The sequence below is a fragment of the Streptomyces sp. HUAS TT7 genome (genome assembly GCF_051550175.1).
Taxonomy (GTDB): domain Bacteria; phylum Actinomycetota; class Actinomycetes; order Streptomycetales; family Streptomycetaceae; genus Streptomyces.
On the sequence record NZ_CP196175.1, the window covers coordinates 1 to 57671 of the forward strand.

The window sequence follows — 57671 nt, forward strand, 5'->3', positions numbered from 1 at the left end:
ACGGCTTCACAAGAGGCGGCGGGCCCTCCAAGGCACCACGAACCTTGTCCTTCAGGTTTTTCGGTGGTGCCTCCTTCTCTGCCTGCGCATGCATGAGCCGGGCCGTGGTCACCCGGAAGTGGCACTCACGATGACGCTGCCTCACCAGCACCACCCACGTACCGTCCTGAGCAAGGAACACATGCCGGCCCGGCTCATCCCCCGGCCGCGCATGCCGGGCCAGAACACGTGGCGTGTAATGCAGCGCCGCGTCCTCAGCCGCCACAACCGCCTCCGCCTCATCCCGACCGATCCGGTGAGCACCCACCAGCATCCACCGATGCAACTTCAGATCCACACCGTCAGGACGCTCAGATATCCGGGTGTCCTCCTCAATGAGGACATACCACTCGTCAGTCATGGCCGACATCCACCTTCTTCCCGGAACTCACGCGCCCACTCTTCCTGTATCAGCATGCAGGCAACAGACACGGCCCCCTAATTCGAACCTTACACCGCAGAAGATGCAGCATGTATAGTCACGAAAAACAGGCAAGGTAGAGAAACACATTCAACTGTCCCCTGTCGCAGATCGGTGCTTTCTGAGACTTGTGGCCCTGAGCCTCTGGGATTCAGGGCCACAAAATCCTCTGGCTGACTACGCAACAGATTTCAGCTCTGACGGTTGGGTTGAGATTCGAGTCCAATACTCGGCTTCAATCCGCCACTCGTAACTCTTGGGGTCGTTATCACGAGTGAGGGCTTCGGCTCCAGCTTTGACCCATAGCTCCAGGTCGTCGTCCGCGACTTCGCAGGCCTTGAGGAACGCGATGGCTTGGCGGGGAGTGACCGGCAGGGTGCGGCCGTTGATGATGCGGCGGGCCGTGTTCTTCGGCAGCTCACCAGGTCCTGCCTCGCGCTCCATCTCTCCCGGCGTGGGGCAGCCGGCCCACACGTGCTGATCGCGGAGGGTCTGAAGAAGATGTCCCTTCCCGCCGATCAGAGTGGGATCGGGCGCCTTGTGCAGGTAGTAGGGGGCTCGTACCGCGCGGCGCGCGAGGATCAGCAGTTTCCGGCTGTGGCGCAGAGCGGTGTCGAGCGTGTCTGTGAAGTCTTCGTTCGTGGCGATGGTGACGAAGGCCTCGACGGTGCTCCAGGAGGGGAGAATCGTGCCGGAGGCCGCGCGTTCGAAGGTGGCCTTCGAGAACTTGCTTTCCTCGGAGTCGGCCATCTGCTGGTAGGTCAGTCCGGCTTCGGTCTTGCGGGCGCGCAGGAAGCTCGCGAGCTTCGCGCGTGCGGGGACGGTTTGATCGACGGGCTTTTCGGGCCTCCCTGCGGCGGACACGTCAGTTCTCCGCACTGGCGCGGTAGGCCTGCGCGAGGCGGTCGAGGCGACGGCGGGCGCGGCCTCCGCCGGTGACCACCAGGAGCACGATCATGGCGCCGATGCCTCCCGCCCCCGCGAGGAGCTCCAGGGCGTTCGCGACGTTCATTCCCACCTGGGTGAGGACGGCCGCGGTGACGATGCACGCGATGATGACCAGGGCGTGTGGCATCCCGAAGCGGGCGTGCGCAGGCATGTCGGGCGTGGAGGGCGCCTCAGCGGCGCTCCTGGTGATGGCGTTGATGCTGGACGCGGGTGTGGTGGCCACAGCGATTGCTGCGGCAGCGGGCATGTCGCCCATGTAGCGCTCCCTCTTCACCGTCCGGCGATCTTGAGATCGCCGGACGGTACTACTCGGCTCCAACCTTCGGTCCACCCGTTGTGTTCAAGGGAGTTGGCGCTCCACGCAAAGAGGGGACCCTGTTCCGAACAGAGTGGCAGCCCGTAAGCCATAGACGACACTCCAGCAAACCGTTGGCTCAGGACCGCCCCAACTCGTTCTCTCCGAACACCGGGTACACGTCGTCGTCGAGGGCTAAGACCGTCTGTCCCGATGTTGACCAACAAAGACGCAGGTCAGGGCCTCGTAGGAGGCTCTACCACGCGCCACTGACAGCGGCTCAGCACTGGAAAACCGCAGGTCAAGGCATCTTTTTGGGCTTCCAGGGGATGGTTGACGTAGTGATATTGCACCGACACTTACGTTCCGTAACCGCCGTCGCGCATGACTCCGACCTGCATTGATTCAGTATTGTGCCGGTTACCGAGAAATGATCTTGGAGATGGTGGTCCACCATAGTCATCACGGCACGCGGCCTGTAGCTCCCGCGGTAGCCGCCCTGATTGCTACTGGCTCCAACCGGCGCGCAGGGAAACCGAGCCAGGCGTTGGCGCGCCTGCTCAAGTGAAGCCGATCCCCGGCCCTTATGGCCAGGCATCGGCTTCGCTGCATCCTCGGTCAGGTTCGGGCCGTTCAGCGCGACGCCCTGGGCCGCCGCGCCACTCGAACCCCCGCCCCCTGTCCGCCCCGCAGACCACGCCCCCACCCTTCTTGATCATTGGGCGCAGAGAGTCGGGTAGAAGGGGATGCCTGACCTCCCCACCATGCCTCTCGATGGGATGGGGTCTCACCCAGTGCGCGCGGACAGGATCTTGAAACCGAGGTGTTCCTCCGGCGGTCAGGGCGTGGGGCTCTGGAGGCGGACGGCGAGCTCCGCGGGGAAGCCGGCCCCGCGCATGGGGGCGGTAGCCCTGATCACGCCGGTCAGGTCCTTGTGCGCACTCACGGCTGGATGAACCAGGGGTGAGGCGGGCGGAGTCGGCACTGTTCGGCGAACTCGGTCAGGGGTGTGGTGGCGAACGCCGGCGGGTGGAAGAGCCGCAGTCTCCCCGCGCCCGCGCGGGGCGCAGCGGCCAGGGCGAGGTGTGCTGTGGCGGTGATGAGGGGGCGGGCCCAGGGTGGAACGGTGTGGGTTGCGCAACGCCTTTGGTGGGTGACCCGGTTGGGGTCGTGGAGGGTGAGTTCGGAGCGGTCGGGGTCGTAGTCGTGGAGGCGGACGGTGGCGAGTTGGGACTCGGCGGCTGCGGTGAAGACGGCAGTGGCCAGTGCTCCGGCCAGGTAGGGGTGCGCGGTACGAGTTGCCAGCCGGTGGCTGATTTCCCTCAGTACGGCGGGAGTCAACGGTTTCAGGCGGGCGACGTGGGAGATCACGGCCGGCGGTGGATGACGGCAGGTGCAGTCGGGGAAGTAGCCGCCGTGGGGAAGGCGGTCCAGGGCCGGGAGAGTGATCCACCGGCCGGGCGTGCGGTAGCGGATCGGTGGGACGGGCGGAGCCGGCGGGTGGAGCAGACGTACCGTTTCCAGGTCGTCGATGAGGGCGTGCGGTACGTCGTCGAAGACTCGGGGAGCGGCGTATGGCTGTGGGCCGTGGAAGACGACCGTCAGCGGCACGGCGGTGGCCTCGCGCAGCCGGAGCAGGTACTTCCATGCCGGGAGCGGCAGGAGGTGGGCACGCAGGACGGTCAGGCGGGTGACGGGCAGTCCTGCGATCCAGGCGGCCGACACGGCCCAGGGCGGGGCTGCGCCCCAACGCTGTCTGTTCAGGGGGACGACAGGCTTGCCGAGGGCCTCGAGGATTTCGTAGGCCAGGTCGGTGGGGCTGGGCCTGGGGGGTGGCGGATGCACGGTGATGCGGCCCTGGGCGAGGTGGTGGGAGGCGAGCAGGGCTGCGGTGAAGGCCTGGTCGTCGCGGCGGTCCACGATCACGGTGACCGGTTCCGGGGTGCGGTCGAGGAGGATCACGGGGCGCGCCTGTGCTTGAGTTTGCTGTAGGCCCAGCGCAGGAGCTGTTCGTCGACCACCTTGTTGTCGGTGTCGCGCAGGCCCTGGAGCATGATGTGGGTGATCTTTGCCCAGGCCCGGAAGTTGCCGTGCGCCGCCTCGGTGTCCGCCATGGCGATCAGCTCGGCCGGAGCCGTGGCCCATAAGGGGTGGAACGCGGGGATCACCGACCGGACTTCCGCCAGGGACATCCGCGGGATTTCCTGCCAGACGTAAATCCTGGATTCCAGCATCGGCTCGCTCTGCAGGACCTCGAAACAGCCGTTTCCGCCGGTGAAGACAATGGCCATATCGGTGTCCACGTCATCCCAGAGGTAGCGCAGGTATTCGAAACAGTGCTTGGAAAGCCACTGGGCTTCGTCGCACACGACCACCCGGAACTCCTCTGCCAGCGCCCCGCGCAGCGTCCGGTCGAACTCGATCGGGCGCTGCGGCGGCCGGCCGGGCAGGCGCAGTGCGTAGAAGAGTTCATGGCGCAGGTCGCGGGTGGTGGGGCGGGCGCGGAACTGGATCCGGTAGGTCTGTTCGGGAGCGAGGTCGCGCAGGGAGGCGTTGACTGCCAGCGACTTGCCATGCCCGGTGTTGCCGTGGACACACATCATCGCTCTCGCCGTGATCGCGGCCCGGACGTTCTCCCGCACGGCGAGCAGTGCCTTGGTCGCTACGACCTGGGCGTCGGGCAGCCGCATGTAGTGGTCGTCGCGCACCGACGGCAGCAGGCCCCGGCGCACAGCCGCGCTCACCGCTCCCCCTGCGGGAGGTCAGGAGGAGGAGCGGGCGCTGCAACGGGTCCCCTGCCTTCGCCAGGCTCGGCAGGACCAGCGGAGTCGGCAGCCGTGGCCGTTGGTCGGCTGTGGGAGGGCCGGTTCACAGGGCGGGCCCAGGTATCAGGCGGCGCGCTCGGCGGAATCAGGTCCGGCAACGTCTTGGCAGTCAGGTCTGTCTCTGCCGCACGCGACAGCCGCTCGTGTGCCTCGGCCTCGGTCAGCGCGCCCAGCTGCTTCGGTACGACCGGCTCGGTGACCGCCTCGTAGCGCCGGTAACGCATGTGGTCCGCCGCCGCCAGCGCCTTCACCAGACGGCGCCGCTCCGCGTCCTTGGCCCGGCGCAGCGCCAGGCGCTGCTCATGGGTCGCGGCATCCGCCAGGAACGCCGGCCCCAGATGCGTGCCCGTAGCGGCGTCGAACACCTCGATCTCGTGGTCGTGGTGCGGAACGAACCGCACCCGCACCCGCAGGCGGCCCAGCCCGTGCATCCACTCCCCCACGTAATACCGGTTACGCCAGCGCACCCCGCTCGCGGTGAGCGTGCGCACCCGGCCGTCATCCTCCAGCGTGAACGCCCACAACAACCCCGCATCCACGTCCTCGACGGGCGTCGGATCGTCCTGCCACGCCTGAAGCGGCGTACGGCCGCCCAACGGCTGGGATATGTGAGCGGTGTTCCACTGATGCACCCAGTCCAGGAGCAACTCGACGAACACCGTGAACGGCAGCGCCTCACCCCCATCACGGTCCGCCCGCCGCGGCCTGGGCGTCGCACTCGGAGCGTGCCGGTAACGCGGCAGCGCAGCACAGAACATCCGCACCACACACCGGTTCAGGTTCTCCACCGTGCCCTTCAACTCCGGCCGGTACGGCGGGAGCCGCTGCACCGGCACGGCGAACGCGCCCAGGGCCGACCCGACCGTGTCCGACAGGAAATCCGCGCCCTGGTCGATCCTCACCAGTCCCGGCAGTCCCCCGATCGGCCCGTACGCCCCGCCCCGCGACAACGCGATCCGCAAGGCAGCCAGGATCGCGTCCCGCGACGGCTGATGCGGCGTCACCGCAGCCCCCGTGACCGCGTTCGTCGCGCAGTCGATGAACCACGTCACCCACGGACACACCAACACCCCGTCCAGGACCACCTCGACCGGCAGATGCTTGTGATCAGCCTCCCAACACGTATTCCGCCACTCCCGCGGCCGCCGCAGATGCACATCGTGCAGACGCCGCGCCCGCTCCCCGCCCACAAGAGCCGCACGCTGCCCCACACTCAGATCCCGCACCACCGCCCGCTGCAACGTCGCCAACGACGGCACCGGTACACACGGCGCGGAGCACGGTCCCACCCCCTTGCCCAGGCCTGCCTCTCCCCCATCACCGCCGTACGCGGCGCCATCTGGCGAGACCGCCCGGGACTCGGCCAGCAACTCCCGGTGGACCGCAGCCGCGTTCCCACCCCACAACGCCAACCGGGCATGCAACTCAGGCGTGATCGTGAAACGACCACGCCGTTTCCGCGCCACCCGGCCCTCGACACGCGCCACCTGCAGCCACCGCCACACCGTCCGCAGCGACACCCCCACACTCGTCGCGGCCAGACGGACATGCGCCGTCGTCAGCTCCCCACGCCCGTCCAGCGCCAGCAGACGCCCGACAGCCTGCTCACGCCCCAACGCAGGCGGCACCACACCACCACCCACCATGTCCGGCACCTGGGCCATGGACTATCACCACCTCGGGTCCACCCGCCCGGCAGCACCTCACCGTCAGAACCGGCAGGCCGACACCATCCATGACACCGCCAACCGCGCAAACCTCACACCGCAAACCGCATACAGCTGCCACCGATCTACGGGAGTGGTACAAGCCCAACTGGTGCGGCTGCGAGCCGATTCCGGCCTTCAACCTCTGCTCTCGCTCAGGTAGCCATGTTTCTCTGTCGGCTGTCGGCGGACAGCAAGCAACGTCAACACCAGAATCACGCCCCAGAACGCACGGCGGCGGCTAGGGTCATCGCTCTCGGCCCGACCTCCCCGGAGCTCTCATGCCCGATCCAGACCAGATTCCTTCGCTCCCAGACCACCAGCATTCATGGCGTCAATGGACCGTCATCGCCGTGACGATCGTGGTCGCCTTCGGCTTGGTCCTCACCGTGATGTGGCGCGCGCCGTGGTTCCTTGACCGGGTGGAACTCGGGCGGCTCCATGACCCAGGCCCGAAAGCCACCGTGGTATCCGGCTTCCGCACCGGCCTTGCCGCCCTCGCTGTCGCCTCAGCCGGAGCGATCGGCCTGATCTTCCAGCAGCGGAACCTAAAGATCACCCAGCAGACGCTGGAGCACAACCGACAGAAAGACCGACGGCAGTTGGAGCTCACGCTCGAAGCCCAGTTGACGGACTACTACATCAAGGCTGTCAGTCTCCTCGCTCACACAGACCGCACCGAGCGCCTGGGCGGAATCTACGCCCTGGAACGCATCATGCGGGACTCAGCCAAAGACCACGACACCGTAGTCCAGCTCCTCGCCGCTTACATACGCGAATACGCGAAAAGAGACCGCTCCCGTGCTCAGGTCATCGGCAGCAAACCAAACCCGCCCTCCGACGACATACGGGCCGCGCTGACTGTCCTCGGACGGCGCCCTGAACGTGCCGCAGAATCAGAAATCGACCTGAGCAACACCGACCTCCCCTGCGTCAATCTCCACCACGCCCGTCTGCCACGGACACTCTTCGTCGGATGCAACCTGGACGGCGCCGAGCTCACCGGTGCCAACCTCGCAGGCAGCAGCTTCTACAGAGCCTCGCTGCGCCACATCCAAGCCAACAACGTCAACCTGCGCGGAACTCAGCTCTCCGAAGCAGACATGCGGGACGCGGACGCACTGGGCGCCGACCTGCGCGACGCGCTGATGCACAAGGCAGACCTCCGAGGCGCACACCTGACGGCCGGGAACCTACACGGCGCCAGCCTCCACGAGGCACAGCTCGTCGACACCTCCACCGGAGGGAAAATCACCGTCGTCGACGTCGAACAACTCCTCACCGCCTCGGTCACCGACGACACCAAGCTCAGCAATGCCCACCGCCAGGCTGAAGGAATGGAAGCCCACATCAACAAGTGCACCAGGGCACGCATCATGGGCGAGTCGGGCCCAAACTGACCCACCCCTACCAGCTATCAACGCTCAGGAAACCGCATCCCGCTGTCACGGGAAACAACACGACACGTCACCACCAGAGCCACGCCGAACAGACACTCACTAGATCAACAAACCGAAACGAGCTGCTCAACCCCGGTGACAGAAAAACGCCCCCATCACCCCACCGCGACACCCACCAACAACTTCACAGGGGCGTAACCGCGTAGGGGAGCCCGTCGGCAGGCGCCGCGCAACCATCCCGGCCACCGTCGCCACGTACGCCACCGGCACCCCCCTGTACGTCAACGCGATGGCGTGCGGCACTGCTCACAGTCCCGGCGGCCGGCCAGCTCGGCACGCCAGCGCGCGCAGACGTCCTCCGCCAACGTCACTCCCTCGCCCAGGCCGTGATGCAGATGCCACAGCCCGTCCTCCGCCCTCGCCTTCAGCATCGCCAGATAGCCCAGACAGTGATGCGCGTAGTCGTTTCCGCAGTCCCTCACCTCACCCGGCAGACACTGGAGCGTGTCCATGCCGCACTGCCGCACCACCTCCCGCAGGTGCAGCGCGTACTCCTTCCACGCCGCCGTCATCCCCGAGTCCGTCTTGAGCATCGTCATACCTGCCCAACGAGCCCACACGGCCACCGGCAGCACCGACAAGCGGGTGACAACCCCCAGTTGCCGGTGACAACCCCCGTGGCCGCCCCCGCGCCGGCCGCCGCCGTGATCGCTAGGGTGTCCCAATGATTCTTCACCGGGGGAGGGTGCGCCTCGCGGCGTACGCAGGGGTCGCCGTACTGATGCTTTCGATGTCGGCCTGCGGCACGCGCACGGCCGGCTCACCGCCCGGAGTGGGCGGTGCGGGGGCCGAGAAGCTGGGTTTCGAGCGCTACGCCGACCGTGTGCAGTGGCCCGGCTCCAAGGAAGAGGACTACGTCGCGCCGGGCGAGGGACTGCAGCTCCTCGCCCGGCAGGGGAATTGCGTACTGGGCATCGGCACGTACGCCAACGGCTACGGGTACGTGCCCGTCAACTGGTCCGGCAACGCGGACTGCACCAAGCTCACCCTGCATCCCGACCCAGCTAATTCACCCAAGGACGAAGCCGGCGTGCCGAACTCGATGCGGCACGGAGCTCCCGGCGGCGGAGTGTCGGCCCAGGCGGTGGTCGACTGGGGTGACGGGTCGCAGTTCTTCATATCCAGCGTGGTCCGTGTCCGCGAACGCGACGGACAGGTGCGGCAGTTGGCTGATCTCGAGTTGCCCTGGGCCCTCAAGGAGTCGGACACCTCGGACCGCGGGACGGTCAGCTCGGCGGTTCGCAGTGGGAGCCGGCTCCTCATCGGAGGCAGCGAGACCGTCTCGGGCGCTACCGGGCCCTTCCTGTACGCCTCCGACGACCGCGGTGCGACCGTGCACCGGGTGACACTGCCAACGGAGACAGGCAGCGGGAGCCGGACACCGGTCGGCCCGATGGCGGCCGATGGCCGGGAGGTGATCGCTATCGGCAGCTACTCCTCGAACGCCTTCACCAAGGAGGCCACCGGCACTCTGGTGGTCTGGCACTCCGCCGACAGCGGAGCGCATTGGACCAGAGCGATCGTGAATGGACTGCCGACGGGCACGAGAATGCGGGGCGCGTTCCGGGTGGCCGGACGCTGGTTCGCAGTGGGGGACATCTCAGGAGCCCCCACGAAGCCCGATGTGCCCGTGTTCCTCACCAGTACCGATGGTGCCACCTGGACGAAGTCCGACACCACAGCCATGGGTGCCGGCGGCGTCGTCGCGGCGACCGTCGACGCCCAGGGACACCCGATCATGGTGGGCAGCCTGCGGGTGCCGGGGAAGTCCCCGCAGGCCCCGGCGAAGTACTGCGGCGCGGTCTGGATCGGCGACGGAACCCCGGCAGGATGGCAGCGCGGCGAACTCGGCTGCCACTCCCAGCCCCCCGCCGCCGTGACGACCCTGGCGAACGGAACGGTGGTCATCGCCGGTAACAGCGACTTGTGGCTGCGGCACTGACAGGGGCTGACGGGCTGGAGGAGCGGTCAGCAGCCACAACGTGTTGTCGACTGATGGGCGGCAAGCGTCGCGATGTGACCGCCGACCGGGTCGCGCTCGCCGCAGCCGCCGAGCGGCTGCTGACTGGCACCCCGCTGCGTTCCAGGACGGGCACACCGAGGGCGTCAACCACATCAAGATGATCAAACGTCAGATGTTCGGCCGGGCCACACTCCCGCTCCTGCGCAAACGCGTCCTCCTCACGGCCGCCCGACCATCACGACTGGCAGCGGCAGTTGCTCCGTGCCGGTGACCGGTGCATTACGGTTCCGCTGGAGGGGGTTCCGTGGAAGACAACGACATGCCGGTGACCGCCGTGCTGTCACACTGGCGACTGACCGTGAAGGGCATCGAGGCAGGCTTCGACCTGCAATGGGCTTTCGAGTGGAGTAGCGAGCTGCACCACCGAGATCAACTGCACAAGATGTGGCCACTGTTGAGTGAGCAAGAGCAAATGCGGTGGCAGCCCATCCTCTCCCGTTGGGACGAGCGGTTCAGAGCCGCCACGGCACCGATACGGAACCCGGATGCAGCCGTCCGGAAGGACGGCCGCTGGTGGCAAGACCGCTATCCACTACGCGTCACCGGTGAGCCCGGTCAGGAACTTCCCCCGCTGTGGTCGCCGCCGATCTACCTCGACAAGGAATGACGAGATCGCTCACGGAATTCGATCCAGATCCCCGGAGTCACGTACACAGCCAGCCGCGAGCAGTGCGGAGCCGCCAACCGCTGGCTGCACCTCCTGCCGCCACACCCCGACGACACCGACCCGCGGCACGCCAAGGGCCTGGACACGGCGCTCGCCGCCGACCCGCACCAGACCCGCTGCCTGCGCCAAGGCCTCCACGGCGAGGCACTCCCCGCGAGCCGCACCGCGCTCGCCGCGACCGTGTACCGCTCGAAAAGTCATCGCCGCAGGTGGGCAATGGTGTTCATGGCTGTCGGCGGTGGCTGGGATGCTGTCGCGATGATCGTGTCGCTGCTGTACCGCGCCGCCCACACCCTGCTGTCCATACCCGGGGTCCTGCTGAGCCGGGATACCGCCAAGGACGCCGAGCTGCTGGTGCTGCGACATGAGGACACGGTGCTGCGCCGTCAGCTCAAGGGGCCGGTCCGCTTCAAGACCACCGACCGATTCTGGCTTTCCGCGCTGTCCTCACTGATCCCGCGCCGTCGGTGGGCGAAAAACTTCCCCGTCACGCCCGGCACACTACTGGCGTGGCACCGCAGGCTGCTCGCCAGCAAGTGGGACTACTCCGCCCGTCGGGGGCGGAACGGTCGACCACCCACAGCCGCCGCGCTCAAGAAGCTGGTACTGCGCCTGGCGCGCGAGAATCCTCAGTGGGGCCACCGCCGGATCCAGGGTGAACTCGCACGGCTGGGGCATCCGATCGCACCGTCCACGGTCTGGCAGATCCTGACCACCGCTGGCATCGACCCGGCCCCGCGCCGATCCGGACCAAGCTGGCGGGAGTTCCTGACCGCCCAGGCCGAGGGCATCATCACTGCGGACTTCTTGCACGTCGACACCGTACTCGGCACACGCCTGTACGCCATGGCGTTCCTCGAACACGGAACCCACAGGCTACACATCACCGGCGTCACCACCCACCCCACAGGACAATGGGCGACCCAGCAGGCGCGCAATCTCGCCGCCGGCCTCGGGACCCGCATGGAGTCCCTGCGATTCGCCTTGCGCGACCGCGACGCCAAGTACACCGAATCCTTCGACGCCGTCTTCACGGCCGAGGACATGGACGTCCTGCTCAGCGCCCCACGAGCACCCCGGATGAACGCCCACTGCGAACGGGTGATCGGCACCATTCGACGCGAGTCCTCGACCACGTCCTGGTCGTCAACGAAGCCCACGCCGGCCGAGTCCTCGCCGAATATCAAGATCACTACAACAGGCATCGGCCCCACCAAGCCCCATCAACCAGTACCGATATGCCGCATGACGTGCAGCGATGACTTTTCGAGCGGTACAGGTTGTATGGGGCTGGGCATCTACACCAAGAACTTCGCGCGCGCCGACTTCGCTCCATCGTTCGGCGACGACAGGGGCGAGTCCTTCAGGAGGCTCTGTGAGGGGGCGCCGTGGAACTCGTTGCGGCGGGGCGTGCACGCCAATGCGCACACGCTGTTCAACGCCATCCAGCTCCGGCGACTGGTCGAGGAGTTGGAAGCCCTGCCCGAGCATGAGCAGCCGCCCATCGTGCACATGGTGATCGACGCCGCGCAGTTGGCGATCCGGAACAGCGGGTACCTGCTGTTCGTCGGCGACTGATCGTCCGCTCCGGGCCGTAACCCGGTACACCACCTGCCCGTCGCGCAAGCCATGAATGATCTCTCTTCCCCCGTGACTGGTACCTACTCGGACGCCCCGCGCCTGCCTCTGATCACGATGGTGGAGGCGCGGGACGTCGTGCGGCTGCTGGTGCACTTCGCCCAGGCCGGAGACTCCGATGAGGAGTCGGACGCCTACCAGCTGGCCACGGACATTGCCGGACGGCTGCCGTCAGAGTGACATCACCCGGCAGCTACGGCATCGCGCTCGCCTACCTGGAGGTCTCCGCCAGACGGTGAGCGCCGAGTACGAACCCTGGCGCGACCTGATCACCGACGTGCGGCTTCTCCGGGCCGACGTGTTCAAGGTGGCCGACCGCCTCCGGTCGATGCGACCTCCGCCGCCGTGAGGTGGCACGCGCAGGCCCAGGCAGCGCCTGCGGCATCACCGGGGCCCACGTACGCGTGCGGCAGTTGTCAGATCGCGGGCAGCGGGTCCGCGGTGTCCGGGTACGGGCCGTACGTCTCGTCGTGGGAACTGTCCCGCTGATGACGAACCACTGCCACCACCCCACCAACTCACAGGCTGGCTGCTGCCCCATTCGCCATGGGTTCGGGAACGGTGCAGGCCCTGCTGGAGGGTCCAGCAAGGCTTCGGCATAGTCTCGTTATGTCCGGTCTATTCATGCCGGGTCGAGTCGGAGGGTCTCGGGGGTCCTGGTGGCGTGCAGGCGGCTGTGATGCTGGCGTGCCCGGCCGTTGTGGAGGATCCCGATGGCGAGCAGATCGTGGCTGCCAGGCGATCTGGCTATGGCCGTCAGGGCGCTTCAGGCGCATCCTGTGAAGTGCGCGGAGTGGGTGGGTGTGGCCGGCATGCTGGGTTCTGGCTGGCAAGGAGGAATGCGTGGAAAGCGCGCCGAGCAGGACGGCGATGTTTGCGGCTGTGTCGCGTGGACTGTTTCGCCTGGAGACGGCGTCGCCGTGGGTACTGGACGATGTGCTGGCCCTGGTGCTTGTCGGCCCGGTATGGCAGCAGCTGCGAGACCAGTTCGATCCGCTGTTCCCCGGCCCGGTCCGTCGCGAGGCCCGTGCGGCTGTCTGCACCCGCAGCCGGTACGCCGAGGACCGGCTGGCTGCTGGTGCCTTCACGCAGTACGTGATTCTCGGCGCGGGGCTTGACTCGTTCGCGTGGCGGCGGCCGGATCTGCTCGGCCCGCTGACGGTGTTCGAGGTTGATCACCCTGCCTCCCAGGCCTGGAAGCTCGAGCGAGTCAGAGATCTCGGCCTGCCGCTCAGCGCCTCGCAGGTATTCGTGCCGGCTGATTTCGAGGCCGGACCGGTTCAGGATGTTCTGGGCGCGGCCGGGTTCGACTGGGCGCAGCCGGCAATGTTCTGCTGGACGGGCGTCGCCCCCTATCTGACGGCACAGGCGATCGAGTCGACGTTGCACATGATCGCGGCGGCTGCTCCCGGGTCTGAGGTGGTGTTCTCCTACCGGGCCGAGGACGCTGCGCTCGACGACGCGGGGACGGAATACGCCCGTATCTACACACCGATCGCGGCTTCTGTCGGCGAGCCTCTTCAGCCTGGCTGGCCGGTATCCGAGGTCGAGAGGCTGGTCGGCCGGTGCGGGCTGAAGGTCGTGGACCACCCCGCACGTGCAGACCTCCAGCAGCGGTACTTCGCCGGCCGTACCGATGGCCTGCGGCCCTATACCTTCGAAGCCCTGGTGGCCGCGCGGGTCACCTGAGCGAGCGGTTCCGCAGCGGGGCTTCGCGTAGTTGACTGACGTCCGTTTCGTGATCATGTGAGCCCGAGGAGAACGAGGGGTCTGCGGGCATCGCGGGCGTTGTGCCGTAGGCCGGCGGCGATGCTGGTCTTCCCGGCGAGGCGGAGGGCGCCGATGGCGAGATTGCGGCAGGTGGCCATCGCGCGGGGTGCGGTCCCGGTCCGCAGCTGTGAGGCGTCCTCGGCGAACGTCACGTCTCTCACGTGGTGTAGGGCCTCGATCTTCCAGTGGTCACGGATCAGTTGGGCGAGCCGGGCGGCGGTGGCCTGTTCGGCGGTCAGGCTGGTGACGGCGTAGACAGCCTTGATGCTGACCTTGCCGGTCTTGCGGTTGACGCGGCGGCTCTTGAGCTGGACGGCCTGCCGTGCGTCGGGGAAGAGCAGGTTGTTCACGCTGCACACCTTGATCCGGCGGATCTCGCCGCGGCCATGCCCGGTGTCCCTGGTGCGGCCCTGGAGCGGAATCTGTTTCCAGGGCAGGCACTTCAGCTGCTTGCGGAGCTTCTTCTGGTTGCCCTTCACGATCACGATGTAGTGCGCGTCCCGGACTCGGAGGTAGTCGGCGTGTTCGTACTGGGTGTGCATCGCATCGCTGGTCACGACCGTGCCCGCCACTTCGGGGAGCGTGTCCAGCAGCGGCTTGAAGCAGGTGATTTCGTTGGTCTTCTCGCTCACGTCCATCTGGGCCAGGACCAGGCCGGAGGTGTGATCGAGCGCGGCGAGCAGGTGGATTCTGCGGCCGCCGGCCCGGGCCGCGCCGCGCAGGCTCTTGCCATCGACCGCCATGGCAAGCAGCCGCCCACGGCCCGGTCCAGTGCATCACCGTCGAGACGGGCCAGCAGCCGCCGCACCGTGGCCTCCGCGGGCAGGGACCGTTGCGGGAACAGCGGGTCGATCCGCACGCCGGGGCGTTCGAGGACCGGTGCCGGGGCGTCGGCGATCCACTCGCCGACCGCCAGCAGGGACGTCGCCCCGGCCAGCACCGCGCACGTGGTCAGCGCGAGTACGACGGCCAGGGCATGCCGCACCCCGCGCGGGTCCCGCGGGTCAGGCACCTCGGCCAGCCGCTCCAACAGGCCAGGAACGTCGCCGGGTTCGGCTTCGGAATGCTTGCGCAGTTAGTCAAGGGCAATCGGGATCAGCGATGATGCGTCGGCAGGCACGGTCTTCCATCGAGGTCACGGGGCGTCGAGAACTCCATGATCTTGGAAGCCCGTGCCTGTTCCGTCCCCGAACCCGCCCAAATCTGATCACCCGTCATAAATCGCTCGCCAAGCGACTACGCCGCAGCCCTGCGCAGGTGCCCAGGGCGAGTTTGCGTCGCTCGAAGTGTCCGAGGAATTCCTCCCACTCCTCTGAGGTGACAGCGCGGTATTCCTCGGCAGGCCGTAGCCCTCGGCGGCGGGCGATGAAGGCCCGGTGGGCCTCGATGGCGTCTTTCGGGTAGATCGCTGCGTATCCCATCGTTGTGGTGATAGCCCTGTAACCTGCGATGACCTGCGCAATGTGATGTGGGAGCCCGTTGAGGATGGCGTCGGTGATGAAGATTCGACGGAAGTCGTGGGGCTGGAAATGGAGGGGCTTCCCGCAGTTGTCGGTCAGTCCTGACGCCGCGAGGGTGTTGTTGAGAGCGATCCGGATGAAGCCGAAGGCCAAGGGGCGATGCTCGTCACCAGCTTCGTATTGGAACAACAAGGGCAGAGGTTCGTTCCAGACCCGCTCGCCCATGTCATAGCTGGGGATAGTCGGTACTTGTCCGTCCCGTCCGCGCACTCGCGCGACGATCGCGCTGAGCACGTCCGCGAGCTAGGGGGCGCGCTTTCCACGAGAGGAATGGACGTTCCGGCCCTGTGCCACGGAACATTGACCCATGAACGAGCTGTCTTGAGTACCCGTACTCAAGACAGGGCTGCCGCATTGCGATGGGGTAGAGACATGTTTCCCCGCCACTCACCTGGGCGCTGCGCGCCGCTGCACTGCTCGCCGTCGCGGGCACTGCAACAGCCTGTGCCAACCGCGTTGACCCTTCCGCGCGGTCGGACAGGCAGGCATGGGACGTGATGTACCCGCCCGCCCTGGAGGCGGTGCAGGCCATTGCCCCCCCGCATCAAACCGGAAGAATCCGGCGGGGGGGCACAACGCGTGTCACCCCACGGACTTCATCGGCGACTCCTTGGACGAGAGCGAGGTCATCGGGTCCGCCTCCATCACTCTCTACGCGTCCCCGTTGGACAAGCGCTCCCCGACGCAGCTCGCGCGCGAAATCGTCACCCGGATGCAGCGCACAGGGTGGAAAGGGCCACGCCCTGATGACATCACACCAGTGAACGGCCAGGCCTCTGTGAGTCTGAAGATGCCCGGCTCAGGCAGCGCCACCGTCTCCGCGAGCCATGAACGTCCCACCGAGGCCGCGGCCTTCAACCAGGTAACAGTCAGCCTGACCACCGAATGCCTGCGCAACTCCGACTGGCACAGGTGAATGACTGCCCCCTCGACTCCTTCAAGCTGAGTGTTGCGGATCGAACTGGGCGGCGAGGTCGATGACCTCTTCATCGGTGACCGTGAGGCTGCCGTACTCCTGGGTGAATCCGGCGGTGTAGTCCTCGAAGTAGCGGTCGGTCACCGGGACTTCGAATCCGCCGGTTGCTGATTCGGGCTTCACTACACCTTCTCCTCCGGCTGGCGGGTAGGCACTCGTGAGGGGGTCGCGGTCTGGGCCAGAGTGCCGGGCAGCAGCCTGGCCGGGAGCAGGGCGAGGGCGGCGAGCGCGGCCAGGGCCAGTGCGGTGGGGGCCATTGCCGGGCCGGACGGGTGGGCCGCCCCGGCCGCGATGGCGATGCCGAGGGTCGGGCCGAGGTTCATGGCGGTCTGTTTGAGTCCGCTGACGACTCCAGCGTACTCGGGCGGTGTTTCGCCGGCGACCGATCCGGTGGCGGTGACCATCACGGTGGCGAAGCCCGCACCGAGCAGTGCGAAGGTCGCGCCGAGCAGTGGCCAGCCGGTGCTCGGCCCGAACCGGGAGAGCCCGGTGATGGCGAGCACGACCATCAGTGTTCCCGCAGTCGCGCAGCGGCGCGGGCCGTATCGGCGCAGTACCAGGCCCGCGGTGGGCGCGCCGAGGATCATGAACACGGTCAGGGGCAGCACGTGCAGGCCTGTGGCGAGCGGGCTGAGGTGGAGCGTTCCTTGGAGGTAGAAGGTGGCGATGAACAGCGCACCGTTGAGGGCAGCGCCAGTGAGTAGCAAGATAGCCATCGATGCGGCCATCGGTGCTGAGTTGGCGACTACGCGCGGGACGATCGGGTGCGCGGTGCGGCGTTCGTGTCGTGCGAACAGCCGGACCAGGACGGCAACGGCGGCGAGTTCGAACAGGGGGCGCGGTGCCGTCCACCCTCGCGCCGGCACCTCGGCCAAGGCGTGCACCAGCAGCGCTGCGGCGGCCGCGAGCAACGCCGCACCAGGCAGATCGAGATGCCCCGGGCTGGAGCGGGGGTCCGGGCGGGCGTCGGACGTCGGCGGCCGGGCAGCCAGGGCGAGTCCGGCGATCACCACCACGATCGGGGCGTTGATCCAGAAGACGGAGCGCCAGCCCAGGTGTGCGATGAGCAGGCCGCCGAGCACCGGTCCGGACCCGGCGGCCACCGCGATCGCGCTGGTGCGAACGGCGATCGGTGTGCCGAGGCGGTCCGCCGGGTACGCCAGTCGCAGCAGTGCAAGGGTGGCCGGTTGCAGCAGCGCGCCGAACGCGCCCTGCGCAACTCTCAGGCCGATCACCCAGCCGACCGAGGGCGCGAGCGCGATTCCGGCCGAGGTAGCTCCGAACCCGAGCACTCCGATCACCAGCAGCCGCAGGTGCCCGTACCGGTCGCCGAGCCGCCCGGCGACCACCAACAGCGCGGCCACAGCGACCAGGTAGCCGGTGCTCGTCCACTGGACCTGATCCAGGCTCGCACCGAGGCTGCGCCCCAGGCTGGGCTGTGCCACCAGCAGGACCGTGCCGTCACCGCCACCAGCATCGCCCCGGCCACGCTGGCCAAAAGCGCCAGGCGTCGCCGACCCTGGTCGGCGCAGGGTTCGGCCGGCGAGACCAAGGCCATCACTGCGGCTCCGGGCCGAGATGGGCGTCCAGCACTGCCGCCACCAACCGATCGCGCCACTCGGCGGATCCGTCCCCGTCCGCCGCTGCGAACGGCGGCAGGGTCGCGGCCAGGACCAGGGGGAGGCTTCCCCACGCCCACAGTTGGGCAACGCCATGCAGGTTCGACCACAGCGCGGCGGCAACAACCGCCGCCCCACCGTCATCATCCGGAACAGCGCTCTCACCTGGTTCGGCCCGGGCGCCAGCGACCGCCTCCACACGGCACTGCGCGAGCACCCCAGTCATCCGCTCGAACAAGGGAAGGGAGGATTCGCGCAGCCTCGGCTGGTCCGGCGCCTGCGGCGCCCCGTCGAGCAGATCATGACGGAACATCAGCTCGAACATGCCCCGGCAATCCAGCGCGTACTGGACGTACGCCCGCGCGACGGCCTGCAGCCGCGTCCGGGCCGACCCGGGCACGGCCAGTGCGGCCTCGAACCGGGCCCCGAGTTCCTCAAAGCCACGCCGCGCAATCGCCGAGAGCAGGGCATGGTGCGTCCGGAAGTACCGGCGCGGCGCCCCGTGCGACACCCCCGCCCGACGAGCGATCTCACGCAGCCCCAGCGACGCCGGACCCTCGGCGATCACCAACTCCGCCCCGACGTCTACCAACCGCTCCCGCAACGCACCCTGACGATCCATAGACAGTGTCTACCACTCCGCATCAGACACTGTCTACGCATGCCTGGGCGCACGCGATTGCCAGGCCCTGGGCACCGCGCCCTGAGAATCACGCATGCCAGCCAGTGTCCGGATTTCGCTGAGCGAAGTAGAACCGGCGACGGTATATCGGGCTGGGGCGGGGCCGAGCGTGGGAAATACTCAGCCACGTTCTGGTCCCCGCCCTTCCCGGGATGCTGAGCGGGGTCCAGACCGGCCCCGTCATGGCCGCACGACCGGGCGCACTCCTTCCTCGCCCATTCCGCCGCCCGATCCAGGTCGCCGGGACTAGCGACGTCGCCGACCGGGCCGGCACCCTGCACGGCGGCCTGTTCGGGAGCCTCGTACAGATCGGTGAGGTTGGGGTCGCGGCTCTCCTGGGAGGGCACCGTGATCAGCTCACCGCGAACCGGCCCGCGGCGGAAACGACAGCCGCACGACCGGCTGGTCCCCGACGGTCGATCCGTGACGTAGGGCTGGGTTCACCGACGCGGGGTGGAGCAGCTCGGTAGCTCGCTGGGCTCATAACCCAGAGGTCGCAGGTTCAAATCCTGTCCCCGCTACTGCACAAGAAGGCCCGAAGCTTCCAAGCTCCGAGCCTTCTTGACATTGCCGAACCGTGTCGGCGTGCAGCAAGAGCCTCCGCGACAAGCTCACCCCCGAGCAGCGCCGCACCCGCACAGCTGGGCGCGGCGTGGGCGTGACGCCGGCTGCGGCCGGTCGTTGAAGTGGCCGGAGACGCACAGCCGGACCCCGGGACGCACGGCCCGGGGTCTCGTGCCGTCAGCTTGTCCTGCCCGCCGCGCCCCAGCCGTCGGGGAAACCAGCCAGGGCCCGGCGTTGCTCATCCTCCCGGGCGATCTGCTGCGCGAGCACTTGGCGGTCGATGTACGGGTCGACGGCGGCGAGGACCAGGCGCTGCAGTTCCTCCGGCTCCAGGGCTTCCACCTCCCACTGCACGGGGCAAGCAGGGTCGAAACCGTAGCGGGCGGCGAAGGCCGGCCACCTCGGGTCGCCCCGCTTGCCCTCGGTCGCGGCAGCCCGTACGGGCGACCTGCTCGTAGGTCAGCAGTACTGGTGACCGAGCTCCAGCAGCCGGTGCGCTCCACCCAGTCGCGCTCGATGCCCTCACCGGAACAGTCGAAGTCACCGTGGTTTCTCCGGGGTTCGGCGAGCGTGCAGTTGGAGTTTTCGCAGCTCATGGGCCGTCTTGAGCACTGTAGCTGATGCAACACGTGTGGACCCCAGCCCAGAAACGCACCTAAGTGGGGAAGCGTCACAGGTGAACAGCTGTCGGTAACCAACACCCCTAACACCACCGCTAGTTGATCCCGAACACCACGAAGCGGGACACCATCGACTCCGGCTGCTGCCCGGCGTCGAGGTCGTCGGAGCGGTGGAACCCTCGTTGATCGCTCCAGCATCTGGCATGGTGCTGGTCATGACCACTGACGGCACAGTCCGGGTCACCGGGCAGATATCTATTGACCGGTCACAGTTCTGGGTTCAAGACTGCGGTCCATCGCCTGATGCCGTCGAGGAGCCAGCCGACAGCCTGGACGTTGACAAGGCGAATCCTGTGGCTGTCGGCTACGGTCGCGCGCATTTCTTGAGCAATGCACAAGATCACAGGTGCACGATTCATTTGGAGCTGCGCCCGATTCCGCCCAAGCATCTCAATGACCAGTGGACGGTACTCGGATCCTGGGACTTCCGGACGCGAGATGGCGATATCCGCGTGTATGTCATTTCCGGGCCCGAGGGCCCCAGGCTGCAGCTGGCCGAAGACAGCCACTACATGCTGCATGCTTTCCGGAAGTGGGGTGAGACAGCTCGTGCCCGATTTGATGCCGCGCGATCCACCGGCGTCATCCCTGACGACCTCGAAGAATATCTCATGGTCTTTACACCCCTATAAAACACGGTGAGGGGCGGGGAGCCGCAGGATCTTCCTGCGGCTCCCCGCCCCTCGTTGCCGGGTGGGTCTCTACCTCGACTCCTCCCCTATCACCACATGATATTCATGCCGAACGCATCGCCGTTCAGGATCCGATCGGCGCCGTACCATGTGCTGAGACGGCTCCCCGCCTTCTGATTCTGAGCCGAGTCGACGTACATGACCGAGAAGTTTCCGTCGCCCAGGCCCGCCCCCTCCCAGGAGGAAGCGAACGGGTACTCGTCGCAGTCCGTGCCTGCCGGGCGGGTGAGCCGGGCACAAGCGCGGTCCTTCTCGGCCCTGTTCTTGTTCGAGCGTTCCTGCGCCGCCGCATCGTATCCGGCATACAGGCGGTGGATCAGACTCGGCGGATTGGCGCGAATATTTCCGGGAATTACCTTGGGTCGGTTGTCCGTCCGCGGCGGGAAGGTGATCTGCGGGAAGTCCAGGGCAAAGTAGATGTGAATCGCCACGCCCGCGACGAGTTTGTCCGTCATGTGATAAGTCATGTGCGGGGTCACCCGGTCGAAGATCGCGCCTGCGGCCGGCCGCGCCAGATACATGGAGGAGTCATAGCGGGCCCCGGCCGACGGCCCGTCGCTCCATACGGTGGGCCCCTCCGCGCCGATGGCCTGGTAGTGGTTGTTCCACACGCACGTCGCGATGTCGTCGAGGCCCTGTCCCGAGCCCTTCGGTGACTTCAGGTTGAAGCCCATGAAGATGCCGGGCCACGCTGCGACCGGGGCGGAGTAGGGGTGCGTGGCATCGGTCCCACAGGACCGGGCCGACGGCCATCCTCCGGCAGTGACGTCCCAGGACAGCACCGCTGCCTCATCGAACACGCCCGTGGGCTTCAGGTTGGTGAGCTGGACGTCCATCTGGATGTCGCGTGCGTCGCCGAAGCCGAGTCCGACTTCGGTCTCGGTGAACGTGATGGTGCCGGCGATCCGCCCGTCCCCCTCGAGTTGGACGACGCGGTCGGTTCCCCAGCGGCAGAAGTGGAAGTGGTCGATCACCTCACCCTGGTCCCGGTGCCCGAGCGGGCGCTTACGGCAGGCATCGAAGTCGACCACGCCGTTGGGCCTGACCGTGTTGTGGGTCACCGCGGGTGCTTCCGGGTCGGCCTCGTAGGTCTGTTGCTGCTCCAGCGCGAGGCGGGCCTCGTCGGCCGGAGTGCTCGGTTTGGGTGCGGACGGTGTGCCCGACCCGGGGAGTTCGGTCGAGGCGCCGGGGGCGGAGGGCGACTCTGTGGCAGCGGGAGCGTGATACACGCTTCCGACGGCCGGTGCAGGTGTCGGCTCCGCCAGGCGCATCCACACGGTCTTGCCTGCAGAGGGCTTATCGGCGGCCACTGCACTCGGTGCCGCTAATCCACCGAGCAGACCCACCAGCCCCAACGCGGACAGCATGATTCGTCTGAGCTTCACGTTTCCCCCGTCTGTTTTTAGTTGTGTACGGATCACCGGATGCGGAAGTTGACCACTACACCGAGCGAGGCCTTGACTCGCATCTTCATGGTTCGCCCTTCTCTCTTGTCCTGGGATTTCCCCGCATGCCGGGCGCTTCGAGTACGGGCGCAGGCGGCCCGCACTTCACGCTCTTGACGGGCCGACTCCATCAGCACCACCCGTGGTGTTCCGCCCGCCAGCAACGGCTGACCACCCCGTGGAAAACGCTACGTACACGGATCCTTCAACCGTCCTGGATGCGTCCTAGATTCGTCCTAGTCGTGCCTGGGTTTCGGGGTCGGTGGAGTACAGGAGGGTTCCGGACATGCCGCGGGTGAGGAGGGCTTTGTAGGTGTTGCGGACCAAGCGGAGGAAGGTGGCGGGGTCGGTGCGGCCGAGTGCCGGGTCTCTGCTGGCCTGGGGTTGGGGAGCCAGCGGTCCTGGCGCCAGACGAGGTCGTCTCCGAGGATGACGCCGTTCCAGTCGTACTCGAAGCCCTGGGCTGTGTAGATGCAGCCGACTTGGCCGAAGCCGTCGGGGTCGGTGGCCCACAGCCAGGACGGGGGGACGCCGTCGAGACAGGAATCGCCGCGCAAGTTCCACGGTTTGTCCCAGGAGCCGATCGTGATGTCGTCGACCAGACTGCGACGGCGCGGGTCGCTCCATGGCCAGCAGAAGCCGGCGGTGATGCGGGCGGTGAGGTGCTGCGCCTCCTTGGCGCGCAGGAGGTCTTCCATCTGCTGGGGGGGGGAGTCGGCCACGCGGACGTGGAAGGTCCGCTCGTCGGCCCACTCGGTGGCGGGTTCGTCGGTGAGCTGCAGCAGGCGCAGGACCCACTGTTCGTAGGCGCGGCTGCCGCCGTTGCGGAACTGGCCGTTGAGGTCGATGTGGCGTGGGCGCAGGCCCCGGGCGGCGGCCTGGTCGATCGCTTTGCGGCTGCCCATTTCGCCGGGGCGTACGACTTGGTGGTCGTCCAGGAGGAAGACGGGGACGCGGGCGGCGTCGAGGAGTTCGTCGATCTGGCGTACCCCGCGGTGGCGGGCGGAGTGGGCGCGGATGCGGTGGGCTTCGTCGCAGATCAGTGCGTCCAGTCCGTTCTTGGGGGCGTCGGCGAAGTTCATGAAGTAGCCGAAGAGCTTGCGGACGCGGGGGTTGTCGGTGCCGACGGCGTGGTGGAGGGTGCGGGTGAAGGACTTGGACCCGGTGGCGTGGACCACGGTGTGGCGGTCGTGGGCAAGGTGGCGCATCAGGTGCAGGGCAATGACGCTTTTGCCGGAGCCGGGGCCGCCGGTGACGATGAGGACTTCTTTGCTGTCCGCTGCGCGGGCCTTCTTCACCGCACGGCGCACCAGTGAGACCGCGACCTGCTGTTGGTCGAGCAGGACGAACCGGTCGGCGTGCAGGATCTCTTCCGCGGTCGCGCGCAGCAGGGGACGGCTGGGCGCCAGGGGGCTGTCGACGAGTTCGTCGGCGGCTGCGGTGCCGTGCGCGGGTGAGAGGCGCGACTGCAGGTAGGTGATCAGCTGGTTGCGGGTGCTGTGGGTGAACCGGCGCCCGTGGTCGTCGGGTGCAAGGGCGAGCAGGTCGGCGACACCGGCACGGTCGGCGACAGCGAGTCGAAGCCGTTCTGGACCAAGTTCCTGCGCTCGCTTCGGGCCCGCGGCCTGGAGACGGTCCAGCTGGTGATCTCCGACAGTTACAGCGGGCTGGTGGCTGCGATCCGCACCGTATTCCTCGGCTCGGCCTGGCAAAGGTGCCGGGTCCACTTCGTCCGCGACGTCTTTGCCGTGATCGAAAAGAGCTCGACGGAGATGGTTGCCGCGACCATCCGCACCATCTTCGCGCAGACTACCGCCGCGCAGGTCCGCAGCCGGCTGGACGTCGTGGCCGACATGCTCGGACGGCAGTTTCCTCCGGTCAGGACCATGCTGCTGGAGGCGGCCGGAGACATCACGGCGTTCGCGGACTTCCCGCCGGCGCACTGGAAAAAGATCTGGTCGACGAACCCGCTGGAGCGACTGAACCGCGAGATCAAACGGCGGGCCGACGTCGTCCAGGTCCTCCCCAACCCCACAGCCCTGGACCGGCTCGCCGCCGCGGTCCTGGCCGAACTCCATGACGAGTGGCAGGTCTTCGACCGCCGCTACCTCTCCGAAGGCTCCATGGCCGAGCTCTTCAGTGACAAGCCGACCCCGCAACGGCAGATCCCTGCCCAAACGGAACCAAACGAGCTCGACTGACTACACCACTTCGCGGACACCGTTGGCGAATTCGGCGGCGGCCTTCAAGTGATGTTGTGGTGGCGGGATGATGGCCGGGTCGGCGTGCGGGGCGCGAGTGTGAGGTGATCGTGGTGTCGCTGCGCCCACGTCTGCCGGGCGAGGTTCCGGCCCAGACCGCCGAGGTGGCCCGGCTGGCGTTCCCGAAGGGCTGTCTGTGCATGCGGATCCGGGAGGTGATCGGACCGCTGTTCGCCGACGAGGACTTCGTGGATCTGTTCCCGCGTCGCGGTCAACCCGCCTGGCCACCCCATCAGTTGGCCATCGTCTCGGTGCTGCAGTTCGTGGAGGGCCTGTCGGACCGCCAGGCGGCGACTGCCCTGCGCGGGCGCATCGACTGGAAATTTCTCCTGGGGCTGGAGTTAACCGATCCCGGGTTCGACCATTCGGTGCTGAGCGGGTTCCGGGACCGCCTGGTGGCCGACCGGGCGCCCCGGCGTGTGCTGGATCTACTCCTGGACCGGCTGCGGGAGGCCGGCCTGCTGCCGAGGCCCGGCGGCCAGCGCACCGATTCCACCCATGTCCTGGCCGCGGTGCGACGGCTGAACCGGCTGGAAAACACCGCGGAACACCTGCGCGCCGCCCTGAACGCGCTGGCCGCCGCGGCTCCCGACTGGCTGCTGACGACGGTGCCGGCCGACTGGTTCGACCGCTACCAGCGGCGCATCGAGGACTACCGGCTGCCGCGCGGAGAAGGCCCCCGCACCCAGTACATGGAGCAGACCGGCGAGGACGGCATACGCCTGCTGACCGCGGTGCACGATCCCCGTGCCCCATCCTGGCTTCGGCAGATTCCTGCAGTTGAGGCCCTGCGTCTGTGCTGGATACAGGAGTTCTTCCTCGCCGAGGACCGGGTGCGGATGCGCGAACCGAAGGACATGCCGCCTTCTCGCGACCGAATCGAGGCCCCCTACGACCGCGAGGCTCGCTACTGCGTCAAGAACGCCACCGAGTGGAGCGGCTACAAGGTCCACCTGACCGAGACCTGCGACGCGAACTCCCCGCACCTGATCACGCACGTCGCCACGACCGAGGCCACCGTCACCGACGTCGAGATGACCGAGACGATCCACGTTGCCCTCGGCCAAGCCGGGTTGCTGGCCGACGAGCACTTCGTCGACCGAGGCTACGTCAACGCCAAACTGCTGGCCACCAGCGTCCCCAGCCACGGCGTCGAACTCACCGGCCCGATCCGCCACGACATCACCTGGCAGGGCAAGGCCGACGAGGGCTTCGCCATCGACGGCTTCCTCATCGCCTGGGACGCCCACACCGCTATCTGCCCCCAAGGGCACCACAGCATCCGCTGGAAACCCCACCAGCAGCAGCGGCCCGGCTACTGGCAGTCCAACGTGTTCTTCGACCGCCACGACTGCACCCCATGCCCAGTACGGTCGAAATGCACCCGCTCGACGACCGAGCCACGCAAACTCGCCCTGGCACCGCGCGAAGAACACGAAGCGATCCGCGCCAGGCGCCAACTCCAGGAAACCGACCAGTGGCAGCGGCACTACGCCACCCGCGCTGGCGTCGAAGGCACCATCGCCCAAGGGCTACGCCGCTGCGGCCTGCGCAGAAGCCGCTACACCGGCCTCAACAAGACCCGCCTCCAACACATACTCACCGCCGCCGCCCTCAACCTCATCCGAACCGACGCCTGGCTGACCGAGACCCCACTCGCCAAGACCAGGACCTCGCGCTTCGCACGTCTTCGCCCGGCATAAACACCGCCGAATTCGCCAACGGTGTCCTTCGCGGGACACGATCCCCGCCAACCCGACGAAACCCGGGCCCGGTGCCGCCGTCTCCCCTGCGGCGCGCGGCGCCGAAGGGCAAGGGAGGTGGCAGCGCGCAGCGCACTGAGCCCGCCTAACGCCCCCAGGAGCGCGTGAGAGCGCGCAGCGCTCGGTCCGGTCCGCAGCGAAGCGGAGGACCGGCACGCGCAGAGGCGGGGCCGGACCCGCTGCGCCCCGCCCCCAGACCAAGACTGCTGCTCCTTGCAACCCCAGTCAGGCAGGGGCCTGGCAAGCTCGTGGCCATGGACGCAATGAGTACGGCGGAAGACATCACCGAGGCCGAGTGGGCACGGCTCCTCACTTCAGATCCCGTGGACCGAACTCTGGTTCGCGCCGCGTTCGCCGAGCCCCGGCTGCGGCAGCTTTTCCCTTGGGTGGGGATGTGGGAACTGCATTTCAGCCGTTGCACGGAACACCCGTGCACGTGGGACGTCCCCTACATAGCCCCGCGTCTAGGCGGCGGCTTCGTCGTAGAGGGCCCGTCGAGGCAGGAGTACGTCGGTGAGGCTAATACCGCAGAGGCAGCCGTGGCGATGGTGACCGATCGCTTGCCTCCCCACTGCGGCCCCGCCATTGTCGGCAACCGGCACGACCTCAACGAGCAAGAGCAGCAAGGCTAACCGCCCAAGTTAGTCATCGCCTCCGTTCATGGAAGGGTCCAGCGGTGCGGCACCAGAGTCACTTGGGGCGTTTGGCGCGGCTGCGTTGGACCCTCGCCGGCATGACGTAGAGGAACCGCAGCAGGTGTCCAATGAACTCTGCCAGTTCGGCTGCTTCCTCCAGCGACACCGGATCCAGTGTGGCCGGGTGTGCGCTGGCATTGCCGACCACCCGGACGTGGTCGGCGAGTTCCGCGAGCGACGAGTCGAGGTCTTTGTCCACGGCCATCTGCTTGAGCTGGGCGAACAGAGTCTTCTTGGCTTTCGCTGCTCCGGAGCCCCGGTCTTCCACGATCAGGGCGAGCGCTCCCCGGAACAGAACGGCAGCTGCCCGGGGTGCCTGGGCGGCCAGGCATCGGGTGCCTTCCGCGACCGCGTCGGCGATGCCGGCGGGAATATCGGGGTCCAGGGCCTGCATGCCCGGTGATGGCCACCAGTGCAGGCCGTGCCAGGTGATCGTGCCACTGGTTCCGCCCAGCCGCTTGGGCACCCCGTTGGCACCAATCTCTTCGACTACCAGGACGCCCTGGCGGCATCCTTGGCACAGCAGTACGCAAATCCGCTCGCTCACCTGCGGTTCGCGCGGCCCGTCCCGACGGACGGTGAAGTGCGCATAGTCGAAGGTGAGGTTCTGAGTAGCCGCGACGCTGAAATTGCTCTGGCGATCGCAGCGCGGGCAGATGCCCCACTGATGTGAGGAGTCCGGCAGCCGGTCGGTCGGCCCGGGCGGATTCGGTTGCGCAGCGAAGGCAAGAACTGCCGGATTGACCATGGACTGAGGTCCTTTGATTACATGGAAGGTGTAGAACTATCCAGACTAGAACTTGCCACCGGGACCCGTCCGGGACAACGAGGAATCTCCAAACTGTCCGAGCCACCGCGGCACCGCCCCGCACACCAGGACCAAGCGGCACTCCAATCAGCCGCGACCGCCCCAGGGGTGCTCATCGGCCGGTCAGAGCGTCCAGTACCTCGGCCGGTTCAGGGCGGTGCCCGCTGGCCAAGTAGCGGATTCCTGCACCCTGCGGGCGGTCCGTCTCCTTTCCGATGGGGTGACGGCGACTGACGGCCGTGCGCCAGCCGCACCGCCCGTCCCACACCAGCGCCGGCACAGCCGAGCCTGAGCCCAGCAGGACCGCGGCAGCCAGGACGTCATCGCCGAGGTATTGAACTTCCACCCTCTGCGCTGGGGCAAGACCATGCTCCGCGAGGAAGTCAGCGACCTGCTGCAAGTAAGGGCGCACCCGGCGGGCGTTCAGCTCCGCGGCCGCCATCGCGACGGCGGCACGCCTGACGCCGACCGGATAGCCGAGCCGCCCAGCCGCCTCCGAGGGGGACAGATCAGGCTCCTGCTCGAGGAGGTCAGCGATCCGCTCACCGCGCAGGCGGGCAAGAACCTTCTGGGCGGTGGCGTACGCGACACCGAGCTGCTCGACGACGGTGGCCGTCGTGACCGCTGGCTCCGCATCAAGCAACTCCCCCGCCCGGACAGGAAGTTCGTCAATGGGCACCATGTCGCCACTGCCCCGCGGCCGCCCCGTCGAAGAACTGCCGCGCCCGGGCCGGTCCTCCCTGAAAGCCCTGAGTACGGCCCGGGGCCAGTGCTCAACGCCCCCGACGACCATTGACTGCCCGACCAGTTCCGGGCGGGTGCGGTAGTCGTCCCACGTCGCGACCGCCACTCCGTCTTCCGCCGCGACCTCCTGCCGGTCCAACAAATCCTGGCCGTCGCCTGCCACGGGGAGAGCGGGCACAGGCAGGCCAGCGCAGAAAGCATCCGGCTGCTCCCCGTCCCACAACAACACCCGGGCACCGGCCGAACTCACCGGCGCCGGATGCCCCGATCGCGCTCCCGCTGCAGGGTGCGTGCCGCGCCGGCGGCACCACCGTCTTCGTGGACCCTGCTACTTGGCAGCCGTATCCGGACCAGTTCGCTCACCTCTCCCGCGCCGAGCGGCTGGCCCCAGCCGACGTCGAGGCTTTGGTGGACAAGCTCGGCCCGGTCAAGGCCGGCCCGTCCCCGACCACCCCCGAGCTGGGATATCGCCCCCGCCGCAAAGCGCTCGGCACAGCACCCGCGCGCGTCGAGGCCCGGCTCTCGGCGATGCTGGCGATCTCCACAGCCGGGCTGCCGCCACAGCTGCTGGCCGCACTCAAGCACGCGGCCTCGTTCCACAACCCGGAGTTCTACCGCAAGCAGAACCAGCGCTTCTCCACCTTCAACACCCCGCGCCTCGTCTGCTGCTTCGACGCATCCGATGCCGACTGGCTGACACTGCCCCGCGGCCTGGCGGACGAGGCCGCCCAGCTCATCCAAGCGGCCGGCGGCACCCTCACCAGCGATCTGCCCGAACCGGCACCGCTCACCGCCCACTTCACGGCAACGCTGACCGCCACCCAGCAGAAGGCCGTGGACGCGATAGCCCAGCATCCTGCGGGCACACTGGTCGCGCCGCCCGGCTCCGGCAAGACCGTCATGGCCTGCGCCCTGATCGCCCGCCATGGCACCCCGACGGCGGTGATCGTGAACCGGGCGGAGCTGCTGGCACAGTGGGAAGAGCGGCTGGCCGCGTTCTTGGACCTCGGCGACCATCAGGTCGGCTCGCTCGGGGGCGGCAAGGACCGTCGCGGCCACGCCGTCGACCTGATCATGCTCCAGACGCTGTCCCACCGCGACGCTCCCGACGGCCTGCTCGACGGGTACGGACTGGTCATCGTCGACGAATGCCACACCGTCGGCGCACCGGGGGCCGAGGCCGCGATCCGCCGGGCGAAAGCTCCGCGCTGGGTGGGACTGTCGGCGACTCCCTACCGGGCGGACCAGATGGACCCGCTGATCACGATGCAGTGCGGCCCGATCCGCCACGAGATCGACGACACCAGCAGCTTCGCCAAACACCTCATCGTGCACCCCACCACCTTCACCACCCACGAGCCGGGCACCGACGGCGCCTCCATCCAAGCCATCTACAACGAACTCGCCTGCCACGACGCCCGTAACCAGCTGATCGCCGCGGACATCGCCGACGCCTCACGCCGTGGCCGGTACAGCCTGGCGCTGACCAACCGCGTCGAGCACCTCCACCAACTCGCCGAGGCCCTCCGGCCGCACCAGATCACCCCGCTCGTCCTGCACGGCGGCATGCCCCCGGCCGAGCGCGCCCGAGTACGTGCCGCCCTGACCGAGAAGCACGACGGGCCACTGGTCCTGCTGGCGATCGACAAACTCGCGGGAGAAGGCTTCGACGCCCCACACCTGGACACCCTCTTCCTCACCAGCCCCATCTCGTTCAGGGGACGGGTGATCCAGCAGGTCGGCCGGATCATGCGCAACACCGAAGAACGCACATCCCACGTCGAGGCCCACGACTACCTCGATGCGAACGTCCCTCTTCTGGAACGCATGCACCACAAACGCCGCCGCATCCTCGACCTCCGCGGCTTCACCACAACCACCCCAGACAGCCTGCCGGCCCCACCACCCTGCGCCCCTGTCCCCGCCGCCCGCCAGCCACACCCTCGGGCCGCGGAGCCGAGCGCGACGGCAGTACGGGCCTGGGCACGTGAACAAGGCATGAATGTCCCACCACGAGGCAGACTCCGCACACAGGTCTGGGACGCCTGGCACACCGCCCACCCCCACACGAGTGAACAAGGCGCCGCACTAGCCCCTTAACGCATCGCCACCGGGCTCGCACGTCAACGACCCATCAACACTGCATGGCGGTTGACGTGGGTAGCGGGCCTCCGAACCCACGGAACTCACGGAGCCTGTAGGTCCAGTGAAGTGGGCTTTGGGCTGGTTGGCATGTGGCGGGATCAGCGGCGCCTGCGGCGGCCCCCGTCGTGGCGTCAGGCCGCAGTCCCACCCCCAGCTCGGCGTGCTGCGCGAGCTGCTGGCCGTTCAGTGAGGTCCCGGCCGGGTGGATCATGACCCAATAGCCTGGTCGGAGGCTCCCTCACTGTCCTGTCCGCCCCATCCGGCCGGAGCCGCCTCCGGTGCGGAAGGAAGCTCCAGCATGACGGGAACAGACAAGGCGGACACTGTTGAACAGGCCGTGGTCGGCGGGGTGGACTCGCACGCCGACACTGTCCACGTCAGTGGGGCAGCCGTCAGTTGAGCTGTTCCCCGTCCTCCGCAGCGGTGTCCAGCGCGTGGTGCCGCGTCTCCCCTGCCCTGTACACGCACCAGGCGCTGACCATGCACGTCGCTGCCATGAAGACTGCCACCCTTGTGGTGCTCCGCCCGCCCTCTCCGGTGTGCACCAGCCAGGTCGCGATCAGCGGGGCGAGGCTGCCGCCCAGGACAGCGGCCGTCTGGTATCCGAGGGAGGTGCCCGTGTAGCGGGTGTTCGTCGGGAACAGTTCGGCGAGCAGCGCCGCCATCGGACCGTACATCGCGGCATGGAACACCGAGAGGCTCAGGACGAAGGCGACCACGAACAGGGCCGGGGAGCGGCTGTCGACGAGTGGGAACAGCAGGAAGGAGTTCGCGGCGAGCAGCAGGGCGCCCGCGACGGAGACCGGCCTGCGCCCGATCCGGTCCGAGAGGGCCGCGTATGCGGGCAGCGTCAGCAGGGACACGCCGCAGGACAGGATCAGGCCGGTCAGCACCACGGTCCTGCTGATGCCGATGTCCTTGGCGTGGGCGGGCAGGAAGGCGATGAGGATGGAGTTGGTGGCGAAGGGGCCGATGCTCACGCCGATCGCGAGCAGGGTGACGCGGCGCTGCCGGCGAAGGGTCTCCAGGACCGGGACCGGACGCTGTGCCGTGTCGGCGGACCGCTGCGCCCGCGCGAACACTGGGCTCTCCGCCATGCCGCGCCGGATCCAGTAGCCCAGCACGATCAGTACGGCGGAGAGGAGGAAGGGGACGCGCCACCCCCAGCTCAGGAACTCGGCCTCGGGCAGGGTGTTGAACGCCGCGAGGACCAATGACGACAGCAGGAGCCCGGAAGGCGCGCCCATCTGTGCGAACGCGCCCCACAGTCCCCGACGGGAAGGCCTCGCGTGCTCGATGGCCAGCAGGGCGGCGCCGCCCCATTCGCCGCCCACCGCGAAGCCCTGGACCAGCCGTAGCAGGACGAGCAGCAGGGGTGCCGCGATGCCGATGTCCGCGTAGCCGGGCAGCAGCCCGATGAGCACGCTGGAGAGGCCCATGAGCACGATGCTCACCATCAGCATCGGCTTGCGGCCCACCCGGTCGCCATAGTGGCCGAAGACCAGGCCGCCAACGGGGCGGGCCAGATAGCCGACGGCGAGGGTGGCGAAGGAGGCGAGCGTGCCTGCGAAGGACGACATCTGCGGGAAGAACAGTTTGTCGAAGACGAGGGCCGCGGCCGTCCCGTACAGCAGGAAGTCGTACCACTCGATGATGCCGCTCAGGTAGCTGGAGACGAGGACCTGGCGCAGCGCGGTCTGCTCGGCGGGTGGCCGGGGGCGCCTGTTCGTGTGTGACCGTGGCCGGTGCATCTCTCAACCGGACAGTGCGCGCTGGGGGTTGGTCTCGGTGAGCTGGCGGATCTCGTCCTCCTCCAGGCCAGCGTCGGCGAGGGCCGCGACGAACCCCGTGAGCAGGAAGTCGAATCCCACTCCTCCCTGCGCCTTGAGGTGGGTTCTGACGCAGATGTCGTGGGAGAGAAGGATCCGGTCGAGATGGCCGGCCCTGATCAGCTTCAGGACCAGGCCGACTCTCTTCTCGGTCTCCCGCGGGGACGCGCACTCGTGGAGCGTGTCGAACTGCACGTACGCGCCCCTGCGGGCCAGCTCCAGGTGGTATTCGGGCAGGTTCACCTTGTCGCAGTGACCGATGATGATCCGTTCGGGCGGGACTCCGGCGCCGATGAGGAGTTCCAGCTGCGGTAGGCCGACGGGCCAGCGGGCGGCGTGCGTGGTGATGGCGACCCCGGTACGGAGCTGGGCGTGCGCGGCCGCCCGCAGCGATCGCTCCTCGGCGGCCGAGATGTACCAGCCGTCGCTGCCCACCTCGCCGATCACTCCGGCGCGCACGTCCGTGCCCGGGATTCCGTCGCACAGGTCCCGGACGATGAGCTCGCCGATCTCGGCGACGCTGTGCCGGTCGAACCACGCGCGGTCGAGATAGGGGTCGCGGTAGTGCCCGGTGCCCAGGACTATGCGTACGCCGGTGGCTTCGGCGAGGCGCACAAGTGCCGCCACATTGGCGGGAGTTCGGCTGCCGCCGGATGAACTGCCGTTGCCCGAGGGTCCGGTGAACAGCCCCTGGGGGTCGGTGGCCGCCCCTTCGGTGAGTTCGCCGGTGGTGACGTCGACGAGGGTGCCGCCGCCCGCCGCGGCGAAGGCGGTCACCTCCTGCCGCATCTCCTCCTCGTCGTTCAGGAGCCCTACCTCCCGGTACTCGCGCAGCAGGTTGATGAAGACGTGCTCGTGCGGAAGCGTGGGGCCCAGGCTCGCCGCGGGGGCGGGCCCTGAAATGGTCATGACGTCCGGCATGCTGCGCTTCCTCCTTGTCCTCGTGGCGTCCGGCAGAGGGCTACAGCAATGGAGATCCGGCCTGTGCGGCGGCGGCCGACAGGAATTCCGCACGGCCGAGCGCGGCGGCCACGTTCTCGATGTCGTCGCTCATCCAGCGGTCCTTGTCGAGGAACGGCACATGGTCACGGACGGTGTCGTACGTTGCCCGGGCCACCGGGCTCAGTCCGTCGCGGCGGCCGCTGATGTCCACGGCCTGGGCAGCGGCTAGGAGTTCGACGGCGAGGATCCGCTCATTGTTGCCGAGCACCCGTCGTGCGTTGCGGGCGGAGATGAGGCCCATGCTTACGACGTCCTGGTTGTCCCCGTTGGAGGGCACGCTCTGGGTGCTCGCGGGGCCGATGGTGCGGTTCTCGGCGACCAGGGCGGTGGCCGGGTACTGCGCGCCGGCGAAGCCGCTGTTGAGCCCGGGGTCTCCCGCGACGAGGAACTCCGGCAGCCCGTCGCTGAGATGACGGTTGAGGAGCCGGTTGGTGCGTCGCTCGGACAGCACGCCGAGCTGGGTGAGCGCGATCGTCGTGTAGTCCATCACGAAGGCGATCGGCTGGCCGTGGAAGTTGGCGCCGTGGAACACCTCCTCGATGCCGTCGCCGCCGAAGAACAGGGGGTTGTCGTTGGCGGAGTTGAGCTCGATCTCCAGCTTCTCCTGGGCGTGGTAGAGCGTGTCGCGCACGGCTCCCAGGATCTGCGGTATGGCGCGGAGCGAGTACGCCTTCTGGATGTAGACGTCCGTGCGCGTGACCTGATCGCCCGACCGCTTGCTCTGCTGCGCCTCGCGCCGCAGTTCCGAGTGGTCGCGCAGCAGCCTGCTCCCCCGGGTCAGTACGCGGAGGTTGGCCGCCGTCTCCATCTGGCCCCGGTGCGGCCGGGCCAGGTCGTGCCCTTCCGGCTGGAAGGGACTTGCGGACGAGCGCAGCACCTCCACCACGAGCCCGGTGGCGATCTCGGCCTGCCGCACCTGGTCCAGGGCGCGGCCGGCGACCAGGCAGCCGACGCCGGTCATGGCCGAGGTGCCGTTGATGAGAGCGAGGCCCTCCTTGAAACGCAGCCGCAACGGCTCGATGCCCAGCGAGCGGAGCACCGGGCCCGTCTCGACGCGCTCTCCGTTCCTGAGGACGTATCCCTCGCCGATCACGGTGGACGCCAGGTGCGCGAGGGGTGCGAGGTCGCCGCTCGCCCCGAGTGAACCGATCTCGGGGATGGCCGGGGTGATGCCCTCGGTCAGGTAGAGGGCCAGGCGTTGGAGGAGTTCGGGGCGTACCGCCGAATAACCCTTGGCCAGAGCGTTCAGACGGGTGGCGAGGATCGCCCGGGACTCTCGCTCGCTGAACAGGGGGCCCACTCCGGCGCTGTGACTGCGTACGAGATTGGTCTGCAGCTCGACTTCCTTGTCGGTGTCCACGAGCATGTAGATCATCTCGCCGTAGCCGGTGGTGACACCGTAGACGGGGTTGCCGTCGCGTACGGTCGCCTCGAACAGCTCCCTGCCGCGGGCCGCCTTGTCGAGGGCCTTGTCCGTGATCTCGCAGCGCACGCGCTGCTCGGCGATCTTGCGGATGTCGGCCATGCGGAGGTTCTCCCCGTCAAACGCCACGGTCTCGGGTAATGCGGTCATCAGTGTCACCTCATTGCTGAGTGGGTTCGTCAACGGATGCGGCATCGGAATCGGGAGTGGGTGCGGGCGTGGTGGCTCCGCGGGGGACGACAGCGCCCAGTGCGGCCACGCCCACGGGGTAGAGGACGGCGGGCCAGCTGAACGGCAGGATTGCCAGGCAGACCAGGACGGTCAGGGCTGCGGCGATGCGGCCGATGTCACCGGCGGGCAGGATCTTGAACGCCGCCGCCGCGCCGACGAGATAGACCGCGACGAACGTCGCGCTGGGCCAGGCGATCAGAGCCTCAAGGTCGGGGTCGGCGATGGCGACGCCGAGCAGGACGGCCGCGAACGCCGTGGCGAGCCACACCAGGGCCCGGGCCGGGGTGCCGTGCCGGGGATGCAGCCTCGCCAGACTCCCCGGCAGGTTCCCGTCCCTGGCCCGGGCGTACATGAGCCGGGAGAAGCCCGCGATGTTCGTGTGCACAGCCACGAAGGAGCAGCACAGTGCGAACAGCGCGGTCAGGGCCCCGGCCACGGACCCAAGCGCATCGCCGGCCAGCACACTGGCGGGCGCGAGGCCGGACGCGTCGGCGTACACGCCGGTACCGACCATCACCACGGCGGACAGGCAGTAGAGGAGGGACAGCACGACGGCGGCGAGGCCCATGCTCAACGGCAGGTCCCGCGAAGGGTGCTGGAACTCCTCCGCGAGGTGCACGACCATCTCGAATCCGATGTACGACCAGAAGATCAGCAGGGCCGCCGTGCCCACCGCGCTCCAGCCGTGCGGCAGGAACGGCTCGAAGCGGCCCGCCTCCACCCGGTTCAGGCCCAGGAACGACACTCCCACGAGCACGGCGCCGACCAGTGCGACGATCCACGTCTGGACCCGGCCCGAGAGCCGCAGACCACGCGCGTTGAGCGCGCACGAAGCGAAAAGCAGCACAGCCGCGATGGCCCCCGCCCACCTCGGCGACAGGCCGTAGTACGCGGTGATGTAGTTCGCGCCCACCAGGGCGATGACGGGCACGGCGAACGGCACCGACGCGAGGAGCCACCAGCCGGTCAGTACCGTGAGCCGGGGCCCGAACGCGGCCTCGGCGTAGGCGACGATGCCGCCCGCGTGCGGGATCCTCGCTCCGGCCCTGCCCAGTGCCAGCGCGAGCGCCAGCGCGAAGACCGACATGGCGCCCCACGCCACGAGTGAGGCCGGGCCCGCCGTACGGGCGGTGAGCGCGGGCAGTACCAGCACACTGGGGCCCAGAACCGAGCCGACCGCCATTACCGTTCCGTCGGTCATGCGCAACGTGCGCTGCAGTTCGGTGTCCGGCACGGCAGTGCGCCCTCCCCCCTCGTGGCCGGGGATCCGCGCGCTCCCCGGTCGGCCTGAGCCATATTGCCAACCCGCTCTTATTTCTCAATGATGTGTCGCTGACTGGGCATCCGGCCGATCGGCCGAGGCCGGCGAGAGGGGTGCTGCAGCGTGGAGTTCCGCCTGCTGGGGACGTTCGAAGTCCGCGACGAGGAGCGGGTGCTCGACGTGGGGCCCCGACTGCGACAACTGACCCTCGCGGCCCTGCTCCTGGAGGCCAACCGGCCGGTGCGCGTGGAACGGCTCATGTCCCTCCTGTGGGACGGCGAGCCACCGTCGACCGCCCGCAACTCCCTCCATGGGCACATCTCCCGATTGCGCCGTCTGCTCGCCGACGCGCCGGGGGTGAGTCTGCGGACGCACGGCGCCGCCTACGCCCTCCATGTGGATCCCGCGGACGTCGACGCCCTCCGGTTCCGGGCCCTCACCGAACGGGCCAGGGACGTTCCCGACGAACCGGGGGCTGCGCTGCTGCGGCAGGCACTCGGGCTGTGGCGCGGGGACATGCTGACCGGGCTCGCCGACGACCGGGTGCGCCGCCAGCTGTGCACGGTGTGGGCGGAGTCCCGGATGACCGCGTACGAACGGTGCCTGGACGCGGAGTTACGACTGGGGCGGCACGACAGACTGCTCGGGGAACTCACCGAGCTGGCCTGCGACCACCCCACCCGGGAGCGGTTCACCGCGCAGCTGCTCATCGCGCTGTACCGCAGTGGCCGGCCCGGTGACGCCATCGCGGCCTACCGGCGGGCCAAGACAGTACTGGCGCAGGAGTTCGGGCTCGAACCGGGTACGGAACTCCAGGGCCTGGCCATGGCGGTGCTGCGCGCCGACCCGGAACTCGCCGCTCCGGCATGCTCCTTCGAGACGGCGTCCACCGCCTTCGGTCCGCCGCAGGTGATTCCCCGTCAACTCACGGTGGACACCGTGCACTTCACGGGCCGCGAGGAGAGCCTGGCGCGGCTGGACGCCGTGCTGGGCGGCGGCGCGGGACGCTGCGCCGTGGTCTCCGGTACCGCTGGCGTCGGCAAGACGGCACTGGTCGTGCACTGGGCCCATGGGGTCGCGTCCCGGTTCCCGGACGGTCAGCTGTACGCCGATCTGCGCGGCTGGTCGACCGATGCCCCTTTGACGGCATCGGAGGTGCTGGTCCGGTTTCTGCGTGCGCTCGGGATCCCCTCGGCTCAGATCCCCGTGCTCGGGGACGAGCAGGCGGCCCTGTACCGCTCGCTCCTTGCCGACCGTCGGGTCCTGATCATCCTCGACAACGCCCGGTCCGCCGAGCAGATACGCCCGTTGCTGCCCGGCAGCCCCCACTGCGCCGTCGCCGTCACCAGCCGCACGGATCTGCACGACCTGGTGGCTTTCGACGACGCGGTGCCGATCGGTCTCCAACTCCTCGAACCTGATGCGGCGTTGACGCTCCTCTCACGCATCGTCGGCCCGGACCGGGTCGAGTCACAGCCCGCCGAGGCGGCCGACCTCGCGCGGCTGTGCGCCTGGCTTCCCCTTGCGCTGCGGACCGCTGCCGGACGGCTCGCCACCCGACCCAGCCACACCATCGGGCGCCTCGTCGCGGAACTGGGCGGCGACACCACGCTGTCGGGACTGGCCCCGCCCGGTGAACCGCTCTCGACTCTGCGTGACGCCTTCGACCTCTCCTACGCCGGGCTCGACCCGGCGGTCCGCGCCGCCTTCAGGAAGCTCGGCCTGGCACCCGGTCCCGACTTCCCCCTGAACGCGGCGGCGGCTCTCTGGGGAGTGCCGGAGGAAACCGGGGAATCTGTCCTGGCCGCCCTCCTCTCCGCCCACCTGGTCCACCGGCCGACACCCGGCCGCTACGGTCTGCACGACCTTCTGCACGACTACGCACGCGAGCGCGCCCATGCCGAGGAGAACCCCGAGCAGCGGCAGGAGGCGCTGGCTCGGCTGCTCGACTGGTACCTGCGCCACGCCGACGCGGCGGTCCGCGAACTCTTCCCGGGTTTCCTGCGGCTGCCGTCCACCGCTGCGGGCAGCACCGCCCGCCCAGCCGTCTTCGCCAAAGAAGCCGACGCCCGTGCCTGGCTCGAAGCCGAGGCTCCGTCCATCGTCGCCTCAATCCAGTACACCTCAGCGCACGGTCCGTTGGAGGCCGCCTGGCAGCTGGCCGATGCCCTGCGCGGCTTCTTCTGGCTCCACGGCCGGTACACGGACTGGCTGACCGCCGCGCGCGCGGGGCTGCACGCGGCCTGCACCGCAGGCGACGAACGAGCCCAGGCCGTCATGCACCACGGCCTGGGCCACGCCTGCCGCCAGCTCGCCCAATACCCCGAAGCTCTTGAGCACTTGACCAAGGCACTGCGCATCCACCGCCGCTTCGACTGGCGCGAGGGCGAGGCCATCACCCTCGGCAATCTCGGCATGGTCCATGCCGAACAGGGGCGACTCACCCTCGCCATCGACCACCACCTCAGAGCCAAGGCCCTGCACCGGGAGACGGGCGCCCGGGCGAGCGAGGCCATCGCGCTCAACAACCTTGGCGACGCCTATCGCGCCCTGGGCGACACCGATGCGGCGCTGCGCCATCACCGCGCCTCGTGGGACATGTCCCACAAGGCCGGCTTCCGTCAGAGCGAGGTCCAGGCCGCGATCGGCCTCGCCGCCACCCATCTCCATGAAGGCCAGGTCACCGAGGCCCTCGACCGGGTCCACGATGCGGTGACCGCGGCCCGGTCCGCCGGTTTCCTCCCGCTGGAAGGGCGCGCGCTCACCGTGCTCGGTCAGGCCCATCGCTCCCGTGGCGCACCGCGGGAGGCCAGACTGTACTGGCAGCAGGCCTTGGACATCTTCACGGGCCTCAACTCACCCGAGGCCCACCAGCTGCGCTCGTACCTGGGCCTGCCGGACGCCTGAACCCGGCCTCGGTGACCAGCCGCCGGTACATGGGGTGACGCTCAGCGTAGGCGACAGGACCCATCGCAGGCCCTGGCGAGGTCCAGGGCCTGCGGGGTGGGAAGGGTGGGACCGGGGGACTCCTGCAGGCGTCAGCTCTGCGGCCGTCCTTATACCGTTCACCGCGATGGCCGTCCTGAAGCTTCCCCATGGCAGGGCGGTTGTCCACTGCTTTCTTGGTGCGGCGTCGGTGCCCTTGTCGCCCTACTCCCCCAGCATTCCTGTCTGAGACAGCACGATGATGATTGGTGCCGGAATGAGGAGCAGGTCCAGCCATAGGGCATCAAAGCGCTTGGTCAGTGACTTGTTGGCCAAGGCCTTATCGGACGCAGCTAGCGGTGGTTTGTTGACGGCGGGTCGTGGCGGTAGTACGCCGGGAGTGAGAGCCTCAACTCGCCTCAATGGAGCTTGAGATGACGAAGCGGCTGCCGTGCCCGCCCGCACCCGGTCCATTGGAAGGCTATGCCGCCTGCTTCGATGGGCTCTTCGGGACGCTGGCCCAGCGGCGTGGGTTCCGTGAGTATCTGGCCGGCCTGCTGCTGCCGCGGGACCGGAACAAGACCCTGACCTGCCTGGCCGGGGCCGAACCGGTGGTGGGTGCCCAGCATGCGGCGGTGCAGCGGCTGCAGTTCTTCCTCTCGGAGTCGACCTGGGACCACGAGCAGGTCAACGCGCGCCGTCTGGAGCTGCTGCTGACGGATCCGGCGACCGCGCCGCATGGGATGGGGGTGCTGGTGGTCGACGATTCCGGGGACCGCAAGGACGGGTCGGCGACCGCGCATGTGGGCAAGCAGTACCTGGGCTCGGTCGGGAAGATCGACCGCGGGGTGGTCACGGTGACCACCTGCTGGGCCGACGAGCGCGTCTACTACCCACTGCACGCGGTGCCCTATACCCCCGCGCACCACTTCCCCGGCGGGAGGAACGACCCGGGTTTCCGCACGAAGCTGCAGATCGGGGCCGCACTGGCCTGTCATGCCGCGGAGGTGGGGGTGTCCTTCCGGGCGGTTGTCGCCGACTGTGCCTACGGCGATCACACCTGCTTCCGCGCTGAACTGTGGGACGCTCACCTGCCGTTCGTGATGGCCCTCAAGCGCGGCCACGGCACCTGGCAGTACAAGGACGCCTTCCGGCCCGTGGACGCCGCCCGTGAACTGGCCTGGCACGGCCCCGAAGAGCCGGGCGACTGGCAGCCGGTCACCCGCACCTTCCGCGGCGGACGCTCCGCCACCTGGTGGGCCGCCGATGCCAGGCTCGGCTGGTGGGGACCCGACGGCATGGTCCGGCTGGTGGTGGCCACCACCGACCCCGCAACCCTGCCCGAGACGTCCACCTGGTACCTGGCCACCAACCTGCCCCGGCCCAGCTCACCACGCGAACAGCTCAGCCGGCATGCGACCGCCGACCTGACCGAAGTAGTCAGACTCTACGGACTGCGGCACTGGGTCGAGCAGAGCTACAAACAGGTCAAGGACGAACTCGGCTGGGCCGACTTCCAGGTCCGCTCCGACACCGCCATCCGCCGCCACCAGACCCTCGTGAACTGCGCGTTCAGCTTCTGCTGGAACACCTGGTTCGCCCCACTCACACCTACACCCGCCGCCCCGGCACCCGGGCCTGACACACCATCAGGAGCGGCAGAGAGGGGGCGGACCCGAGTCCCAGCAGCCCCAGCCGGCCTGCTGGCCCCGGGCCATCCGGGCCGTCCGTGGCTGGCTGACGCCCTGGGCCACGCTGCAACGCTACTGGCGGGCATGGTCGACGAAGCCCCCGCCCGCCGAACTCCAAGCCCTCCTCAACACCGTCGCCACCGGCAGACCTCTCGGCCTCTACCGCCCCGTCTAACAAACCACCGATAGTTTCCCGCGCTCGACACTCTCCGCCGCTGCTTCAACACGTCCCTTGACATGCTTCTGGAGAATATTCTCGATCAGTGATCCACTCAACGCCAGGTTGCCGTATTCGCCTCCAGGGGTCTTAACGGTGAGCCCGTCCTCGTACCCCACTGCCAGAATCGCCGCCAGGAGATCTTTACGCTCCACAGGAGCCCGACAAGCCAGATGTTCTCTTCATCGAACTCGACCCTGGAACGGGCGACTCGTAGGAGCAGCCATACTAGCGCGGCCATACCTGAGAGGGAGGCGAAGTCTGGATCGTCTGGGTTTCGAATCAAGGCTTCCGCTGCAGCAGCTGTAAACCCTGCCGTTGCAAAGCACGCAAATATTGCGATGCTTTTCCTGCGGAGCACCTTAGTCGGAACGTGTTTCAGGCCTCTCAGGTCTCGGATTTGCATTCTCATGAGCAGTACCCAGGGATGAAGCCCCCGATGGCGCAGCCCGCGACGGCCAGTTTCCCGTTGAGAGACATATTGGCGTAGCTCCCTGGCAAGTCACCCCGCTGGAACGCGTTACTGGTCATTGCCCTTCTGAAGCTGATCGACGCCCCAGTCATCCCCGGGGATGGACTCTTGGATATCGCGCCGCCAATCAGCCCGCCGCCGATTCCGATAAGCGTTTCCCGAACGAACTCGCCACCACGATACCTCGGGGCGTTCGGATCGCGTTTCGACGCGACCCACTTGGCTCCGGCGACTGTGGCGCCGGCCACGATGCAGGCTCCTGCCGAGGCGGCTACGCAGATGCCGAATGCTGCCACTTCCGCGTAGCCACGCCAGTGCTCATTGACATGGCTGGCCAATTTACCCCCGCTACTGTCCCAAAACCTGCGCAGCCCTGAACGCTTATCCTGGTCTTCTCTTTCATGGTGGCGTCGTGTTTGCGCTTCTGGTCCTCGGTTTCCTTTTTGGCGTGTGCGGCGGCGTCGGCGTCTGCTTTTCGCTGTTTGTAGACGCTGTTTGTAGACCGCAGGGCTCCAGGGTCTACGGTTCTGTTAGGACTCGCTGTCTACCACCCGACCTAACCAGCTACCACTACGTAGCCATTCGATGGCTCTCAGCCCGAGGCTCCCAAAGAGCTCTTCCCCACGTTCGATGAGCCGAGCCTGATCGCGCATGCCGGGTCATAGGCCCTCGTTCGGCACGCCGCGCGAGGGCCTATGACCGGCACCTCTGTCTGGGCTACAGCTGCCGCTCGGCGGGACCGTTGCTGAGGCCGGCTGCCGACCGGATCGCGTTGACGACATGATCGGCCCTTGTACGCCTGCCGAGCCAGCGAGCATAGTTCGGCTTCTCCACGGCCAGCCCCTGTAGCGTGCGCCCGTCATATGTGGTGATGACGGTCCCGCTATAGCCTGCGGTCACCGCGCTGATCTCGGCGATCTGTACCCAGTTGGTCAGGCCCAGGTTCTGCACGATTACCCGATGCGTGGTGAGGGTGATGGATGTCCGAAACGAGTACAGCAGGCCAGCAGCTGTGACGATGAGGAAGGCACCGGTAAACATCAGCACGTCGGCATCCAGGTCTCCTGGCAGCGCATCGAAGAACCCCCATGCTGCAAAGGCAAGAAACCCCAGAGACACGCAGACTGCTGCGATCCTGACGGGCAGCGCAACCTTCCACGCTTTCACCGTGGCTTCACTGTGTTCCATCATGATCAGCACCACCCTGGGGCGTGCCAGGGCACGCCCCAGCGTGTCTTCCTTGAGACATGGATCGGCCACTCCGTTCATTCCAGCTGCGTGCGCCCGAGCCTTTCCTCCTGTCGTCCCAAGGCATGGATTCTGCACGGACCGAGCCAGCTGCTCTTTACCTCCAGCTCAGAGATCCTGCCCATGCTCACCGCCCCGGAAGACATCCGGAAATCGGGCACGCCCGGGCGCACGCGACTGGTCGGCACTCGGGCGTTTCGGAACGGTGGATTCAGATGATCCCGAGCTGGATTAGTCCCTGCATGACCGGCAACTGAAGGAGAAGCAGATCGGCCGGGATCAGGTCCAGGCGTTTTTGGACCCTGGTATCGGCGAGGGCGTCGGGCAGAGCCTGCTCCCTGGCTTCGCTAATGGTCCGTGCGGCCGCGCTGATCCGGCCTTTGCCGAGCTTCTCGAAGATCTCTTCCAAGAGAGATCCTCCAAAGGCCAACACTCCTTGTTGCGTTCCCGATGTGTCGCGGATGCCGAGGCCGTTGTCATGAGAGACCTTCGTAACGGCACCCCAGGGCATCCGGACCTTCACCAGAAGTCCGATGAGGGTGACCCCGCTTCCGTCGAGCTCCACCCGGGAACGGCCGACGCGGAAGAACAGCCAGACCAAGAACCCCATTCCACTGATGAGACTCAGGGAATCCGAATCCAGGCTTCGGATCGCCGCACTGATCGCGGCAGCGGTGGCGCCGAGGGCGGCGATCGCCAGGAAGAAAACCAGGCTCTTGCGCCTGAGAACTATTTTTCGCACGACTGCCTCTGAATTCTCCTTCACGGTATCCATGTCAACAGTATCCAGGGTTGAATCCGCCAGCTCCGCAGCCGACCACCGCCATCTTCGCGTTCAGGCTCATGTTGGCGTATTTCTGTGCCGCGCTACCGGAGAAGGCGTTGCTCCACATCGCCTGTCTGAACGTGATGCCGGATCCGCTCATACCGCGGGAGAGGCCTCTCCCGATGGCTCCACCGGCCAGTCCGCCACCGAGTCCCACCAGCGTATCCTTAGCGAAATCGCCGAATCCGTACCGTGCAGTGTTGGGGTCGCGATAGGACGCAAACCACTTCGCGCCGGCGACTGCGGCTCCGGCCACGATACAGGCGCCTGCCGAGGCGGCAACGCAGATACCGAACGCCGCCGCTTCCGCGTAGCCTCGCCAGTGGTCCTTGACGTGACTGACTGCTTTTCCGCCGGTGCTGTCCCAAAGCTTTCGCAGTCCTGAACGTTTGTCCTGGATCCTTTCCTTCATGGCCACATCGTGTTTGCGCTTCTTGTCTTTGGCTGCTTTTTTGTCGCGTGCGGCGGCGTCGGCGTCTGCTTTTCGCTGTTTGTAGACCTTGGGGCTCCAGGGGCCGTGGTTCTGGTAGGAGGTGCGCTTGGATCCCTGGGTGGTTTTGTAGGGGCTGTAGTTGGGGTTGGAACGTTGGCGGTTCTGGTTGTTGCGGCGTTCGTATTCGGCGGGGCTCCGGGGGCCGCTGTTGGCGTAGGGATCCTTCGCTCCGGGGCGCATCCACAGGCTGGAGTTGTTGCCGCCGAAGAGTTTGCCGTCGGGGTCGGAGTGTATGAGGGGGTTGTTGTTGCCGTAGGTGTAGCCGTGCATCTGCTGGGGGTCGCCTGTGTCGATGACGGGGTCGACGGAGATGAACCGGCCCAGGTGGGGGTCGTATTCGCGGGCGCCGAGGTGGGTCAGGCCCGTCGGGTCCTGGGTGCCGCCGACGAATCCCTTGGTGCCGGGCCAGGTGGCCGGCTGGGCGGTGCGGTCGCCGCCGAAGATGGTCTTCTTGCGGCGGGTCAGTGCCTGGCCGGTGGCCAGGAGGACGGCGGTGGTGGCGGTGCCGTGATGGTCGGAGAGCAGGACGCTCATCTCCCCGCGGGTCTTGACCGCGATGGTCTGGGTGTCCTGGGTGTAGTAGCGGGTGCCGGTCTTGCCGGCGGTGGTCTGTGTGACCCCGGTCAGCTGTCGTTTGCCGGCGCCGTCCTGTCCGTACTGGTAGGTGCGCTTGACGTCGTCGGTCGCGAGCGGGTTCCCGTCGACCTTGTGCTGGGTCTCGGTCTGCCGGTTGCCGACCGCGTCGTAGGTGAAGGTGTGCCAGTAGGCGTCCGGCCCACCGACCTTCGGCGTCGTGCCGTTTGCGGAACCGTCCGCGTTGGGCTTGGCCGTGCAACCGTCGGTGGCGGTCCAGGCGTTGGTGATGCGGCGCAGGGCGTCGGTGGTGAAGCACTGCGTGTCGACAGAGCGTTGCGCATCCTGTCCGGAGGCGGTTTCGAGCTTGGTGATGTTGTTGGCCTGGTCGAAGGTGTAGCGGATGTCGTCTATGCGGGCGGGTCCGGTTTCCCGGTCGGTGGTCTGGCGGGTGAGGTTGCCGGTGTGCTCGTCGTATTCGCGGGTGTCCCACACCTTCTTCCCGAACGGCCCGTACTCCGTCCTCAGCGGGCGCTGGAACGGGTCGTAGGTGACGTTGTTGACCAGGACCGCCCCGGTGGCGTTGGTGCCGACAACCTGGTCGTAGGGCGAGTCCGTGGCGTAGCGGTGGGTGACGCGTTCCTTGAGCTGTCCGGCGATCGCGGGGTGGAACGTCCAGTCCAGGGGTCAGCTTCCAGGAGTCGACCTTCTTGTAGGCGCTGCCTTCACGGACCTCGGTGGTGATGTCCGTGATCCGTTTCCGTGACCAGAACGACGGCGAGTAGCGGTTCTTGCAGTCGGTGCCCGCCGCGCAGTACTGGTCGAAGGGCACATCGGGCCACTGGGCGGCGTTGGCGGCGGTGAACTTGTTCTCCGCACAGTCGAACGAGGCAGTGGCCAGGCAGCGCTCCGCGGTGGTGAAGGTGACCTTCGCTGCAGGGGTCCCGGTGTACAGGTTGTCCGAGCGCAGGCCGTACTCGATGCTCTTCAGGTAGCCACCGCGTGTGTAGGGGGTGGCGGTCGACTTGCCGTCGGTCAAGTTGACGTTGCGGCCGTAGTGATTGGTCTCCTTGGCCCAGTAGTAGGCCATGGCGTCGCCGTGCGGGTCGACGACGTAGTCCAGGTTCCAGCGCCATGCCTGCTGGCACCAGGAGTCCGCGAAGTTGGTCTTGTGGCATGGTTCGCCCGCGTGGTTGCCGTAGACCGGCACCGTCCAGGTCGAGTCCGTCGTCTGCTTGCCGTCGCTGTAGCCGGGCAGGCGGTGGTAGCCGAAGAAGTACTGCACTCCGTCGGTGTCGGTGACCTTCCAGTACTCGCCGTCGTGGTCGCCGTTGCCCCGGCCGGTGTCGGTGAGTTTCTCGACCTTGCTGCCGTCGTCGTTCCGCAGCTTCCACACGCCCGAGGTGTCATCACGGACCAGTTCGTTGGTCTTGCCCCCGAGGGAGAGGACGGCGTTCTCACCGCCCCAGCACAAGTCCCCGTTCTTGGCCTTGTTGTTGCCGCCGGTCATGTCGGCGTTGCAGGTCTTGTAGCGGCGCTCGATGAAGCCGGGCTCCATCCCCCAGCCGTCCCCGACGTTGTTCGCCTGGTTGTTGGAAGCCGAGGTGCGCCCGTCCACCGAGCTGGAGGAGTACCCCAGTGACAGCTCCGGGCCCACATCCCCGGCGACGCCCGGCGTCTGCAGGTCGTAGGACCAGGTGAAGCCGCCGGAGGAGCCACCCGCCGCCCACGTACCCGACGGGGAGAGCGAGGTGGCCCTGAAGTCACCGCCCCCGCCGGCCGGCGCGGCTGTCACCGCGAACAGCGTCCGGGCAGTGGCGGCCTTGCCCCGGGCGGCAGCCCGGGGAGTGGATCCGGCGGCGGCCGAGGGCGCCTGCGATGGTGAAGCAGCAGGCGAGGGGGGCGTGTTGGCGGTGCCTGCGGCCAGCGCGACCGGGGCGCTCAGGGTGCCTTTGACGGGGTCGTTGTCCACGTCGGCGAGCGGAACCGGCAGGCAGGCTGCGGCGCCCGGGGTGCTCAACGCGCAGTCCGGGAGCTGAGCGAGGGTGAGGCGGGAGGACCAGTCGCCGCCCAGCGCATGGCGGAACTTCGTGTAGTCGACGGTGAGGTCGGCGCCGCCGCCGGACGTGTCGACGGCGAACACCACACCGTCGACACCGGCCTTCGCGGCCACGGCACGGTCCAGCACCTCCACGGCCACATCGCCCGATGCCGGGGCTGTGGTGCCGGGTGCCTTGCCCGCGGCGGGGGCGATCGTCACAGGCAGGGCGCCTGCGGTCAAAGTCTTGGCGCCCGTGCGTCCGTCGAGGCGGGCTTCGGCAGTGCCGGCCCTGGGCCAGGCGGCATCCGGGACCTGCTTCCAGGCCTTCTTCGCAGCCTCGTTCTCCGTGGTGGCAGGCCTGCCTTCCACGGGGGTGACGGGCACGGGCTTGGTCTTCTGCAGCTCGGGCAGCGACAGCTTCGTCATGGCCAGGGCCTCACCGGACAACAGCGTGACCATCAGCGTCGCCGCCGTCGCCCCCACTACCGCACGACGCCCCCGCCATCTCCGACGGGGCCGTGCGGGATATTCCCCCGAAGGTATTCGAGAAGACTCACTCATTCCTCAACTGCTCCCGCATCGAAGCCCGTCAGGGCATTTCGTAGAACGCCGAACGGTCGCAGAAGCCAGCACGCACCTTTACGTTATCTTGACTTGAGGCTGAATCGATGAAACCTCATGACCTTCGCCCACAGGTCATCAACTTACGTCCGTAGACGCATCATTAGCTCGTTTGATACGGAGAGCGTCAGCACACACCCGACAATCACATGGGTATCGGGGAACACGCACCTTGACGTGCGCTTTACTTGCCCTTGCTTGTATGGCGTAACGAAAGGGAAGATGCATGGTGACGCGAGTGCGTTCCAGATGGCGAATAGGTGTCGCAACGGGGGTGGTTGGCGCTCTCGCCGCAGGACTCGGCGTCGCCGCTATCCCGGCCGCCGCGGCCCAACCAGCCACGGCCGAGCGGGATTCACCGGCCGAGGCAACGGCGGCCTCCGCACAGGCCGCCCGTAGCGGCCAGCAGGTGGAGGTCGTCTCGCAGCGCACGGCCTACGCCACCGTGTACGCGAACCCGGACGGCACCTTCACCCAGGACACCTCCGTCACTCCCGTGCGAACCAAGGTCGGCAAACGGCTCGTTGACATCGACGCGACGCTAGCCGCCGCGCCGGACGGAACGGTGGTGCCGAAGGCCGCCGCGGTCGGGCTGGTGTTCTCCGGCGGCGGCAGCACACCGCTGGTGACCATCACCCGCGACGGGCGCTCGATGAGCGTGGACTGACCCGGACACCTGCCCAAGCCCCGCCTGGAGGGCGACACCGCCACCTACCCCGACGTGCTGCCCGGGGTGGACGTGCAGATGAAGGCCGCCGACACCGGCTTCCAGCAGCTCCTGATCGTCAAGACCCCACAGGCAGCGAAGGCCCCGGCGCTCAAACGCCTCACCTTCGCCCTGAAGTCCGACGGCGTCGCCATCCACACGGACCAGGCCGGCAACCTCAAAGCCATCAACCCCGCCGGGCAGGAGGTGTTCACCGCACCGACGCCCACCATGTGGGACTCAACCGGCATCCCCACCAGTGAGGACACTCCCGCTCCGCAGGGCGCCAAGGACACACCGGCGCTGATGAAGTCCCGCAGCGGACAGGCTCCGACGTCCAAGGAGGACGTCTTCGAGCCGCGCGACGGCGCGCAGCAGTCGGCGATGCCCATCGCGGTCGGCAACGGGCAGCTGGTGCTGGAGCCGGACCAGGACATCCTGCACGGCAAGGACACCGTCTTCCCTGTCTACATCGATCCGACGGTCGCCGGCAGCCGGGACAACTGGACGTCGGTGTCCAAGCAGCACCCGTCCACGTCGTTCTTCAACCACTCCTCGAAGATCGCCCGGTCCGGGTACGAGGCGGAGACCGGCGGCACCTGGCGGTCCATGTTCACGATGAACACCAAGAACCTGCACGGCAAGCAGATCACCCGGTCGGTGTTCCGCATCAAGAACACGCACTCCTGGTCGTGCACCAAGAAGCCGGTCGAGCTGTGGCGCACCAACTCCATCAACTCGGGCACCACCTGGAACAACCAGCCCGCCTGGGCTGCCAAGGTCGGCACCGTCACCGACGCCAAGGGCTGGAGCTCGGGCTGCCCGGCGGGGAACCTGGAGTTCGACACCACCGACGTCGCCAGGATCGCCGCCGCCAACAAGTGGCCCACCTCCACCCTGGGACTGCGCGCCTCGGAGTCGGACACCGGAGCGTGGAAGAAGTTCGACGCCTCCACCGCGGTCCTGTCCACCACCTACAACACCGTCCCCAACACCCCGAACGGGCACGGCACCAGCCCCGCCACCGCCTGCACAGCCGAGCCCTCCACCACGGTCGGCAACACCGACGTCGACCTGTACGCCAGGGTCTCGGATGCGGACGGAGGGACAGTGGCGGCGCGGTTCAAGGTGTGGCAGACCGGCACCTCCACCGTCCTGTTCGAGAAGACGGTGAACGTCACCTCCGGGAGCATCGCCCGTATCGCCGTCCCCAAGGGCAAGTTCGTCGACGGCCGCCAGCACTCCTGGCAGGTCCGCGCCGAGGACGCCGTCTCGGCATCGGGCTGGACGGGGGTATGCCGCTTCCACGTCGACCAGTCCAGGCCCTCCCGGCCCCCCGGCATCACCTCACCCCAGTTCCCCAACGGCGACCTGGGATGGGAACCCGACAAGACAGGTACCGCGCGTACGGAGGGCACCTTCACCCTCGACTCCGGTGGAGTAGGGGACGTGGTGAAGTACGAATACTGGACGGACTGGGACCCCACGGTCCGAACCATCACTCCCGCGGCTGCCGGCGGTTCCCACGACGTGAAACTCACCCCGCCCTCGGCCGGGCCCAAACGCGTCTACGCCCGCTCCCTCGACCGCGCGAACAACCGCTCCGGCACCCGCAATTACCTCTTCTACGCCAACAGCCCCGCGGTCAAGGACAAGCCCGGTGACCTGAACGGCGACGGCCACTCCGACTTCTACGGCCTGCGCTCCAACGGGGAGCGTGGACCTACACCGGCAACGGCGACGGCCACCTGGGCCTCTCCCAGATGGCCTCCGCCCAGTCCTTCAACGGCTCCCTGATCACTCACCGAGGGGACTGGACCGAGGACGGCTACGAAGACCTCATCGCCACCACCGGCGCCAAGGGCAGCCGCCAGCTGCACGTCTTCCCCAACAACGGCCTCGGCCACGCCTGCACCACAGCCGGCGAACAGGCCCCGGGCGCCGTCTGCGAGGACCGCCGCCGCGACCTGGCCGTCTACGACAGCGCCAACGACCACTTCAAGAACGCCGACCAGATCCTGGCCGTCGGCGACATCGACGGCCCCACCGACCTCGACGGCGACGGCACGATCGGCGACTGGGACCTGCCCTCCTTCCCCGACCTCCTGGTCAAGGAAGGCGACCACCTCTGGCTGTACTACGGCGACCCGAACGGCTACCTCGACGCCGAGAAGGAACCCGTCCTCGTCGGCAACGGCGGCTGGTCGAACTACGACCTGCTCGCCCCCGGCGACGTCACCAAGAACGGCCACATGGACCTGCTCGCCCGCCACAAGACCGGCGGCGCCCTCAAGCTGTACAAGGGAACCGGCCCCGCCGGCGACGGCGACACCGCCACCCGGATCGGCACCAACTGGACCGCCGCCCACATCCCCCTGCTCGCCTCCGGCGGCGACGCCGACAACGACGGCCTGCCCGACCTGTGGGCCACGACCACCGACAACACCGCCGGGCTGCGCTTCTACCCCCGCATCACCCCCACCACACACGGCACCCCCACCATCGTCGGCACCGGCGGCTGGAACCAGTTCCAGGCCATCAGCTGACGTCCGCCAGTCCTCCGCGCAGACGAGGCTTTCGATGCGGCAGGCGCCCTCCGGCAGACCGAGCACCTGCGCCTGGCTCGGTGAGCGGGCGAGCGACCTCGCCGGTGGTCACCGACTCGATCCCGTCGACCGTGCGCTCGATGGGATGGACGTAGGTGACGTGAGGGGGCGAACCTGCGGCCCCACTTCAGGTGCAGCCGCATGTCTCCAATGAAGGTCGCCGCGCATTGCGGCAAGTGTCGCAATGCACGGCGGCCGGCGTGCCTTTCCGGCGCTTTGAAAGGCTAGATATTCAAAGCATCAATGACCCCTAGAATCCCTTCATGGCTCAGAAAATCGTAACCATCTACACGGACGACCTCACGGGCGAAGAGACCCAGGAGGCCACGACACACACGCTCGTCCTCGATGGCGTGGCATACGAAATCGACCTCGGCCCGGACAGCTACGACAAGCTGCTCGAAGCAGTCACACCGTTCACCAAGGCCGGCTGGCGCACCTCCGGGCGGGCCCGCAAGGGGGCGCCTCGCCCCGCAGGCACCGCCAAGGACACCGCTGCCATCCGCGCCTGGGCCAAGGAGAAGGGCTACGCGGTGAACGACCGCGGTCGTGTGCCTGCTGACGTTCGCGCCGCGTACGAAAAGAATCACTGAGTCAACGCCAGCCCGCGAGAAGGCCCTCCTCAGCGATGGGGGCCTTCCTGCGTTTCAAGCGAAGGCTCCGAGCCGCTGACCATCAGAAGCAGGAAGCGTACTGCGGAATTCCTCCCGCTCTGCCGTGTCACTCTCGGCAGCCCTGAGCAGGGTGTCTGCAGGCACGTGCACTGGTACACACAGGCAGAGGGTCCCCGACCGCGAGGCGGCCGTTGATGCCCTGTACGCCTGCCGGGAACCAGCCCTGCCTTTCGTGACCCAGGAAATACCCCGAGCACGATGCCGTAGGTGCGGTGTCCCCGGCGTGGACACCGCACCTACAGAGTGCCAGCTCGGGACGATCCCGATCCGGCCGCCCGAGAAGCGGGAGAGACCTGTCGGCTCGGCTTTCGATGTTCTGACCGGTCGTCAGCAGTGGCGTAAGCAGGGGTGGTGAAGGGGCTGCAGAACTGGCGGACGCAGGAGAAGCATCGACGGTGTCTACGCCCGTCTCCTCGCGGAGGGGTCCGCCGATGCTCCTGGATCCGACCGTACCCGCCTCGCTGCGCGGCTGCTTTACCTACCCGGCCTTCCACCCCTTCGCCGCCCTGGTCACCGGTCTGATCGCGCAGACCGGGCAGTCCACGGTGTGCGGCATGCTGAGCGGCGCCGGGGCCGAACAGGTGTGGTCGCACGACCGCGCCCACGCGTTCTTCTCCCGCGCCGTCTGGAGCGCCGACCTGCTCGGTGCCGCGCTGTCGCACCTGGTGGTGCGCCTGCTGCTGGACGAGGACGCGCCGCTGGTGGCGGCGGTGGACGACACCCTGTTCAAGCGGTGCGGCAGAAGAATCTTCGGCGCCGCCTGGCAGCACTACGGTGCCGCGCGGGGCAAGAAGCCCATCGGCTACGGCACCTGCTTCGTCGTGCTCGGCCTGATCGTCCGCCTGCCGTTCCTCAAGCGGCCGGTGTGCCTTCCGGTGCTGGCCCGGCTGCACCGCCCGAAACACGGCCCCAGCAAGGTCGAGCAGGCCGTGGCCATGGTCCGCTTCCTGTCCACCTGCCATGGGCGCCGCCGTTTGCACGTGGCCGGCGACGCCCATTACCACGGCCCCGCACTGCGCGCCCTGCCCGGCCGGGTCACCCTCACCGTCCGGCTGCCGGCCCCCGCGGTGCTCTACGCGACGGCCCCGCCGCCGACCGGAAAACGCGGACGGCCCAGGCTGAAGGGCGAGCGGCTGGGCACGGCCGAACAGCTGGCCGCCGCCTGCCGTTTCACCCCCGCCACCGTCACCCGCTACGGCCGCACCGAGCACGTGTTCCTCGCCACGCGCACCTGCCTGTGGTACGGCTCCCTGCACACCCAAACGGTCCGTGTCATCCTGCTACGCGACCAGGCCGACGACGCCGGCTACAGCCTCGCCCTGGTCACCACCGACCTCGCCACCCCCGCCGCCGAGCTGATCACGAGGTACGCGTGGCGGTGGTCGATCGAGGTCACCTTCGCCGAGGCCCGCGACCTGCTCGGCGTCGGCCAGGCCCGAAACCGCACCCGCCGCGCGGTCGAGCGCACGGTGCCCTTCGGCCTGTACTGCTACACGATCACCGTGCTCTGGTACACGCGCTACGGCCACCACCCGAATGACGCGGCCGAGCACCGCGCCCGCACCCCGTGGTATGCCACCAAAACCACCCCGGCGTTCTCCGACATGGTCGCCAAGCTCCGCCGCGTCATGATCGCGGCACGATTTATGCCCATGACACCGGCCGGCCCACGGATCCGGAAATCCGGGCCGTCCAACGGGCCTGGGCCGCAGCCAGCACGGACTTGGCCTGACGGCCGGTCAGAACGACGAAAGTCGAGAGACGCCTGCGGTCAGAGCCTGGCTGGCCAAAAACCCGCGGTTCGAGCTGCACTTCGCCCCGACCGGCTCCTCCTGGACCAACCAGGTCGAGCGGTGGTTCGGCTCCTGGCCCACCAGATGATCCGCCGCGGCGCACACAAGAACATCCAGGCCCTGGAAGCCGATATCCGGGCCTGGGTCAAGGACTGGAACGAAGACCCCAAGCCATTCATCTGGACCAAGACCGCCGAAGAAATCCTCGACTCCCTCGCCCGCTTCTGCCGACGGATCTCTGGCGCAGGACACTAGCGCCGGGAGCCGGGGAGTCCATGCCCTCCTGATGACAGCCTCGTAGGGGTCACCGTAGAGAAGGAGTGGGCACGGGAATTGCGTGGCCCCGTCGGCAGTGGTGCGCTGCCCTGGACGCTGGGTGCCACGATGTGTGCGGCGCCGCTCGTACTGAGTCTGTCCGATCGGGCTGCACTGGTGCGCCGTCGGGGCAAACCGATGGTCCTCGTTCCCGTGTCCGGAGGATGATGTGCGCATGCAGTCGGGCAACGACCTTCCGAGCGACCGCCGAGCCGAGTATTTCGGCCGGTGGGCGGTGATGATATGCAAAGCGCTCCGGCATGAGAGTGACGCGGACCCGTTTTCCGAGGCTGTGGCTGCGCACCTCGGACGCGAGCGCGCTGCGCGAGCAGTTGGTGCAGTCGAACACTCCGGACGTCGGCCCGCTGCAGGACAGTCCGTTCGGCCCGACGTTCTCCGTCACAGGACCCGAGGGCTACCGGCTCACCGTGCACGGAGGCTGCCCTTGAGCACCGTCGCTCATAGGGAGAGTGGAAGCAGACGGGCCGCAGGCCGGGAAACTCCCGCGTGAGTGCTGCCACTACCGGACCGGTGGCCGCCAACTGCGCGAAGCGGCCGCCGTGGCGAGGCCGCCGGGCAGGAGCCCTTCGCCTTGCCCACCCCCCGCCGTCCTGCGGACCGTCACGCCCTGCAAGGCGAGCCTTCATGCGTGCTGCCCGTCGGCCGCGCAGAACCACCCCGCGATGTTCCCGAAGAACGCGCAGGCCCACCACAGGAGCAGGACGAGCCTGCTGAAGTACGAGGGCCACAGCAGCCAGGCCACGCCGTACCCGGAGGCGGCGGTGACGAGCGGAGGTACCGCCACGTACCAGCACCACCGGGCTCGGCGCATCACCCGCACCGCGCCCTGGCCGGTGAAGAACGCGGCCAGCGCGAAGACCGTGAGCACCACGAGGCCCATGAGCGGTGAATCCATGCCCCGGACGCTACCCACCTGACGAGCGGGGCCATACAGCGGCTCCCCACTCCTGGATCACAGGCGGAACTCCGCCGCATCAAGGGTGCGCCTCCTCGCCGCCAGCGCCGTGGCCGCGACGAGGAGCCCCAGAGCCGATATGGCGGAGCGCCAGGCGGAATCGTTGCCTTCGATGGACGGGGACACCCGGCGCCGGGGATCGTAGGCGATCCGGAGCTGCTTGCCCGCCGAGGCGATCGGACGGCCGTCGGTGATCTCTGTCGGGTATCCGCCGGGGCAGCTCAGTGTGAAGTGGTACACGGTCTTCGAGATGCTGCCCTCGCCGGAGGACTCCAGGACCTTGCTGTGCACCTCGCGTACGTCACACGTGACGGCCTGGCTGCGAGCCGTCCCCTCTTCCACCGCCTCCAGGGTCAAGAACAGCCCCAGAGCCATCAGGAGCACACCGAAGAATCCGCCACTGCCGTCGACCAGTACGAGGTACGCGACGGCGGCGAGGACGATCAGCACGGCTCCGCCCACCACCGCGACTGTCTGCGACGGGGGCGAGGCACTCGCGAAACACCAGCGTGCCCACGCGTACGCGGCCGCCGCTGCGGCCATGGGTACCACCGGGGCAAGCCACCGCACCTGGGCCTCCGTTCTGGCATGAACACCTCTTCAGCGAAGACGCCCACCACGCACCAGTGGTTTCGGCCGCATGCCCGTTGCCCATGGCTCGGGGGCCCGGCACAGGCCCGGCGATGAAGGTCGGTGACGGCCAGGGCCGACACGGCGCAGCCGTCACTCGGCGTGCAGCACCCTGGCCACGGTCTGGCGGGCAGCCGTTCGCGCCGGCAGTCATGCCACCTGGCGCGGGTGACACCCCCTGGCCGTCCACTCCAGGCAGGGCAGCGGCGCGGGATTCCATCGGCATTTCATCGGCGCTCTCTACCGTCGGTCGCCGACGAATGGAGAAGTCCCTCGTGAAGCCCTTCAGATCATGGTTCGGCAGATGGATTCTGCCGCTACTGGCGGGCGTGATCACGCTTGTCGTGGCCACGCCCGCTGTCGCGCAGCCGGCCGGCTCGTCCGACCGCGGCGGCCCGATCACCCGCAGCGAGGTGATCTGGCGCGCCCAGTATTGGGTGGACCAACACCCTCCGTACAACCAGCAAGGATCCGCGCCCGGCCCCGGCGGCGACTTCAACTACCGCACCGACTGTTCCGGCTATGTCTCGATGGCGTGGCACCTGGACGCCAATCCCAACACCCAGGGGTTACCCGGATTTTCCCATGAGATCGGGCGGGACGAGTTGCGGCCGGGGGACGTTCTGAATTCGTTCCGCGATCACGTCCTGATCTTCCATCAGTGGGAGGACGACCACGGAGGTTTCTCCTACTACAGCTTCGGTGGGGGCAACAGCGGCGTCGAGCCTCCGGGACACTTCAGCGCGAACATCAACAACGCCACGCTCGACGGCCACCCCAACGGCGACTACAAGGCGCTTCGTTACAACAACATCATCGAGGACTCCGCGCCCCGGCCGCACCCGTACGCCTCGGGCCGGGTGGTGGCTGGGCGGTCCGCGGACGGCAGGCTGGAGAGCTTCGCCGCCGGTGCCGACGGTGTGTACCACGCGTGGCAGACCTCGGTGAACGGCGCCTGGTCTCCGTGGCGGTTCGAAGGCGGCCCGCGCAACGCACAGTTGGCGGTGGCGTCCAACGCCGATGGCCGACTGGAACTCTTCGCCCTCTCGGACACCACCCTCGACCACATGTGGCAGACCGGGCCCAACGCGGGCTGGTCCGGCTGGGAGAACTTCGGAACCGGTGGATACCGCCTCGCCGCGGGCAACAACGCCGACGGTCGTATCGAAGTGTTCGCCTCCAACACCAACGGCGTCTTCCACCGATGGCAGACCGCGTCCAGCGGCGGCTGGGCCAACTGGGAAGGCACTGGCGGACCGGCCAACTCCCGGCTCGCCATGGAAACCTCACCGGACGGCCGGCTCGAAGTCTTCGCCCTCTCCGACTCGACGTTCGGACACCTCTGGCAAACCGGAGTCAACGGCAACTGGTCGGCATGGGAGAACTTCGGCGGCGGCGGACATGATGTCGCCGTCAGTCACAACCAGGACGGCAGGCTGGAGGTGTTCGCCTCCAACGCCACCGGGGTGTACCACCGTTGGCAGACCGGCCCGACCTCGTGGTCGGACTGGGCGGGTACCGGCGGGATCACCAACGCCGAGCTGACGTCCTCGCGGTCGGTCGACGGCCGCGTCGAGGTGTTCGCGATCAACGCCACCACCGCGAGCCACACCTGGCAGACCAGCGCGAACGCACCGTACTCGCAGTGGGAGACCTTCGGCGGCGGCGGTACTGACATCGGTGCGGCCAACAACGCCGACGGCCGCATCGAGGTCTTCGGCACCAGCCAGGCCGGCGTCCACCACAGATGGCAGACCGGGTTCGACGCATGGTCGAACTGGACCTATCTCAGCGACTCCGGCCCCGCGATCAACTAGCCGCTCCGGCGCAGGGCTTCCGCGGCCGTCGGCGTGCACCGTCGACGGCCACGGAAGCCCCGGTTTCGCGCGAGAAGTGGCCGGTGGTGGATATCGGGACGGTACCCACCCACGACAACGGCCTCACCGAAGTTCCCATGTGCACCTGCGGCAACGGGTGTGACAGGGTGGTGGTGACTGGATGGGTGCACGTGGCCGTCGGCATGGTGCCACCAGTCACCCGACCTGGACGAGGGAGTCGTGGGAATGCCGGAGAAGTTGACGCTGTCCACGTGGCCCACGCCAATGGAGCGTGCGCCGCGTCTGTCCGAGGCGATCGGGCTGCGCGAGGAAGACCTGTGGATCAAACGCGACGACCTGACCGGCCTCGGCGGAGGTGGAAACAAGGTCCGCAAGTTGGAGTGGCTGGTCGCCGACGCGCTGGACCAGGGTGCGGACACCCTGGTCACCACCGGCGGCCCGCAGAGCAACCACGCCCGGCTCACCGCTGCCGCCGCCGCACGCTCCGGCCTCGACGTGGTCCTGGTCATGCCGGGCCCGGCGAGCCCGCCTCCGGTCGGGGGAAACCTGCTACTCGACGCGCTCCTGGGCGCCCGCATCGTGTGGGCCGAAGGAGCCTCTGGCGCCGCCGCGCTGACGGCGGAGGCGGAGAAGACGTGCTCCGTCCTGCGCGAGCAGGGCGCCTGTCCCTACCTCGTCCCCTTCGGCGGCTCAAGCCCGCTCGGTGCGCGCGGCTACCTTGAGGCGGGCAACGAGATCCTGGCCCAGCAACCCGACGTACGCCACGTCGTCACCGCTCTCGGATCCGGCGCCACCATGGCTGGACTGCTCGCCGCCCTGGGCCCGGAACGCGTCCTGGGCGTCGACGTCGGCGCACTCCCCGACCCCGCCCGCACGGCCGCCGCGATCGTCGGC

General features: G+C 68.0%; 48 protein-coding genes, 1 tRNA gene and 4 pseudogenes (1 of these 53 running past the window's edge). 24 read left to right on the forward strand and 29 right to left on the reverse strand.

All coding sequences use genetic code 11. From position 1 onward, the window contains the following. From ACSHXC_RS00005 to ACSHXC_RS00030, 6 genes are all read right to left on the reverse strand, one after another. Window positions 1–400: hypothetical protein (locus ACSHXC_RS00005; protein ID WP_438289505.1), on the reverse strand; the 400-nt coding region annotated here is incomplete at its 3' end. Between the two features lie 237 nt (window positions 401–637). Further along, window positions 638–1324, reverse strand: a complete 687-nt coding sequence (locus tag ACSHXC_RS00010) for a helix-turn-helix domain-containing protein (RefSeq protein ID WP_438289506.1) — start codon at window positions 1322–1324, stop codon at window positions 638–640. Window position 1325: 1 nt separating this feature from the next. Continuing rightward, window positions 1326–1664, reverse strand: a complete 339-nt coding sequence (locus tag ACSHXC_RS00015) for a hypothetical protein (RefSeq protein WP_438289507.1) — start codon at window positions 1662–1664, stop codon at window positions 1326–1328. 981 nt (window positions 1665–2645) lie between these two features. Beyond that, entirely contained in the window at window positions 2646–3665 is a 1020-nt protein-coding gene (locus ACSHXC_RS00020; RefSeq protein ID WP_438289508.1) for a hypothetical protein, read from the reverse strand. Continuing rightward, complete coding sequence (locus ACSHXC_RS00025) at window positions 3662–4447, reverse strand: AAA family ATPase (RefSeq protein WP_438289509.1); 786 nt, start codon at window positions 4445–4447, stop codon at window positions 3662–3664. The genes ACSHXC_RS00020 and ACSHXC_RS00025 overlap by 4 nt, the downstream gene beginning before the upstream one ends. Then, entirely contained in the window at window positions 4444–6192 is a 1749-nt protein-coding gene (locus ACSHXC_RS00030; RefSeq protein ID WP_438289510.1) for a transposase, read from the reverse strand. Before ACSHXC_RS00030 ends, ACSHXC_RS00025 begins: the two co-directional genes overlap by 4 nt. A gap of 323 nt (window positions 6193–6515) precedes the next feature. Here ACSHXC_RS00030 and ACSHXC_RS00035 point away from each other — a divergent pair, with 323 nt between their 5' ends. Then, window positions 6516–7634, forward strand: a complete 1119-nt coding sequence (locus ACSHXC_RS00035) for a pentapeptide repeat-containing protein (RefSeq protein WP_438289511.1) — start codon at window positions 6516–6518, stop codon at window positions 7632–7634. A gap of 281 nt (window positions 7635–7915) precedes the next feature. On the opposite strand, the gene ACSHXC_RS00040 is transcribed toward ACSHXC_RS00035, so the two are convergent. Beyond that, entirely contained in the window at window positions 7916–8227 is a 312-nt protein-coding gene (locus tag ACSHXC_RS00040; RefSeq protein WP_438289512.1) for a hypothetical protein, read from the reverse strand. A gap of 131 nt (window positions 8228–8358) precedes the next feature. Here ACSHXC_RS00040 and ACSHXC_RS00045 point away from each other — a divergent pair, with 131 nt between their 5' ends. From ACSHXC_RS00045 to ACSHXC_RS00070, 6 genes and pseudogenes are all read left to right on the forward strand, one after another. Beyond that, window positions 8359–9636 (forward strand): hypothetical protein, encoded by a 1278-nt coding sequence (locus tag ACSHXC_RS00045; RefSeq protein ID WP_438289513.1) that lies wholly within the window; start codon window positions 8359–8361, stop codon window positions 9634–9636. Between the two features lie 325 nt (window positions 9637–9961). Next, complete coding sequence (locus ACSHXC_RS00050; protein WP_438289514.1) at window positions 9962–10324, forward strand: hypothetical protein; 363 nt, start codon at window positions 9962–9964, stop codon at window positions 10322–10324. A 318-nt stretch (window positions 10325–10642) separates the two neighbouring features. Then, window positions 10643–11604: pseudogene (locus ACSHXC_RS00055) on the forward strand (integrase core domain-containing protein); the annotation flags it as partial. A gap of 64 nt (window positions 11605–11668) precedes the next feature. Beyond that, window positions 11669–11962: a hypothetical protein gene (locus ACSHXC_RS00060; protein WP_438289515.1), complete on the forward strand. Its 294-nt coding sequence runs from the start codon at window positions 11669–11671 to the stop codon at window positions 11960–11962. Window positions 11963–12034: 72 nt separating this feature from the next. Further along, complete coding sequence (locus ACSHXC_RS00065) at window positions 12035–12202, forward strand: hypothetical protein (RefSeq protein WP_438289516.1); 168 nt, start codon at window positions 12035–12037, stop codon at window positions 12200–12202. Window positions 12203–12865: 663 nt separating this feature from the next. Beyond that, window positions 12866–13711, forward strand: coding sequence for a class I SAM-dependent methyltransferase (locus ACSHXC_RS00070; protein WP_438289517.1), 846 nt, complete (start codon window positions 12866–12868; stop codon window positions 13709–13711). A 53-nt stretch (window positions 13712–13764) separates the two neighbouring features. Here the strand turns inward: ACSHXC_RS00070 and ACSHXC_RS00075 are convergent, their stop codons facing one another. The 3 genes from ACSHXC_RS00075 to ACSHXC_RS00085 all read right to left on the reverse strand — a co-directional run bounded on the left by ACSHXC_RS00075 (window position 13765) and on the right by ACSHXC_RS00085 (window position 15546). After that, window positions 13765–14535, reverse strand: coding sequence for an ISAs1 family transposase (locus ACSHXC_RS00075; protein WP_438289518.1), 771 nt, complete (start codon window positions 14533–14535; stop codon window positions 13765–13767). Continuing rightward, window positions 14421–14804 carry a transposase family protein gene (locus ACSHXC_RS00080; protein ID WP_438289519.1) on the reverse strand — a complete coding sequence of 128 codons (384 nt, stop codon included), beginning with the start codon at window positions 14802–14804 and terminating at the stop codon, window positions 14421–14423. Before ACSHXC_RS00080 ends, ACSHXC_RS00075 begins: the two co-directional genes overlap by 115 nt. Window positions 14805–15006: 202 nt before the next feature. Beyond that, window positions 15007–15546 (reverse strand): hypothetical protein, encoded by a 540-nt coding sequence (locus tag ACSHXC_RS00085; RefSeq protein WP_438289520.1) that lies wholly within the window; start codon window positions 15544–15546, stop codon window positions 15007–15009. 376 nt (window positions 15547–15922) lie between these two features. Between ACSHXC_RS00085 and ACSHXC_RS00090 the strand changes: the two genes are divergently transcribed. Then, complete coding sequence (locus tag ACSHXC_RS00090; protein WP_438289521.1) at window positions 15923–16228, forward strand: hypothetical protein; 306 nt, start codon at window positions 15923–15925, stop codon at window positions 16226–16228. A gap of 21 nt (window positions 16229–16249) precedes the next feature. On the opposite strand, the gene ACSHXC_RS00095 is transcribed toward ACSHXC_RS00090, so the two are convergent. The 3 genes and pseudogenes from ACSHXC_RS00095 to ACSHXC_RS00105 all read right to left on the reverse strand — a co-directional run bounded on the left by ACSHXC_RS00095 (window position 16250) and on the right by ACSHXC_RS00105 (window position 18529). Then, a complete protein-coding gene (locus ACSHXC_RS00095; RefSeq protein WP_438289522.1) occupies window positions 16250–16411 on the reverse strand; it encodes a hypothetical protein in 162 nt (53 codons plus the stop codon). Then, window positions 16411–17846 (reverse strand): annotated as a pseudogene (locus tag ACSHXC_RS00100) (MFS transporter). The gene ACSHXC_RS00095 and the pseudogene ACSHXC_RS00100 overlap by 1 nt, the downstream one beginning before the upstream one ends. After that, window positions 17846–18529: a TetR/AcrR family transcriptional regulator gene (locus ACSHXC_RS00105; protein ID WP_438289523.1), complete on the reverse strand. Its 684-nt coding sequence runs from the start codon at window positions 18527–18529 to the stop codon at window positions 17846–17848. Before ACSHXC_RS00105 ends, ACSHXC_RS00100 begins: the two are co-directional and overlap by 1 nt. A gap of 507 nt (window positions 18530–19036) precedes the next feature. On the opposite strand from ACSHXC_RS00105, the gene ACSHXC_RS00110 reads away from it, so the two are divergent. Continuing rightward, window positions 19037–19110, forward strand: a tRNA-Met gene (locus ACSHXC_RS00110). 220 nt (window positions 19111–19330) lie between these two features. On the opposite strand, the gene ACSHXC_RS00115 is transcribed toward ACSHXC_RS00110, so the two are convergent. After that, window positions 19331–19507 carry a hypothetical protein gene (locus ACSHXC_RS00115; protein WP_438289524.1) on the reverse strand — a complete coding sequence of 59 codons (177 nt, stop codon included), beginning with the start codon at window positions 19505–19507 and terminating at the stop codon, window positions 19331–19333. A 481-nt stretch (window positions 19508–19988) separates the two neighbouring features. Here ACSHXC_RS00115 and ACSHXC_RS00120 point away from each other — a divergent pair, with 481 nt between their 5' ends. Continuing rightward, entirely contained in the window at window positions 19989–20465 is a 477-nt protein-coding gene (locus ACSHXC_RS00120) for a hypothetical protein (protein ID WP_438289525.1), read from the forward strand. An 89-nt stretch (window positions 20466–20554) separates the two neighbouring features. Here the strand turns inward: ACSHXC_RS00120 and ACSHXC_RS00125 are convergent, their stop codons facing one another. Next, window positions 20555–21910 carry a NucA/NucB deoxyribonuclease domain-containing protein gene (locus ACSHXC_RS00125; RefSeq protein ID WP_438289526.1) on the reverse strand — a complete coding sequence of 452 codons (1356 nt, stop codon included), beginning with the start codon at window positions 21908–21910 and terminating at the stop codon, window positions 20555–20557. 296 nt (window positions 21911–22206) lie between these two features. Continuing rightward, window positions 22207–23280, reverse strand: coding sequence for a DNA/RNA helicase domain-containing protein (locus ACSHXC_RS00130; RefSeq protein ID WP_438289527.1), 1074 nt, complete (start codon window positions 23278–23280; stop codon window positions 22207–22209). Window positions 23281–23532: 252 nt separating this feature from the next. On the opposite strand from ACSHXC_RS00130, the pseudogene ACSHXC_RS00135 reads away from it, so the two are divergent. From ACSHXC_RS00135 to ACSHXC_RS00145, 3 genes and pseudogenes are all read left to right on the forward strand, one after another. Beyond that, window positions 23533–24171: pseudogene (locus ACSHXC_RS00135) on the forward strand (IS256 family transposase); the annotation flags it as partial. Window positions 24172–24284: 113 nt separating this feature from the next. Beyond that, window positions 24285–25934 (forward strand): IS1182 family transposase, encoded by a 1650-nt coding sequence (locus tag ACSHXC_RS00140; protein ID WP_438289529.1) that lies wholly within the window; start codon window positions 24285–24287, stop codon window positions 25932–25934. A gap of 314 nt (window positions 25935–26248) precedes the next feature. Beyond that, a complete protein-coding gene (locus ACSHXC_RS00145) occupies window positions 26249–26626 on the forward strand; it encodes a DUF6193 family natural product biosynthesis protein (protein WP_438289530.1) in 378 nt (125 codons plus the stop codon). Between the two features lie 58 nt (window positions 26627–26684). Here the strand turns inward: ACSHXC_RS00145 and ACSHXC_RS00150 are convergent, their stop codons facing one another. Then, window positions 26685–27437, reverse strand: coding sequence for a DUF4145 domain-containing protein (locus ACSHXC_RS00150; RefSeq protein WP_438289531.1), 753 nt, complete (start codon window positions 27435–27437; stop codon window positions 26685–26687). Window positions 27438–27609: 172 nt separating this feature from the next. Then, the gene (locus tag ACSHXC_RS00155; RefSeq protein WP_438297089.1) at window positions 27610–28404 is read right to left on the reverse strand and encodes a DUF6292 family protein; all 795 of its coding nucleotides are present in this window, start codon (window positions 28402–28404) and stop codon (window positions 27610–27612) included. Between ACSHXC_RS00155 and ACSHXC_RS00160 the strand changes: the two genes are divergently transcribed. Further along, window positions 28290–30341, forward strand: coding sequence for a DEAD/DEAH box helicase family protein (locus tag ACSHXC_RS00160; protein ID WP_438289532.1), 2052 nt, complete (start codon window positions 28290–28292; stop codon window positions 30339–30341). The two genes, ACSHXC_RS00155 and ACSHXC_RS00160, sit on opposite strands and share 115 nt — an antisense overlap. Window positions 30342–30778: 437 nt before the next feature. Here the strand turns inward: ACSHXC_RS00160 and ACSHXC_RS00165 are convergent, their stop codons facing one another. From ACSHXC_RS00165 to ACSHXC_RS00180, 4 genes are read right to left on the reverse strand one after another with little or no spacing between them, the layout of a single operon-like run. Then, complete coding sequence (locus ACSHXC_RS00165) at window positions 30779–32137, reverse strand: MFS transporter (RefSeq protein ID WP_438289533.1); 1359 nt, start codon at window positions 32135–32137, stop codon at window positions 30779–30781. A gap of 3 nt (window positions 32138–32140) precedes the next feature. Beyond that, window positions 32141–33136: a phosphotriesterase family protein gene (locus tag ACSHXC_RS00170; RefSeq protein WP_438289534.1), complete on the reverse strand. Its 996-nt coding sequence runs from the start codon at window positions 33134–33136 to the stop codon at window positions 32141–32143. A gap of 40 nt (window positions 33137–33176) precedes the next feature. Then, entirely contained in the window at window positions 33177–34790 is a 1614-nt protein-coding gene (gene cmdF / locus ACSHXC_RS00175) for a tyrosine 2,3-aminomutase (protein WP_438289535.1), read from the reverse strand. 10 nt (window positions 34791–34800) lie between these two features. Next, window positions 34801–36105 (reverse strand): APC family permease, encoded by a 1305-nt coding sequence (locus ACSHXC_RS00180; RefSeq protein ID WP_438289536.1) that lies wholly within the window; start codon window positions 36103–36105, stop codon window positions 34801–34803. Window positions 36106–36255: 150 nt separating this feature from the next. On the opposite strand from ACSHXC_RS00180, the gene ACSHXC_RS00185 reads away from it, so the two are divergent. Together ACSHXC_RS00185 and ACSHXC_RS00190 are read left to right on the forward strand one after the other, a co-directional pair. Further along, window positions 36256–39039: a BTAD domain-containing putative transcriptional regulator gene (locus ACSHXC_RS00185; RefSeq protein ID WP_438289537.1), complete on the forward strand. Its 2784-nt coding sequence runs from the start codon at window positions 36256–36258 to the stop codon at window positions 39037–39039. A gap of 452 nt (window positions 39040–39491) precedes the next feature. Further along, window positions 39492–40937 carry an IS701 family transposase gene (locus tag ACSHXC_RS00190; protein ID WP_438289538.1) on the forward strand — a complete coding sequence of 482 codons (1446 nt, stop codon included), beginning with the start codon at window positions 39492–39494 and terminating at the stop codon, window positions 40935–40937. Window positions 40938–41373: 436 nt separating this feature from the next. On the opposite strand, the gene ACSHXC_RS00195 is transcribed toward ACSHXC_RS00190, so the two are convergent. From ACSHXC_RS00195 to ACSHXC_RS00215, 5 genes and pseudogenes are all read right to left on the reverse strand, one after another. Further along, window positions 41374–41685: a hypothetical protein gene (locus ACSHXC_RS00195; RefSeq protein WP_438289539.1), complete on the reverse strand. Its 312-nt coding sequence runs from the start codon at window positions 41683–41685 to the stop codon at window positions 41374–41376. Window positions 41686–42154: 469 nt separating this feature from the next. After that, window positions 42155–42706 carry a hypothetical protein gene (locus ACSHXC_RS00200; protein ID WP_438289540.1) on the reverse strand — a complete coding sequence of 184 codons (552 nt, stop codon included), beginning with the start codon at window positions 42704–42706 and terminating at the stop codon, window positions 42155–42157. 190 nt (window positions 42707–42896) lie between these two features. Then, complete coding sequence (locus ACSHXC_RS00205) at window positions 42897–43460, reverse strand: hypothetical protein (RefSeq protein ID WP_438289541.1); 564 nt, start codon at window positions 43458–43460, stop codon at window positions 42897–42899. Window position 43461: 1 nt separating this feature from the next. Next, window positions 43462–45072 (reverse strand): RHS repeat-associated core domain-containing protein, encoded by a 1611-nt coding sequence (locus tag ACSHXC_RS00210; RefSeq protein ID WP_438289542.1) that lies wholly within the window; start codon window positions 45070–45072, stop codon window positions 43462–43464. Between the two features lie 190 nt (window positions 45073–45262). Beyond that, window positions 45263–46228: pseudogene (locus ACSHXC_RS00215) on the reverse strand (RHS repeat protein); the annotation flags it as partial. Window positions 46229–47513: 1285 nt separating this feature from the next. Here ACSHXC_RS00215 and ACSHXC_RS00220 point away from each other — a divergent pair. From ACSHXC_RS00220 to ACSHXC_RS00245, 6 genes are all read left to right on the forward strand, one after another. Then, window positions 47514–47906, forward strand: coding sequence for a hypothetical protein (locus ACSHXC_RS00220; RefSeq protein ID WP_438289543.1), 393 nt, complete (start codon window positions 47514–47516; stop codon window positions 47904–47906). 54 nt (window positions 47907–47960) lie between these two features. Then, window positions 47961–49742: a hypothetical protein gene (locus tag ACSHXC_RS00225; protein ID WP_438289544.1), complete on the forward strand. Its 1782-nt coding sequence runs from the start codon at window positions 47961–47963 to the stop codon at window positions 49740–49742. Beyond that, entirely contained in the window at window positions 49709–50491 is a 783-nt protein-coding gene (locus tag ACSHXC_RS00230) for a hypothetical protein (RefSeq protein ID WP_438289545.1), read from the forward strand. Before ACSHXC_RS00225 ends, ACSHXC_RS00230 begins: the two co-directional genes overlap by 34 nt. Before the next feature lie 323 nt (window positions 50492–50814). After that, window positions 50815–51144 carry a histone-like nucleoid-structuring protein Lsr2 gene (locus ACSHXC_RS00235; protein ID WP_438289546.1) on the forward strand — a complete coding sequence of 110 codons (330 nt, stop codon included), beginning with the start codon at window positions 50815–50817 and terminating at the stop codon, window positions 51142–51144. Window positions 51145–51656: 512 nt separating this feature from the next. Continuing rightward, window positions 51657–53273: an IS701 family transposase gene (locus ACSHXC_RS00240; RefSeq protein ID WP_438289547.1), complete on the forward strand. Its 1617-nt coding sequence runs from the start codon at window positions 51657–51659 to the stop codon at window positions 53271–53273. 320 nt (window positions 53274–53593) lie between these two features. Further along, on the forward strand, window positions 53594–53782 hold the full coding sequence (locus ACSHXC_RS00245; RefSeq protein WP_438289548.1) for a hypothetical protein: 189 nt from the start codon (window positions 53594–53596) through the stop codon (window positions 53780–53782). A gap of 194 nt (window positions 53783–53976) precedes the next feature. Here ACSHXC_RS00245 and ACSHXC_RS00250 read toward each other — a convergent pair whose 3' ends face one another. Both ACSHXC_RS00250 and ACSHXC_RS00255 read right to left on the reverse strand, forming a co-directional pair. Then, complete coding sequence (locus tag ACSHXC_RS00250; protein WP_438289549.1) at window positions 53977–54249, reverse strand: hypothetical protein; 273 nt, start codon at window positions 54247–54249, stop codon at window positions 53977–53979. Between the two features lie 57 nt (window positions 54250–54306). After that, window positions 54307–54852: a hypothetical protein gene (locus tag ACSHXC_RS00255; RefSeq protein WP_438289550.1), complete on the reverse strand. Its 546-nt coding sequence runs from the start codon at window positions 54850–54852 to the stop codon at window positions 54307–54309. Window positions 54853–55268: 416 nt separating this feature from the next. On the opposite strand from ACSHXC_RS00255, the gene ACSHXC_RS00260 reads away from it, so the two are divergent. Further along, window positions 55269–56756, forward strand: coding sequence for a hypothetical protein (locus ACSHXC_RS00260; RefSeq protein ID WP_438289551.1), 1488 nt, complete (start codon window positions 55269–55271; stop codon window positions 56754–56756). Between the two features lie 246 nt (window positions 56757–57002). Continuing rightward, on the forward strand, window positions 57003–57671 hold the 5' portion of the coding sequence (locus ACSHXC_RS00265; protein WP_438289552.1) for a D-cysteine desulfhydrase family protein. Its footprint extends 306 nt past the window's final position; only the first 669 of its 975 coding nucleotides appear in the window; its start codon is at window positions 57003–57005; its stop codon lies off the right edge, out of view.

Bases quoted from the DNA above. Each gene is read 5' to 3' on its own strand.
- ACSHXC_RS00015 (WP_438289507.1), bottom strand. From the start codon at position 1,664: ATGGGCGACATGCCCGCTGCCGCAGCAATCGCTGTGGCCACCACACCC.
- ACSHXC_RS00030 (WP_438289510.1), bottom strand. From the start codon at position 6,192: ATGGCCCAGGTGCCGGACATGGTGGGTGGTGGTGTGGTGCCGCCTGCG.
- ACSHXC_RS00035 (WP_438289511.1), top strand. From the start codon at position 6,516: ATGCCCGATCCAGACCAGATTCCTTCGCTCCCAGACCACCAGCATTCA.
- ACSHXC_RS00040 (WP_438289512.1), bottom strand. From the start codon at position 8,227: ATGCTCAAGACGGACTCGGGGATGACGGCGGCGTGGAAGGAGTACGCG.
- ACSHXC_RS00045 (WP_438289513.1), top strand. From the start codon at position 8,359: ATGATTCTTCACCGGGGGAGGGTGCGCCTCGCGGCGTACGCAGGGGTC.
- ACSHXC_RS00060 (WP_438289515.1), top strand. From the start codon at position 11,669: ATGGGGCTGGGCATCTACACCAAGAACTTCGCGCGCGCCGACTTCGCT.
- ACSHXC_RS00075 (WP_438289518.1), bottom strand. From the start codon at position 14,535: ATGGCGGTCGATGGCAAGAGCCTGCGCGGCGCGGCCCGGGCCGGCGGC.
- ACSHXC_RS00105 (WP_438289523.1), bottom strand. From the start codon at position 18,529: ATGGATCGTCAGGGTGCGTTGCGGGAGCGGTTGGTAGACGTCGGGGCG.
- ACSHXC_RS00120 (WP_438289525.1), top strand. From the start codon at position 19,989: ATGACCACTGACGGCACAGTCCGGGTCACCGGGCAGATATCTATTGAC.
- ACSHXC_RS00145 (WP_438289530.1), top strand. From the start codon at position 26,249: ATGGACGCAATGAGTACGGCGGAAGACATCACCGAGGCCGAGTGGGCA.
- ACSHXC_RS00150 (WP_438289531.1), bottom strand. From the start codon at position 27,437: ATGGTCAATCCGGCAGTTCTTGCCTTCGCTGCGCAACCGAATCCGCCC.
- ACSHXC_RS00165 (WP_438289533.1), bottom strand. From the start codon at position 32,137: ATGCACCGGCCACGGTCACACACGAACAGGCGCCCCCGGCCACCCGCC.
- ACSHXC_RS00170 (WP_438289534.1), bottom strand. From the start codon at position 33,136: ATGCCGGACGTCATGACCATTTCAGGGCCCGCCCCCGCGGCGAGCCTG.
- cmdF (WP_438289535.1), bottom strand. From the start codon at position 34,790: ATGACCGCATTACCCGAGACCGTGGCGTTTGACGGGGAGAACCTCCGC.
- ACSHXC_RS00190 (WP_438289538.1), top strand. From the start codon at position 39,492: ATGACGAAGCGGCTGCCGTGCCCGCCCGCACCCGGTCCATTGGAAGGC.
- ACSHXC_RS00200 (WP_438289540.1), bottom strand. From the start codon at position 42,706: ATGAACGGAGTGGCCGATCCATGTCTCAAGGAAGACACGCTGGGGCGT.
- ACSHXC_RS00205 (WP_438289541.1), bottom strand. From the start codon at position 43,460: ATGGATACCGTGAAGGAGAATTCAGAGGCAGTCGTGCGAAAAATAGTT.
- ACSHXC_RS00230 (WP_438289545.1), top strand. From the start codon at position 49,709: ATGGCCTCCGCCCAGTCCTTCAACGGCTCCCTGATCACTCACCGAGGG.
- ACSHXC_RS00235 (WP_438289546.1), top strand. From the start codon at position 50,815: ATGGCTCAGAAAATCGTAACCATCTACACGGACGACCTCACGGGCGAA.
- ACSHXC_RS00240 (WP_438289547.1), top strand. From the start codon at position 51,657: ATGCTCCTGGATCCGACCGTACCCGCCTCGCTGCGCGGCTGCTTTACC.
- ACSHXC_RS00245 (WP_438289548.1), top strand. From the start codon at position 53,594: ATGAGAGTGACGCGGACCCGTTTTCCGAGGCTGTGGCTGCGCACCTCG.
- ACSHXC_RS00250 (WP_438289549.1), bottom strand. From the start codon at position 54,249: ATGGATTCACCGCTCATGGGCCTCGTGGTGCTCACGGTCTTCGCGCTG.
- ACSHXC_RS00255 (WP_438289550.1), bottom strand. From the start codon at position 54,852: ATGGCCGCAGCGGCGGCCGCGTACGCGTGGGCACGCTGGTGTTTCGCG.